This is a genomic window from Flagellimonas sp. L-11 (genome assembly GCF_056857735.1).
In genome coordinates, this window is the sequence record NZ_JBSXNR010000056.1 from 1 (window position 1) to 57,671 (window position 57,671).

Sequence of the window (57,671 nt, forward strand, 5' to 3'; positions counted from 1 at the left end):
TATCAGAACTTAAGAAAGAGATCATGTCGCTGCCCTTGGAGCAGCGGGAACTATTGATCAAAGAGTTGTCGATGAGCGGTGACGTGCCCAGGGCACAGGCCTCACGCCGCCATCTTTTGGACAATAGGATGGGGGAATGCCCCCATTGCGGCCACGGTAGGTACGTGCGCTTCGGGAAGGACAAGGGCGCACAGCGCTATAAGTGCAAGGGGTGTTCCCGTAGCTTTACCGAGTACACCGGTACGTGGATGGCCGGGCTGCACAAAAAGGACAAGGTGGACGCCTATCTGGCCCTGATGGTGGAGGAGAAGAGCCTGGACAAGATCAAGGAGGCCCTGGCGATCAACAAGAAGACCGCCTTCGATTGGCGCCACAAGATATTGTCCTCTCTTGCGGAAACGGACAATGATGATTTCACCGGCATAACCGAGAGCGACGAGACCTTTTTCCTCGATTCCCGCAAGGGAAGCCGTGAGATGGAAAGGAAGCCGAGGAAAAGGGGCGGCTCCTCTTCCAAGCGCGGGGTCAACGATGCGCACGTTGCGGTGATCGTAACAAGGGACAGGAGGTCCGCCCTGGACATAAGTGTGGCCACCATGGGCAGGATAAGGAAGTCGGATATCGAAAGGGCCCTGGGCGGGAGGATAAAAAAGGGCAAGGCCGTACTGTGTTCAGACGCCCACGTTAGCTATAAGGGCTTCGCCATTGACAACCAACTCGAACACCACCCGCTGAAAGGTGCGATAAAACAACGTGTCAAACAGGGCGTATACCATATCCAACATGTGAACTCCACCCACAACAGGGTCAAGAAATGGATCGACGGGAGGTTCTGGGGAGTGGCGACCAAATATTTACAGGGCTATATGGACTGGTTCAGGGTCAAGGAGAAGTTCAAGGACAGTGGCGGGCTACTGCGGAACCTGGTCATGTTGACGGTCCAGGATACCGGCACACGCCAAAGGTACCGTGAAATCGGCCTAAGGCATCAAATCTTAATATCAACGCAAACTTAAACTAGAGCCAAAGTAAATCCTAAACCCCTGGCCGTGAGAAAACTCATCTCGTACTTTATTAAATACCACATGGCAGTAAATGTCTTTATATTGGCGTTTTTTGTTTTTGGGGTTGTGGGAATACTTTCCTTAAAATCATCTTTTTTTCCTCTTACCGAGGCACGTAACATTACAATTACCATTGCTTACCCAGGTGCTTCGCCACAAGAAGTAGAGGAAGGTATCGTCCTAAAAATCGAGGATAACCTAAAAGGCCTTGAAGGTGTGGAAAGGGTAACCTCTACATCAAGGGAAAACAGTGGTACAATCAATGTGGAGATTGAGAAAGAGAGGAATGTAGACTTCATGTTGTTAGAGGTTAAAAATGCCGTGGACAGGGTACCTACCTTTCCTACGGGCATGGAACCTTTGATTGTTGCCAAGCAAGAACCGGTCAGGCCCACCATAAGCTTTGCCGTAAGCGGAAAGGATATTCCCTTGGCCACCCTAAAACAAATTGGCCGTCAAATAGAGAACGACCTTAGGGCCATTGATGGAATCTCTCAAATTCAAATAGCGGGCTATCCCGATGAAGAAATCGAGATTGCCGTAGATGAGAACAGCCTCTTGGCATATAACCTATCTTTTACCGATGTAGCACAAGCCGTTTCCAATGCAAATATTTTGGTAACGGGAGGTAACATCAAAACTGCTACCGAAGAATATCTAATACGCGCCAATAACCGTTCCTATTATGGGGATGAACTTTCCAATATTGTAGTTCGAGGCGATGCAGCAGGCCGCACCATACGCTTAAAAGATGTAGCTACGATACGGGACAGGTTTTCTGAGACTCCCAATGCCTCCTATTTTAATGGGGAACTGGCAGTTAATATTACCATAACGAGCACAAATACAGAGGATTTAATGGGCTCTGCGGAAAAAGTTAGGCAGTACATTAAAGAATTCAACGAAAAGTATACCAATGTGCAGTTGAATGTTATAGACGACCGCTCCACTACTTTAACACAGCGTACCCAACTTTTAACGGAGAACGCCATCGTAGGGATGATTTTGGTATTGGTGTTTTTATCCCTCTTTTTAAATACCCGATTGGCGTTTTGGGTAGCCTTTGGACTTCCCATCGCATTTTTGGGAATGTTCGTTTTTGCACCCATGTTCAACGTTACCATTAATGTTCTTTCCTTGTTCGGGATGATAATCGTTATCGGTATTCTGGTGGATGATGGAATAGTGATCGCAGAGAACATCTATCAACATTATGAAGACGGGAAATCTCCGGTACAGGCCGCTTTGGATGGCACGATGGAAGTGATACCGCCCATTATTTCAGCGATAATCACCACAATTTTGGCCTTTTCCATTTTCCTTTTTCTGGATAGCCGTATCGGTGAATTCTTTAGCGAGGTGTCGGTGATAGTAATTCTTACCCTAGTGGTGTCCTTGGTAGAGGCATTGATTATTTTGCCAGCTCACTTGGCACACTCCAAAGCGCTTCGAGCTAAAAATACCAAACCCAAAACAGGTGTTGCAAAGATTTTTGCAAAACTTAGGGTAATTAATAAAATGGGCGATAGGTTAATGAACTACATGAGGGATAACTGGTATAGTCCAGTACTTCGCTTTATGATGAACTATAAATTTTTGACTTTTGCCCTGTTCTTTATGGCTTTGGCATTAACCCTGGGTTCCATTGGGGGAGGAGTTATCCGTACTTCATTCTTTCCGAGGATTGCAAGTGATCAGGTGTCCATACAACTTACCATGCCTAATGGTACCAACGAAAAAGTAACGGATTCCATTATTAGTCTTATTCAGGAAAAAGCACATATTGTAAATCAGGAACTCACAGATCAATATTTACAAGACATGGATAAGATGCTTTTTGTAAATATGATCAAGAACTTGGGACCAGGTTCTTCTGCTGCTGAATTAGAGATAAACCTACTGCCTGGTGAAGAACGTCCTGATAGCATTCGTGCCGATATGGTGACCACCAGGCTTCGAGAACTTGTGGGCCCCGTGATTGGCGTAGAGAGTTTAATATATGGTTCTGGAGGTAACTTTGGTGGAAGCCCGGTTTCGGTTTCCCTTTTGGGCAATAATATTACCGAGCTCAAGGCAGCAAAAGAAGAGCTCAAACAAGCCATGGAAGAAAATGCCAACCTAAAGGATGTAACGGACAACGACCCGGCTGGAATCAAGGAAATACGTTTGGAACTTAAGGAAAATGCGTATTTGCTCGGTCTGGACCTCAGAACTGTGATGAACCAGGTTAGAGGTGGCTTCTTTGGGGCACAGGCCCAACGTTTTCAACGAGGGCAGGATGAAATTAGGGTTTGGGTCCGGTACGATAGAGAGAACAGATCATCCATTTCAGATCTGGATGAAATGCGGATTTTGGCACCCAGCGGAGACCGTATCCCTCTAAAAGAGATTGCAAGCTATACCATTGAAAGGGGAGATGTGGCCATCAACCACCTAGAAGGTAGAAGGGAAATACAGGTTTCTTCAGATTTGACCGACCCGGAAACTACAAGTGGAACCGATGCCATGCTGTGGATACGAAATGAGGTAATGCCGGAAATTCTGGCCAAATACCCATCAATAAGCCCATCTTATGAAGGACAGAACAGAGAGGCCAATAAATTGATCGGTTCCTTAGGGTTTGTAGGGCCAATTGTATTGTTTCTGATTTTTATTGTCATAGCCTTCACCTTTAGGAGCATAAGTCAACCCTTATTATTGATTTTTATGGTGCCCTTTAGCTTGACTGCCGTGGCGTGGGGACATTGGTTGCACGGTTTTCCTATCAACGTCCTATCCATGTTGGGGATTATTGCATTAATTGGGATTATGGTAAACGATGGACTGGTACTAATAGGCAAGTTCAATACCAATCTTCGTAGTGGGATGAATTTCGATGATGCCTTGTACCAAGCAGGCCGTTCCCGTTTTAGGGCCATATTCTTGACCTCGATTACTACAATTGCAGGTCTTGCACCATTGCTTTTGGAGAAAAGCCGTCAAGCCCAATTTTTAAAGCCAATGGCTATTTCCATTGCCTACGGAATTGGTTTTGCCACTATTTTGACTTTGTTGATGCTACCCTTACTGCTCTCCTTTGGAAACAATATAAAGGTTGCGGCCAAAAAGTTGTGGACAGGGGAAGAGGTTACGTCCGAAGAAGTGGAGCGAGCCATTCGCGAACAGCATGAAGAGGAGGAGATGGAAGCAGATGGCGTTACCTTAAACGGAACCGATAGTAAAAACGTTTCTCAGAATGGAGAAGAAACCTCAAAAGTTGTAGAAGAGACCACATAATGAAAAGCATTTTTTATACCGTATCCCTGATTTTGTTGTTTTTTGGTCCAATGGCAAACGCCCAAGATCAAATACTTACCAAACAGGAAGCCATTGACTTGATTTTGGAAAACAATCTGGATATCAAAGTGGCCCGTAATACCAAATTAATAGATGACAATAATGCCGATATCCTTAACTCTGGCTATTTGCCATCGGTAACAGGAAATGCTAGTGGAAGCATAGACAAGCAAAATTCCGAAGGGGTTCTGGGCAATGGAGATACCCGTACAGCAGAAGGGGCCGAAACCAGAAGGTATAGTGCTGCGGTCAATGTAAACTATACTTTGTTCGATGGATTGGGGAGGTATTATAATTACAAAAGTTTTCAAGAACGGTCTGAACAATCCGAACTTGAGGTTAGGCAGACCATTGAAAACACCATTTTACAGCTCTTTACGGTGTATTATGAAGCGGCCCGCCTTACCGAAAATACCGCAACATTGGAGCAGGCGCTGGAAATTTCCAAGGATAGATTAAAAAGGGCGCAATATCAATTTGAATACGGACAAAATACAGGATTGGATGTATTGAATGCCGAAGTGGACATCAACACGGATAGCATTAATTTATTGAACTCCAAGCAACAGCTCAGAAATACCATGAGGGATTTGAATTTGATATTGAATCGTGATCTATCTGCCCAATTTGCTGCGGATACCACGGTGACCTTTGTTCCTGGACTTCAAATGGAAAATATGTACAATGAGGCCCAAATGAACAATGTAAGGCTTCAAATTGTGGAAAAGGACATCAATATGGGCCTTAACGACATTCGGGTAGCCAAAAGCGGTTATTTGCCTACCATTGGATTGACAGGAACTTACGGTTGGAACGAGTCCAACAACAACAGCCCACTGGCTTTTGTTTTGCAAAATACCTCTACAGGGGTTACGGGAACTATAAACTTAACGTGGAATTTGTTTGATGGCGGAACTACCATAACTGGGATAAAGAATGCCAAAATCGCCTATAAAAACCAAGAGATAGCGAAAAAGCAGATACAATTGGAGGTGGAAAGGGATATTCGCAATGCTTGGGACAGCTATACCAATGCACTGTACGTACTGGAGGTTCAGGAGAAAAACCTACAGACCAACCAAAACAACTTTAAGCGTACCGATGAGCGCTATAAACTGGGGCAAATAACCTCAATAGAATTTAGGCAGGCCCAGTTGAACTTGTTAAATGCGGAACTGGCCAAAAGTCAGGCCAAATACAATGCAAAATTGGCGGAACTTCAAATGCTTCAAGTTAGCGGTCAGTTGCTCAATGTAGATTTTTAGAAGATGTACGAGCATTTCTTCCAATGTCCATACTGTTGGGAGGAAATATCCTTTCTTTTGGATAGTTCTGTGCCGCATCAAACCTATGTGGAAGATTGTGAAGTATGCTGCAACCCAATAGAGGCCACAGCAAAATTCAATAATCGGGAACTTGTTTTTTTTGATGTTAAGGAACTTGGGTAAAAAAAAAGCCGAAGGTCTAACTCCGGCTTTGGGTTGATTGGAATAAGTTGATGGAACCCTTTTCAAGAATCTTGAAGTTGATCGTAAACAGTAATCCACCTCTTGCCAATTTCTCAGGTACTACTGATATATCCTTACATAATCAATTTCAAAGGTATCTTCTGTAAAATCGCTTGGTACATCACCACCTAAATTTCCGCCTATGGCAATGTTCAGAATCAAATAATGTTCGTGATTATAAGGTTTGTTATTGGTGTTGGGCAATTCAAAAACCAAGGTATCATCAACATAGGTCTTAATACTTTCACTATCCCATTCCATAGCATAGATATGATATTCGGAGGATGTATTGGCAACAGTAGTTTCACCACCGGTATCCATATATTCCTCGGTATTTAGGTCGCCCCAATGAAAGTGGGATATGGTATTGCTCTTGTCCCATCCCGTTTGCTCCATAATGTCAATCTCTCCGCAAAGCGGCCAGCCAACGCTGCCGTATTGGTCCCCGAAATAATTTCCGGTTTCGTTTACATTGGCGCCCAAGGTCCAAATAGCGGGCCAAGTACCTGCATTGCTTGGAAGTTTGGCTCGTACTTCTACCCGGCCGTAGGTAAAGGCAAATTTTGTATTCAATCTAGCAGAAGTATATTCTTTGGTGCTTCCGTTATACGAATATTGTTCTTTGATGGCCTTGATTTTTAAGGAACCATCGCTCACAAAGGAGTTTTCTGGCCTGTCCGTATAGTGTTGAAGTTCATCATTGTGCCAACTTCCATTGTTCGGGGGAATGACCTGATGATGCCATTTTTGGTCATCAGGACGCCCTTCATTATCAAATTCATCAGAAAAGACCAAAGTGGCAAAAGCTTCATCGGATTTGTAAACATCCACACTATAACTTTGGTTGATGAACTCACCGGATCGTGAATAAGCCCATACAGTTATGTTGTATGTATTTGTGCCATTTTGGGTAAAGGTATGTTCGATGGATCCCATTTCACTGCCAATTTGGTCGCCATTTTCAAACCGGAAGGCATAACGTACCGCATTGTTGGCCGATGCGGATACCTGTACAGTCCCAGAACCATCGCCATTCGGGTTATTGTCGTTTGAACCAATGATGGAAATGTCCACGTTTAAATTGGTGGGAACATCGGTGGAGTCGGAATCCCCAGAGCTGCACGAAAGCGCAAAGACCAGGGATAATAAGGATATGTTTAAAATGCTCATTTTTAATTTTTGATAAACGTATGTTTTGTTTTTCATAGAAAACATTGCTTGGATTAAAGTTCCACTCTTTTTAAAGAGTGGAACCTTTCCCTTAATTAACTAACTCAAATTACGATTTGTTTTTTATCCATTATTTGTGAAAATATACGTTGTCAACAAATACTGTGGTTGAACCAGCGGGCTGGCCTACATAGATAAGTTGTGCAATGTTTGCTTTTGTGGTAAGTCCAACAAACTCTGATAACGGGATATCCAATGAAATCCAAGTGTTTTGTTCTGGGTTGGCGATGGTAATTTCGTGTTCCACATCATCTCCTCCATCAAAAGCACCGTCGGCACCAAAATCAACAAGTTTTATTCTAATTTCTGTGGCATCCGCTGTCCATACATCGGTATGAAAATGTGTCATTTCCGTTGCATCGATTGGAGTGGCTACGGATTCTATCCCCACAAAATTTAAGTCGCTATACTTTTTTACATCGTTACCATCAATCATAATATCCTCAAGTGTAGCAACCGACCAATCTGTTCTCCAAGTGTCAATGGAAACATTGGTGTATGCATTGCTAAACAATGATATCACATCCGCTTCTGCAACAGTTGGAGTTGGCGCTGCGGCTGTTGGTTCCGTTGCAGGAGGTGAATAAAAGTAGATGTTATCCAAATAAATGGTTCCGTTACCATCAAATTTTAATTGTATCACATCGGTAAGATCCACTACATCCGAAAACGCTGTTAATGGAATATCCACACTTACCCATTCACCATTGGTAATATCAAAAGAATATGGAATTTCTGCAGGTCCTGGACTGATCAAGGATAAATTGAGCTCTGAGGAATCGGGTGTCCAATAATCCACGTGCACCATAGTAGTTCCAGAAACGTCCAATGGAGCTGCAAACTGCGTTCCTTGATAGTTAAGGTTTTCATATTTTAAGGTGTTGTTCCCTGCAATCTCCTCTTGTGTAACCATAGTGGCCTGCCCCCAATTTGGATTGTAATCCGTTCCTGCGACATCGGTATAGGCATCACTGAACACGGAGATCACGTTTGCTTCCGCTAGTGTAGGTGCAGGGGCACCCGATGTGGGCGCGTTGGAAACACCTGCTTCGTTGTAAAAGAACACATTGTCCACAAATACCGTATTTGCGCCTGATGGTGCTCCCACGAATATCAATTGGGCGATATTACCCCTAGTGGTCAGTCCTGTAAAATCTGAAAGCGGTATATCCAGCGTTACCCATTCTTGCTGCGTGGGTGCTTCAATCACTATTTCGTGCTCCACATCATCACCGCCATCAAAAGCGCCATCAGCACCGAAGTCAACTAACTTTATTCTGAATTCTGTAGCGTCACCGGTCCAGATATCAGTTCTAAAATGGGTCATGTTGGCAGCATCAATAGTGCTGGACACCGCTTCTACGCCCACAAAACTAAGTTCGCTGTATTTTTTAACGGCATTGCCTTCAATTTCTATGTCTTCCAATGTGGCATCGGACCAATCGGTTCTCCAGGTATCCACGGCAACGTTGGTATAGACGTCGCTAAACAACGAAACCACTTCCAATGGATCAATAGTGGGGTCGGGTGCGGTGGCGGTGGGTTCGCCAGTTTCAACAGGTTCTTCTACTTCGCCACCTTCACTCATCTCGATGTCATCAAAATAGTGCGTGGTCTCGGCACTCTTTTCTCCGTTAAAGTCAAAGAACAAAATCATTCGATCAAACTTATCGGAATCACTGGGTGAAAAAACAAAGGACAGTTCTTCCCATTCGTTGGACACAGTTGTGGTTGCCTGAACTTCTTTTGCAATGGAATTATCGGTCTTGTCCTCAAACTTCATCAGTACAATTTGATCTGCGGCAGGGGAGTACACTTTAATTTTGACCGTCTGCATCTCGTTAAAATCCACTTTACTGGCCAAATCAAAAAAGAAGCCTGCCCAAGGTTCAATATCGGCTGTTTGGGTATATTCAACAACGGTTTCAGAGGTGTTGATGCCGGATGGATCCGGATTTTCAACATAATCAAGGGTAAAGGAACCGTCTTTTTCCCCAAAGAAGGTCACTTCCGGTCCTCCACACTCAAAATCCATTCCATCTGCCAATTCTGGAACTATAGTGGAGAATGTACAATCCTCGCCTGGTTCTGGTTCTGGTTCCGGTTCTGGTGGAACATAGGCAGAGGGTGGGGGCAAATCGTCCTCGGTTTCGCAAGAAATGATAGTGCCCAAAATACCTATGGCCGTCAACAGGAACAAGATGGGTAATCTTGTGCTGTTGAGGTTCTTCTTGTTGTTATGCTTTTTCATTTTTCAACGTTATAAGTTAATTCTAGTTAGTGCCGATTTAGTTATACCCGTCGTTCTGTGGGTAGTTTGGTCCCAAAAGATCCATTTGTTGTTGTGGAATGGGCCAGTTTTGCATGTATTCCCTTAGAATATCCTTTGGATTTCCTTCGGGATAGGACTCGTTCATGTTATCATTGTTCATATGGTCCAAAAGATACTCGTACAACAATCCGGTACGTTTTAAGGTAAACCAGCGCTGCCCCTCAAAGGCTAACTCTCTTGCTCTCTCTTCCAGAATAATTTCAAGGTCGATACTGTTTACAGGAGCTGCATTTGCCCTTGTTCGCACTGTATTTAGGTACTCAAGGGCTTTGGTGGTGTTGTTCAGCATCATGTGGGCCTCGGCACCGATCAAATAGGTTTCTGCCAACCTGTAGATCATAATATTTTTAAAATGATTTCTGTCCGTAGGTTCCACGGTTTCATCAAAAAATTTAAGGATGCCCGGGTTCTGCCTTCTGTAATAGAGCATAAACTCGTTTTGGTCCGTTTCACTGTTTTCGTACAAATCCAATGGGTCGCCTAGCTCTTTCCCTTCCGGCAAAGCAGTTTCGTCGTTGTAGGCATACTCAAAAATGTAATAGGTGTTGTTTTTTCGGTCATCGTTCGGATCCTCATTGAGCAGGTCGATGGTGTATTGGTTTAATGAAATGAATCCCGCTCCCGCACCGCCATTCTCTACGGATTGAACAAGGCCTGGTGCATCGGCATAGGAGGAGACCATGTTCCAGTTCAAGATATGTGGACTCCCGCCACCAATGGTTTCTCTTTCAAAGTTGATTGCAAAGAGAGTCTCAGGATGATTAAGTTCACCGGCAAATACTTCTGCCGTGGTAGTGGTCAAACTATGACTTCCACTAGTGATCAAGGCATCGGTTTGGGCAGCGGCTTCTGTCCAATCGTTTTCCCACATGGCCACTTTTGCTCTGAGATGTCTTGCGGCTCCCTGTCCCCAACGTCCAAATTGTGCCGTGGAATAATCCAAATTGTCTATGGCAAAATCCAAATCGGAACGCAATAGCGAAAAGATTTCTTCTTCCGAAGATTTGTCCTGTGGTACATCAAAGGCATTTTCTGGGGTAGTGGGCTCCGTGGTGATGAAGATGTTGTTAAAAAGGCGGTACAAGGTAAAGTAGGCATGGGCCCTCATGCATTTGGCCTCAGCAAGAATCTGATTTTTTCTGCCTTCCTCGATATCTTCCAAATTCTCTGCTCCCTGAATCACAGCATTGGCCCTATCCACTATTTTATAGTAGTTGACCCAGTACGCATTAATTCCCGAGGTAGTACCGAAATCCCCTAGACTAGCCCCCCAAAGCAAACGGCTGTATAAAGAAACCTCTCCTGTAATCCCAACCCCAAGATCACTTTTGGCTTGTGGAATTAGAGGATAAGTGCCATTTAGGCTTAAGTCTTGGTATAAGTTTCTGTTGAGGGTGTAAAGGCCTACAACGGCGTTCTCCAAACCTTCGGGCGTGGAGTATAGAAAATCGACCGAGGTATTGGATAACAGTTCATCCTCCAACAAATCCTTTTCGCATGATGTGAATGTTGCAATAGCAAGTAGTATTGCACATATTCTTTTTGATGTTAAATATTGAAATATGGTTTTCATGACAATTTTTTTAGAATCCTAATTTTACCCCTAGGGTTATGTTTCTGGTCTCAGGGAATGCAGAGCCACTTTGGTCATTGTTCAGTGGGGTTTGTTCCGGGCTGTACGATTTAAAATCGGTAAAAGTGAACAGGTTGGTCCCCGTGAGGTATACTTTGGCCCGTTGCAACCCAAGCTTGGAGAAGGCATCTTTGGGTATGTTGTATCCCAAAGTAAGGGTTCTTAACCTCACATAAGATGCATCCCTTACAGCAAAAGGGAACAGGTGCAAGTGTGTATCCGGCTTTGGTCTTGGGTATTCGGTAGATGGATATTCCGGTGTGTAATATTTGGTTCTGATCCCGTTTATGGCACCCTTCCAAAGTTCTCCATTGGCAAGAACAGGGTTTAGGTTTGTTGCTCCTTGAACAATATAAATATCGGCAAACAAGTCAAAGTTCTTGTAGGTAATGGTGTTGGTAATGGAACCATACCAATCGGGATCGGTATTTGTGAATACGTTATCGCGATTGTCTATCTGACCATTTCCATCCTGGTCCACCACGCGGACATCACCGGGCTGGGCCAATGGGTTTCCTGACCCTGCAATATCATCACCTTCTTGGTATATACCATCATATTTGGGGAGCCAAATGTTGTTGATGGACTGCCCTACCGATAAACGCCTTCCAGATGCAATATCGGTTATGTCGATGGGGTTGCCATTATCATCCAGTTCTCCTGTCAATGAGATTACTTTGTTTCTGTTTCTGGAGAAAACCATCCCCAAAGACCAACTAAAGTTCTCTTTACGAATAATGTTCGAGGTCAAAGAGGCTTCGATACCTTGGTTTTGCAATTCACCGGAATTAAACCGGATTACATTGAATCCGGTGGTTCCTGCTATGGATCTATCCAATAATAGGTCGTTGGTGTTGGCTTTGTAGTATTCAAAAGTTCCTTGGAAAAAATTGTTGAACAACCTGAAATCCACACCTGCATTCAAAGTTGTTGTGGTCTCCCATTTTAGGTTTGGGTTGGGCAAACGAGACGATGCTGTGGCGCCGGCCACTGTTTCATCTCCAAAAACATAAGGTAGGTCGTCCGCAACGCCCAAAGATTCCAAAGGGTTGATTCCCTGGTTACCCGTGGCACCGTAGCTTACCCTAAACTTCATTTCGTTGATGGCATCTACATCAGCCATAAAAGGTTCCATGTGCATTTTCCATGCTACGGACACTGCCGGGAAAAAACCCCATTTGTTGTTTTCGGCAAATACCGAAGCACCATCGGCACGAGCGGTGGCCTCCAAAAGATATCTGTCCAGATAACCATATCGTACCCTGCCCAAGAAGGACAAAAGCCTACGTTGGGAAACATCCCTTACGTTGTTTAGCAGGTTGGTGGCATTTCCGTTAAAGCGCAAGGCATCGTTGGTAAAGCCGGATTTGTCCAATTGGGTGTACTCGGTACGGCGTTCATCAAATGCGTGAACAGCCGTTAAGTCCAAACTATGATCATCATTGATTTGTGGTGTATAGTTCAAAATATTTTCTACCAGCACCTGTTTGAACAGGGTGTTGGATAATACTCCGATTCCATCAATTCCTTCATCCCCAGCGGAGTGAAGAGAAGACCTGTAAACACCTTGGTTGGAGTTACGGTTCCTTAAAAACGTTTTTAGGGTATAGCTCAGGTTTGGTGCAATGTCATAAATAAGGCTCAGGTTTATATCCGTAAGGTTGATTTTGGTCTCATCCACAGACTCTCTTTGGTCCCACAATGGGTTGACTGCTGTGTTGGATGGCCCCAAGTAGAATTTCTGGAGCTCGCCATCTGCTGTATAAGGTTGTGCCAGTGGAGTAATTGTGGTAAAGTTGATTCCACCTGTTTCCCTGTCCTGTTTTGCATTTTGATAGTTGATTATTCCACGGAACAATAACTTATCGGATATTTTTTGTTCTAAGTTTAGTTTAAATGTGCCTCTGTCAAAACCTGAATTGGGAATAATACCTTCTTGCGAAAAGTAATTTACACTTGAAAAGACCTTCGTTTTTTCGCTACCTGCCGAAAAACTAAGCGAATGGCTCTGGATAATGGCATCTTGAAGCACCAAGTCTTCCCAATCCACAAAGTTTTGGTTTTCTATGGCCTCCAACTCAAATGGCGAGAAGATGTTCTCATCGTTCAGGTAATCCCCGGTGAACCTATTTCTGTTAGCTTCTCTTCTTAGGTCGATAAATTGCTGTCCAGTATATTGGTTGAAGTTTTTGGTCAAGGTTTGTACGGTGGTATATCCATGGTAATCTATGGTTGCCTTGCCTACTTTTCCTGATTTTGTAGTCACCAAGATTACACCGTTGGATGCTCTGGAACCGTAAATGGCTGTTGAGGATGCATCTTTCAATATTTCAATGTTGGCAATGTCATCGGGAGCCACATCATTTAGGTTGTCAAAAGGAAGTCCATCTACGATAATCAGCGGAGAGTTTCCGCCGGGTGCAACGGATACATTACCCCTGATTACGATATTGGAATTACCTCCTGGCCGTGCATCGCCCAAGTTTACTTGAACCCCTGCCGCTCTACCTCTTAACATTTCGGATACGTTTGTTGTGGGTACATTGGTGGCTTCCTCTACTTCAACACTGGCCACAGATCCGATTACATTACTTTTCTTTTGGGTACCATATCCCACAACAACTACTTCGTCGAGGGCTTGGGTGTCTTCATTCAATACAATGTTGATTTCCTCCTGGGTCCCGATAGGAACCTCCTGGGTCACAAAACCAATGTAGCTGAAAACTAAGATGTCTTCATTGGAAACATCGTCAATGGTAAATTCACCATCAAAATCGGTGACAACCCCATTGGTTGTTCCCTTAACAAGTACGTTAACACCCGGCATGGGCCCAATATTATCAGAAACGGTGCCGGTAACAGTTTTTGTTTGTGAATATCCATAAGCAGTACATAAAAGTACCATTAAGGTTAAAATGCCATATCTCATTTTTGAGTGAATTTAATTTGAGTTAAAGGTATATGGCTTAACGTCTTGTTAACAAAGGATGTACCTCTATAAAAAACCTACATTGTTAATTTGAAAGGGGTAAAATTGATTTTTTATCACTCAAACCCTGTAAAATATGAGGATTTTAAAATATTTAGCGTTTTTGCAATCATCCTGAACAATACGGTAAAACAGAACTAAGTGAGGATATGTAGAGTTATTGTAGAGGTAATTTTAAGATTTGTAGAGCAATGATGTGCAAAAGTAGAGCTTATTAAAAGTTTAAAATGTAATCTATAAGGTTGTCGTGGTGTGGTAGGTTAAACTTTTTACGGAGCCTATAACGTTTCATTTCCACACTTTTTACAGAAATGTTAAGCAATGGTGCAATTTCTTTGGAGGAAAGATTTAACCTTAAATAAGCGCACAGGCGAAGATCGTTGTTGGTAAGGCTGTCGTGTTTTGTTTTTATTCTTTTTAAAAAGTCTTTGTCGGCATTATTGAATGCGTCTTCGAAAAATTTCCAATCGTCTTCGCTGTTAATGTTCCTATCTATTTCCTTGATTACGTATTTTATGTTCTTATCCTTGCTGGGAACTTCCCTGAGTTGCGCTTTTAGGGCAGAGAGGAATTTATTTTTCTTTACCAGGCTCATCGTGGAAATGGCCAACTCGCGGTTTTTACTGTCAATTTCGTTTTGGAGTTTTTCCGTCTGTATTTTGGCAATTCGTTCTTTTTCTTCCAGTTCCCTCCGCTCCAATTCTTTTTTATTCCTTTTTATGAGGGACTCTTGTTTTTTTTGATAATAGTTGTTGTAAAGTCTGTGTACAAGTACAAACAGCAATGCAATGGACAACATATAAAGGATAAGTGCAAGATTGGAAAGGTACCATGGCCGGGATATGCTAAAACTGTACGAAGAGGTATTCTCGCTCATGGTACTGCCTATCATGGCCCTTACAGTAAAGGTATAATCACCAAAAGACAGGTTTTTAAATGTGGCATCTGTATTTTCGGACCATTCGCTCCAATCATCGTATACGTTGTCCATCTTATACTGGTACTTTACCTCGGTATATTTATCGAATTCCGGTACGCTAAATTCCAACCTAACGTTGTTGTTGGAGTATTTAAAAGTACCTGTTGTGTCAATAGATGCCTTGGAGGATACTTCTTGGTAATCCCCATAATAAACCGAATTGATGTGCACTTGCTGGTTCGTGGGCTCCACTCTGGTAAGGTCCAAGGACACGTAGCCGTTGGAACTTCCTATCAAGTATGTGTAATCGGATATTTTTGAAATATTTTCAAAACCTGAAACTCCCAAATTGGCCCTAATGTCCTTGGGTATGGAAATATGGGAGGCACTCAGTTTGTTGCTAAGTGTACTTTGGGTAACGTACTGGATGCCATCGTTGGTAAAGAACCACAACCGTTGTTCCGAACTTTCAGGAATTATGATGCTGACCTGTCCATCATTTTCATCTAAAATCAACTGGGTCAAAGTACTGTCCAGGACGATGTTGTTTTCGCCATCAATATTATAGATTCCTGCATTGGTCTTGTAATAGAGTTTATCCTGAAAACTGAAAATATTGGAACTGTGGCCGATTCGCTCCTTATTGGTAACTTGTTTAACTTCTCTCAGGTTTGGCTCCAACTCAATAAAATATAGCCCTTTTTTTTCGTGGTCCACGACTACCTCAAGCGAATCCATTTCAAAAAAACGACTGGAAATTGTATAACCATCAATGGTATTTCGGAATCTCCATGAGCCTTGCACCTTTTCGAGTATACTCAACCCATTGTAATTTCCTTGAAGAAGTAAGTTTTTACGATTTTGAATAGGTTTTACGCCCCAAGTGCCCGGAAAATCAGAAATAAGTTCAGCCAAGTTATTTTCCACAACGAACGTACCATTATTGTGTCCACAAAAAATAGTGGAATCCACAAGCTGAATGTTCCACACTTGGCCTTCCGTGCCATCGATCATGCGAAAAGCATCCTCAGAACCGGTTTTGCGGTAGAACAGACCTTGGTTGGTGCCCAAATACAAGTACCCTTTATGGCTTAAGGCCGCATAAACCAAACCTAGGTTCCCAAGTTTGTCCACGTACTCGTTAAAGGGAGAGTAGAGGTTTACGACACTAATACCATTGTCCAACCCCAACCACAAATTATTTTCCGAATCCTCAAAAAGCGTTAATACCGTATTGTTGTTTAGCCCTTTTTCTTGGTCAATGTTCCGGATGATGGTCTGTCCGTTTGGCGAAAGATGATAAAAACCATTGGAAATGCTGCCCAGCACAAAAGAACCATCCTTAAGTTGAATACTGCTGTAGAGTTTTACATTGATGGAATCCATAGCTGTTTTCCACGGTATGATGGCTTCAGAGTTATATTTATAAAAACGGGAACCTTCGGTAATTACCAAAAGATCATTGCCCATCGTGTAGAGCCCAATAATGGGTTGGTCCATAAAAACTTGGTTGTGACTTACCAATTTGGGCTTCCCATTTTGAATGGTAAACAGCCCTTTCCGGGCTATTTGGAAATAAACATCACCGTTTACAATGCTAAGGTTCGCTTTTTCCGAATTTGCATTTATAACTTTAAAAGTATCCTCTGCACTGTCATAAATATAGATTCTATCCAAGGATTGAAAAAGAATCCATTGGTCCACGACCAAAATATCCCAGAACTCTTCGTCTTCGGCCATGGGTATTTCCATTTTTTGGGATAATGAGGTGTACGTCAGTTCGCCGTTTGCCTTTTTTGTCCAAAAGCCGAATTCACGGTAGGAGCCGGTATAGATTTTATCCCCAACTGCCTTTACCGACCTAATTATGGGGGAGGTTGGCAGTTTATATTGATGCCATTTGCTCCCATCAAACTCCATAAGACTGGTGTGGTTGGCCACGTAGATGTTTTTTGAAGGGGATTGCGTTATTCCCCAATTCTGAAACTCCCCGCTGTATTCTTTTGGGGTATAATTTCGGATAGGCGGCAGTTCTTGACCCACCAGGGTGAAGCAAAAGAACAATAGAAAATAAAAAATGTGGGGCCTCAAACCGAACTATTTTAAATATGCATCGAAACTTATAAAGATAAAGTTAAGTATAAAACTAGACCTCTTTTTAGATGCTTAATGGTTTTGTTCCAAAGTGTTATTTCAGCAAGAACTTTTTTATCCTTTATTCTTTTTGGATAGTTTCTCCAAATAAAGGATTGCAATTCCGATACAGGCTCCAATGCAAGCCAAAATACCCCCCACAACACTGGCATAGTTAACCCCAAGACCAAAAACCATGGGCAGACCACCAAGATAGGCGCCCGAGGCATTTCCCATGTTAAATGCGCTTTGGTTCATGGAAGAGCCTAATTTTTCTGCACCCTTCGCGGCTTTTATTATTGCAATTTGGATAGGTGCTGCAATGGTAAACGTAATGACCCCAACAAAAAAGCTTAAGACAAATATGGCAATGCCATTACTGGCAAAAAGTGCGTTGAGGATCAAGATGATCGTCATGGACAGCATGCTAATGACCACCGATTTTACGGGGTTGAATGTTTCTACCATCCTTGCTCCCAAAAAATTGCCAAAAAACATTCCCAGCCCAGCCACGATCATCACGTATCCTACGTTTGCTTCGGGCAGTTTTGTTACGGAGATCACCAACGGGGCAATGTAGCTGTACCAAGCAAAAAAACCGCCGGTTCCCACAGTGGTCAAAGCAATCAAGGCCCATAGTTTTTTGTTTTTTAAACCCGGTGATGCGCTTTTGGCGTGTTGGTCACCAACCTTTTCTTCCAAGTCCTCTTTGGGCATCCAAAAATAAAGGCTGGATATAGTGGCAATACCTGCAATGCCCACCAGCATAAACGAATAGCTCCAATGTAATTCCTGTCCAATATAGGTACCCAAAGGAACTCCTAAAATGTTGGCAATGGTCAATCCGGAAAACATAATGGCCATGGCTTGGGCCGCTTTGCCCGGTTTGGCCAAATATCCCGATACTACGGCACCTATACCAAAAAAAGCACCATGCGGCATTCCGGATAAAAACCGAAAGAGCATCATAACCCAATAGTTGCCGGAAAATGCGGATAAGGTATTGAAAACCGTAAACCACAACATCAAGAACAACAAAGTCTTTTTAGGGTTTAAGTTGTTTGTGATCCGAGCCATTACAGGGGCACCGATTACCACGCCCAAGGCGTAGATGGCGATAAAATGTCCTGCTTTAGGTATGGAAATTTCCATGGATTCAGCAATGTTGGGAAGAATTCCCATAATCACGAATTCCGTTAGGCCTATACCAAAACCGCCTATGGCAAGAGATAAAAGTGCTTTTTTGTTGGTTGATCGAGAAGTGTTGTCCAAGCTTATTTTCTTAAAGCGCAAAGGTAAGTCCTATTGCAGGAAGAAGTTGCAAGGATTTTTACTTAATTCTATTTTGAATGATCTGGGGAAGAATTAAAAACAGCCTTGAGGATTGGACTAATTCAAATACATTCAAAAAATGAAACAAATACTTTTGAAAAGATATTTTGGGTTCAAGGCTGTTATGAGGATTACTTTTTATATACGCCAAAAATACGTGGATGGATTATTTTTTGCGGAAATCCTCAACTACAAGTACCATTCCCGATTTAGTAGAACCTATTTGTTCCAAAAACAAAGTCCCGATCCATTTAGGTCGGGACTTTGTTTTTGGAACAATATGTCAAGATCAATTGATACAGGGTGACGGGTTGGGCCCAAAAGGTCCCAGTACTTCGCCATTCGGTGTTTCAATAGTGTAAACATGCTCTTCTTCGAAAGCACCGCTGGTATAGGAAATTACTAACGAGCTTGTTCCTTCTGGTACGTCCACATTGAATGTTGCTGCATCACCTCCGGTAAAAGTATAGTCGGTAGTTACGCCATCAATTTCAAAAGTAACAAAGGCACCGTCCCATCCATCGCCATAAAGGTCCTGCATATCGATTACCCAAGTCCCGGGAACCGTGGTTCCGGAAATTGGGGAACATTTGACCAGTACTATAAAATTAAAGGCCTGTAACTGTTCTGGCTGTCCGGTTACGGTGGCACTATAGTTTTCCGCAGTGGTTTCTGTACCATCAACTCCAGTGGATTTTCCTAAAAACCGGATAAAGTCACCTCCCGAAATATCATCAACGGTTATGCCCAGGGCACTAGCGATATCGGTATAGGGAATGGAAATATCACTTGGAAATTCCGTTATTGTTGCCAGAGGTACTGTATCGGTGGAGACTCCGCCCGATTCCAGGGTTACGCTTAAATCCCACGAAGCTACATTGTCGCTAGGGTCGTCAACGGTACCAGAAAAGGTGGAATTGGCCAAATCGCCTTTCGCAACAATGGTTTCATCCAACAAAATCCTAACATAAGGAGCTGCTGAATCTTCCAGTTCAAAAACATTGATCGGATTTTTGTCGTTGTCCTCGCAAGCTACAATTCCCAAAATTAGGAGAATAAGACCTAATATGTATTTAAAATTACTTTTCATCTGTATTGTTTTTTAGTTTTAAATCAATCAACGAATCCGTCCGGGTTGGTGTCCCAAAACACAGGAGTGCTAGGAGCGCTTTTCTGTGTAATGTTCGTATTGCTGTCCGCTGCGGTTTGCGAATACCACATAGATCTTAGGAACGGCCCCGGGTCGTTGGTGGTAAAAGCAGGAGTGAGGTTGTCCGGCTGACCGGTTCTTCTGTAGGTGTTATAAGCCTCTATTCCGTTGCACCACAATGCTATAAAGTATTGTTCTACAATAATGCGAAGCTTGTCCGTATCATCCCCGGCATCATAATTGGCCAATATTTCCGCTACATGATCGTCGATGGCCGTTGAGGTGGGTTCGTATTCCGTGCCACTTGCCAAAGATGCTCCAAAATCGACCACGGTGCCTATGGACTGTCTAATTCCTGTTTCCAAGTAGTCCCGAGCATTTCCAGTCGTGTTCAATGTCAACGCTGCTTCGGCCAACATAAAATAGGTGTAGGAGGACATTAGAATGGGTGAAATACCGGCTCCTACCAAACCTTCATTTATAGCTCCGGAACCGGATACATTTCTAAATGAGTCATCATCAAACGGTCCGCCAACAGGGTATGTACCATGCAATGTTCTAAAGGCGTCATCTGGTGGAATTCCGTCATCATCCAAGTGGTTTCTTCCCCAATATCCGCTTAAACCATTGGTTGCGGGCACTAAGCAATAGGGTTGTGAAGGATCCCACCAAGCGGGCAAGGATATTTCCGTAACACATTCTTTGGTAACAACATCGGCGCCTGAATAATCCGACTGTTGTCGGTAAAAGTAGTACCGTATTCTTGGGTCTGGGTCACTATACTGATTGGCCATCAGATCCATATAATAGTTGCAGGTATAAAAATCCGAACTTGGCCCTGCGCCATCGTAGTTGGCATCAAAATAAGGATGTCTACTATCTGGGGAGGCATTGTTGGTGCCCCATTGGAACAAGAAATCATCGGAAGGATCTAAAATCAACTGGTTTCCACTGATCAACTCGTTGATGCGCGAGGTGGAAACAGATGCCCCAAACCCATCGGCACTGGCCAAACGTGTTTGCAGGTATAGCTTCAATCGCATGGTATTGGCAACTTTTTTCCATTGACTTTCGTTGCCGTCGTAAAAAAGGTCATTGGAAGGCAAAGAGGTCTCATCTTTATTCAGGTTGGCAATGGCATCGACTAAAAGTTGGTCTGCTGCTTGATAAATGGAAGCTCCTGAATCCACGGTTGGGTTTAGAATACCTTCACCGCCAGATACTGCCTCTGAATAGGGTACATCTCCGAAGAAATCCACCATGGACATCATGATATAGGCTTCTAAAATTTGCCCAATGGCAAGATGGGTGTACTGGCCAGCTTCTTCGGCCAAGGGGTTCATGGTTCTGATATCGATCAATGCCCTTGCGTAAACATTGTCCCAGACCCTATCAAAATCAGATGGGTCATAACTTTCACTATACGTTGGGCCAAACCCGTGTTGCATTCTTACCGGTTCCATTCCAAATTGACTGAGGCCGTTTTCGGCGCGCCCCTCTTCACCGGAATGGATTTGCGCGGTCATGAGTTGTATTTGATTCAGAAAGAAATCAACACTTGCCTGCGAAGGGTTTAATGCATTTGGACTCTCCACAACATCCAAGGATGTGGTCTCACAGCCCAACAAAACTGTCAGTGCAGCGATTATGAGACTTAGTATATTTGATATTTTTTTCATAATATATTTTTTGATTCTAGTTAGCTGCTTTTAAAATGATGCCCTTACGGTAAGGCCATACCTTCTGGTAGATGGCCCGGTAAAGAAATCGATTCCTTGCCCGTTGCCTACACCGGTACTGGAAGAATTGGTGTCGTAACGAACATTATCCGGGAAGTTTACCGCTTTGTACCATAGATTGGAACCAGAGAGTGTAAAGGATAAACTGCCAAAAGGAGTTTTATCCAACATTTTCTTAGGAATGGAATACCCCAATGAAGCTTCCTGGACACGGATAGTGGTGCCATCAAAAATATTTGCTTCGTTGATACCACCAGCAAAAAGGGTGTTGAATCCGAATTCTGTGGACGAAATGGCAACATTATTGGGTGTGCCGTCAGCAAAAACTCCTGGCAAAATATAATTGGATTCCCTGTGGATCGGATCATCCAGATCAACCACACCACGACCGATCAACCCTGCAGTGGTTACAGAGTAAACATCACCGCCATGACGATACTGTAAGTTGGCCGATAGGGTGAAGTTTTTGAAGGTTATTGTTGGAATCAACGCAGTGGTCCAATCTGGATTGGGATCACCTATTTCAGTAATATTGTTGTTCACCAAATAGCGACCATTTGGGCCTACAACTTTGTTGCCATTGTCATCTTTTAGAATGGTGCTTCCGAGCAAAACACCAAAGGGTCTGCCTTCCACGGCGTAGTTGGCTGCTTCGCCGGCTACGGCAAACGTCAATAGGATGTTGTTGGTGCCTTCGGCCAAATCGGTAACAATGGTTTCGTTGGCAGTAAAGTTTCCAGCTAGATTAAATCCTATTCCAGCTTCACTTTCCCTTAATAGATTAAGGTCGTAATCAATCTCGACACCTTTGGTCTCTACCTCACCAATGTTAACAAAAGTGGAACGGAAACCTGTGGAACTGTCCAAAGTACGGTTGGTAATCAGGTCGGTTGTTGATTTTTGGTACAAGCTCACATTAAAATTGAGGCTGTTGAACAACCGAGTGTCCAAACCTATTTCCAGTTCTTGAACTCTCTCTGGTGATAAATCCCTGTTCCCCAAAACATCCGAAACTGTGTTTCCTGATACTACATTGCCATTGAAATCTACAAAGGTCCTTGCGCCCAAGGTGAGGACATCCCGTGTATTAAATGGGGTAGGGAAACCTGCGGAGGAACCATAGCCCACTCTAAGTTTGGCATAGTTCAGTACGTTTCCTTGCAGTGCAGGGAATGCGGTTGTTGGAATAAAGGATAAACTGGCTCCTGGATAGAACAAGGAGTTGTTTTCCCTTTCCAATGTTGAGGACCAATCGTTTCTTCCTACCACATTGAGGTAGAGCAAATCGTTATATGAGAGGGTTGCATCTAAATAGACTCCAACTAGGTTTTCCTCAAAATTTTGATTCAAATTAGCTCCAGAGAAAGAGTTAACAGATGATGGGGTGGTAAAGTTGTAGTGTTCGAGCACTCCAAACACCAATTGTCCCTGACTTTCAATACCATCTTGTGCATAGGTATCCCTACGGCTATTGGCACCCAAAGTTGCGGTAAGGTTTACATCTTCGGAAAGACTTTTTTCAGCACTTAGAATCAAATCATGGTTCCAAATGGAGTTCCTTACTGATGTTGTCCTTAAAATACCCAAGGTTGGCCCATCTACTCCACCTTTGTTTTGTCCATAGGAGTTTAACTCGGTGTAGGTATCCAAACCAACACGATAGGTGAGGTTCATCCAATCGTTGATGGCGTAGCTCATGGAAACATTTCCTGTAAAACGGTCGGTTTCCTGAGAGGTTTTTGAGTTGGCCACGGTCCAATATGGGTTTTGGATATCGTTTCCTGAACGATAGTATAAACTTCTGCCATCTGCTGCTTGGAACGGAATGTTGGTTAAATCGACACTCCTTGGGGTATAAAGCACATCCCCAAAAATGGCAGAACCGTTAAAGGCGGCCCCACTACCGGTACTTACTGCATTTGGAGGTGATTTATATCCTGTCCTTGCAAAATTGAACACACCCGAAACGGTAAAGTTGTTGGACAAAGTAGCATTACCTCCCAAACTAAAGTTGTTGCGCAATAATCTGTTCCCGGGAGTAACCCCAATATCTTCCGTGCGGCCATAATTGGCATTAAAGTTTACTTTTTCCGAACCACCGCGAACATTAACGGATGTACTGTACACATAACCGGTCCTGAAGAATTCCTCGACGCCATTATAGGGTTTATAAGGATATTCGTCGTCCAAAAGGTCTTCGTAACCTGCAATCAGAGTCGGGTCGGCAATATAGTTGAATGGATGTCGGGTAAGTGCTACACCATTGGGTCCCGTACGAATATATTGTGCTGCCGTGGCAATGCCATCATCATCTGTACGATCAAAACGTGGTCCCCAGTTACTGAAGAAAAATCCGAAACCTTGATGAAACCCACTTCCGTAGTTATCTTGGAATTTTGGGAGTACTGCATTCGACATAAATACCGACTGTGTAACGGAAACTTCGGTTTTTGAGGGGGTGTCACCCGTGGCGGCACCTTTGGTGGTAATTAAAATCACACCATTTCTACCTCGGTTACCGTACAATACGGTTGCACTCAACCCTTTTAATACACTTACACTTTCTATATTGTTAGGATCAAGATCCAAAAATCGACTGGATTCGGTGTTTCCATCCAAAAAGTTGGTCTGTGTGTTGGTGCCAGAATCAAAAGGGATGCCGTCCACAATAAACAACGGTTGGTTGGATTGTGTTGCTGAGGAATATCCACGGATAATAATGTTGGTGCCTGAACCGGACATTCCATTATTGGATGTAATGTTGACCCCGGCGACTTTTCCGTTCAATACACGGGCAACGTCGGCCTCCGGTCTGGATTCCACTTTGTCGGATTCCACAGTGGTTACGGAGTATCCTAGGGATCGTTTCTCTCGAACAATACCTTGAGCGGTTACCACTACTTCTTCAAGTTGGGATGCATCTTCGGCCATTTGTACGTTAATGGTATTCCCTGTGCCAATACTTCTTTCTTGCGTTCTTTGTCCCAAATAGGAGAATACAAGAATATCTCCTTCACTGGCTTCAATAGCATAATTGCCATCAAAATCGGACTGTGTGCCTCGAACGGTTCCCTTAACAACAATGTTAACACCGGGCAAGGGTACCCCTTCTTGGTCGGTGACCGTTCCGGTGACCGTTTTTTCTTGAGCATGGGCAAATGCTATCGATAGACATATGGCCACCAGTGCTCCAAACAGTTTCTTTACTTTCATACGAATAAAGTTTTGTTAGTAATTTGAAATGAGTTAGAGCAACTGAGAAAGGAGGACGGCGCTAGGAAAATGATAGCTAATTCAAATAATACTTCTGGGAAGTGAACAAAACTTAATGGATTTTGTCTTTTTAAGAAGCAGAGCCTCTCACCGCCCTACCTTTACAATTGCATAACAAATCAACTTATAAGTGTCGTGGAGCAGGTACTTTTTAAACGGCAAGAACCTGAAAAACAAGGGTGCCCATGGGGAAGTACCGTTTTTAACACATAAAAATGGATTTGATAACAATTTGATAATGGCATGTGAAAAAACCTCTTGGATTTCCAAGAGGTTTTTGCGAATAACTCTGAACGATTTAATGGGTTCTGCTACGCCATCTGCATGTTGTTTTGATTGAAATCCACAGTAGCGGCAACAGATCTGTAATCGTTGGGGCTGAGCCCTGTTACTTTTTTAAAGGCACCGTAAAAGCTGTTCTTGCTGTTAAAACCTACTTCGTACATAACGGCCTTTACACTTAAAGTGGGGTCCGATACCAGAAGATGTTTTGCCTCCTTTATTCTGTATTCGTTCAAAAAGGAATAAAAGTTTTTGGAGAAGTACGTATTGATTACTTGGGACACCTTGTACCTATTGTCTTGAATGTGTTCCGAAAGTTCGTCAAGACAAATGGTGTTGTTCCGGTAAATCCTGTCCTCCTCAAAGGCCTTTTTAATTTTCCCTCGAATAGCAAGGGCTTCTTCTTCCGTAAGTCCGGATTTCTTGTACTTTTCATGACTGTTTAATGGGTCGGAGGTCAGTTCCTTCTGCCCAATGTACTTAAAAACGAGTTGCTTTAGTAGTCGTTTCATAGGATTGATGATTTTTGATTGATGACCACTAGTTAGCAATAAAACCCCTGTTTTTAGGTGTTCCCGATAAGAGTTTACCCCTGTTTTAAGTGATTGAGGTATTCGCTGGGAGTAAGATGGGTATCTTTTTTAAAAGCTTTGTTGAAGGATACCTTATTGTTGTAACCCACCTCGTAGGCGATGTCTATAATATTGAGTTCATTTTCTTTTTCAAGGAGTTCTTTGGCTTCTTGTATACGGTAAGAATTTACAAACTCCCTAAAGCTCATTTTAAAATGTTCGTTGATCAGTTGCGAGGCATTGTGTCGGGTAGTATCGAGTTTTTCGGCCACCATGTCAAGATTGATGTCATTTTTGCGGTATAGCTTATCTTTTAGAAATAGGTCGTTCAGGTTCTTTTTGAGCTCTTGTGAAAGACTGTCCGTTAAACCGGATTTTACATATTTTGGGAAAAGCCTGTTGGTGTAGGCGTATAAACCGCTAAATACGTCGGGCTGTACATTAGCGGCATATCCAACATACAGGACCATGGTGCTCATCAAAACAATGGGAGCATGATAGAATAGACCACTATTTACCCCTACATTAATATATATACCATAAATCATATAAACCATTACATAACTTATATGTATAAGATAGATGTTTTTTTGCCAGGTTCTGGTTTTTTTGCTCAAGCCTATTTTGTTCTTGACCAATATTAGATGGACCAAAAAAGCATATAAGCCTAGCGAAATTGCTTTAAGGGTCACCATCAAAAATAATTTAGTGGAATCCCCTGGATTTAAACCTTCTTGCAACCTTTGCAGCATTTGGTTCACTTTTTCTGATCCTGAAAAACCATAAACCGTAAAAATTAGATAGATGGTTAAAACCAAGGTGGGTAAAAAATGCAATATGTCGCTTTTGTTTAGGTCGGTTGATTTTGTAACTCGTTTAAAATAAAGAAAGAGCAGAGGTCCATATAGGAAGGAAGACCAAGTTGACATGAGGTAGGTGTGTGGAAACTCGAACACATAATTGGTCTGGTTTATGCATATATTTAAAATGAATAGTGAATGAATAAAGACAAAAGTGGCAATTAGAATTCTGGCTTGTTTGTCAATTTTTTTGTTAATCAATAAAACAAAGGTGACGTAAAATCCAATTAGGGAAACAAAAAAGTAAAAAATTGACCAACCTGTGAACTTTGGTAATACGGTTCCAGATAGTTTCGCAAAATTTTCTTCGTCTCGAATACTATCAAAATCTTCGTGTAAAAGAAAGGTAGGTTGAAAATCTATTTTAAAATAATCGTAGATGTATGAAATGGACTCATCGGGGTTCCCCAATGCCGCCTGACTAAGCGCTAGCTTTTTTAAAACATGGACTCTTTGTTGTTTATCATTTAGCCCAAGGTTTTTTTGATAAAGAGGAATTGCTTCCTTGTACCTGTGAATATTAAAATAGTAGTCTGCCCAATCCAGGGAATCTTTAAGTGTTTCGGCAGTAGGTGTGGGAAAACTGACATAACCGCTAGTTGTGGTAACGCCATAGGCAAACGCATGGTTTAGCCATAGAAACAGTAAGACAATATAGTTGGTAGATTGTCTCATTTTTGATTGATGATGAATTAGGCATTAACAATTTATGAAAATAAGCTGTTAAAATTGTTAAGAAACTATTAAAGCAGGTAAACCCCGATAAAAGTTTACCCCCTAGAAAGCTATATAAACTGAGGGACTGAGGTGAGAATACAAAAAAAGCCGAGAAAATCTTCTCGGCTTTTTTACTTCTAGTAGCGGGGACTGGACTCGAACCAGCGACCTTCGGGTTATGAGCTTCATAAGCTATATATCAATAAACACTTAAAACACTGAAAATTAATTAAATAAGATTTTTAAAATGTTAAATAATATCAAATAAATACATTTGATATCAAATTATTCTGTACCTATTCTGTACCCCTTTTTTTTGTTAAAAGTTGTACTTTTATTAAGGATAAAAGATGAGAATTATGGCCAGTATTAAGATTGTTCGACGAAAAAATAAAGAAAGAAAGGACGGTTCAGCGCCACTTGCATTGCGAATAAGTGATAATTACAGAACAAGTTATCGGTTTTTGGGCCAGTATATTCTTGAAAAGGATTGGAATAAAACTACTTCCACGGTTAAAAGATCACATCCCAATTATAAAAAGTTGAACAACTTTCTTATGAAAAAGATGATAGAGGCCAATGATATTTATTTTGATTTGAAGGAAGAAAGCCTAACTCCAAAACAGGCTAAGCAAAAGTTGAAGGGAGTAGAAGGGGAAAAACCATTTTTTGTTCTAGCGGCAGAACGTATAAAGGATAAATACGATAGGGGAACCATTTCTGTTGCCAAGGCCGAGATGTCAATTCTTTTCAATATTGATGAATTTTTAAACCTTAAACGCTCCTTGAAGAAGGATGAAATCATTGAGCGCATTAAAAGCCGAAGAAAAAAACGCATCAGTGATGGACGCAAATCGAAAACCGATTTTTATGATTCCGTACGTTATTTCAAAAACAAATCCTCACTTAGATTTATTGATATCAATGAGCGCTTTATTGAAAAGTTCAAGAATTTTTGTGCTATTTATCTCGGACATAAAGAACGAACCATAACCAATCAACTTATCTTTATCCGTACCTTGTTCAATGTAGCTATAAAAGACGGCATAGTTCCATCTAAGTACTACCCCTTTGCTGGTGATAAGGAAAAAATAAGGATTGGTTCAGGGCATAAAATCGGTTTGACTATCAAAGAAGTTCAAAGCATCGAGCAATTGGAGTTGGACATTGGAACTTCTATTTGGCACACTCGGAACGTCTGGCTAACGGCTTTTTATTTTGCCGGCATCCGTATTTCGGATATTGTACAGATTAAATGGAGTGATTTTAAAAACAATCGCTTGTTCTATGTTATGAGCAAAAACTCTAAACCGGTAAGCTTAAAAATCCCGGATAAAGCGCAGGTCATTTTGGATTTATATACGAATGACAAAGAGTTAAATAATGGCTATGTTTTTCCCTTTCTAAAGGATGTCAATCCCAAGGACACCAAAGCTGTTTTTGTAAAAACAAGAAATGCCACTAAGCTGTTCAATAAATACCTTCGAAGAATCGCTAAACTTTGTGAAATAGAAAAACCCCTTTCCAATCATATTGCGCGTCACAGTTTTGGAAATATTGCCGGAGACAAGATTCATCCCCTAATGCTTCAAAAACTCTATCGCCACAGCGATTTAAAGACTACTTTGAACTATCAAGCAAATTTTATCCATAAGGAGGCGGACGAAGCTTTGGACAGTGTGATAAATTTTTAGTGTCCAGGCCAAAGTTGGGAGCTCGATTCTGTACCCCTTTTTGCCGTTGGGGTAAAATAGGCTTTTTAAATAGTACGGGTAGATGGATGATGAACTACAGGAAAAAATAAAATTACATGTCAAAAATTTGATGATTTGATGACAGATTGATATTAGCCCTGTGTTTATAAGGGTTTAGGCTGTCATCACTTTGTCATCATTCTGTCATCAAAATAAAAAATGATGACAGGAACAATGAAGAAAAAAACAAAAACGATGAAACGATGACAAAATGATGACGGGGGAACTACCAGTATTTATAAGGCCTCTCAGAGGTTTGTCATCAAATCATCAAAATTTCGTTGGAAACGGAACGCAGAGCGAAAGGAACAAATAAATCAAGAGAGAAAGCACCCCTAAAGACAGATTCACGGCTATTTGTCCAGATTACTCTTTAGTGAAGCCCTTGGGAAATGGAATTTGCAAAGAAAGAAGAATAATACCTCCCTAGTTACCTAAAGCAGAATAAAGCCAATGTTCATGGGGCAAAACCTAAGGTAGGATATATAACTTCCATCTTACCGAAAGGTTACCTAACCTACCTAAAGGGTACGATAGGTAAGTTGAAAAAACATCTGACCTAGCTTGTAAACCCTCGTCATCATTGGGTTAGGTAAAAAGGTAGGAGGAATAACAAAACTTGAGACAATGAGAGAAAAAAATAGAAATGCCATAGACAGTGAAAAAGCCCGCAACATTGACATAGTTTCCACGCTGGCCTTTCCAGTCCGGAAAACCAATAAAGAAGCTTGGTTCCGGGCCAAATATGACGGGAGGCCCTATCAATATTGTCCTGCCCATTGACTATTTTTTCTTTCACTGGCAGTCTAAGTGCTATAGAAGGCAAGGTGAAAACCTGATAATACTCATGAAAAAAGGAAAAATTGACTGCTGCTCTCAATACTGGCCTTACTGCTACTAAAAACCTAGATGGAACAGGGAAGAAGTCTGGCCCGAGAAATATTCTTTCTCAATGATGGATTTTAGGGCTTAAACGAATTAGCTACAGCGCTATGTGGGAAGTGGATGAACATTATGGATAAAAAAATTCGGTTTTTATAGGTTTTCACCTTAAGCTATATTTTATAGCTAGATTAAAGTACAACCCAAATAGGGGGCACCGGTTAGCTAAATTTCAATATTTACTATTCTTTATTAAATCTATCCCTTAAGCCTTGAAGTTTTTGGATTAAATCTTCAAAGGATTCAGTTTTGCCGTAAAACATGCTCTCCTTCATTGCTTTATAATCATTTTCCCATTCGGTCAGTATTTTTTTTGGTGGTATGAAATTCAAAGTGGTCGAAGCATGTTTTGTATAATCAATCCATGATATTCGTGCATATAGTTGACGATGTTTTACAATTGTATTGTATAACTCTTTATTATTTATAGCGGATTCACCATATTCTGTATCCATAATTCTGGATATATCATAAAGATGTCTTGTCATTCGATGACTTCTTATGGCTCCTCTTCCTTTTGGTTTTTGAAATTCCTCATGTAAAAGGAAGAGCTTTTCCAAAAAGGTTCGAGTAGGTAACACCGTAGGAATTTTAATTACCTTATCGGCGAATGGGCTACCTTTGTACTTTTCTCCAATAAAAGATATCACCTCCATGTTTTCGTAAGGGTCCCTTAAGGATCTGGAGCTTATTTCCACCAGAATTCTGGGTTCTAAATAGGGAACTTTCTCAACTAATGACCTGTATTGTATTTCTACTGCCAAGGGGTCGGTGTCGGATTCCTCAAATTCACGAACATGGACAGTAAAATCTTTAACTCCCATTTCATGGAGTTTGTCCTCTAAATCCTTAGGAAAAGTTTTGCTGACAAATTTGCATGATGCTTTCCTGAGTTTTTTGACCTGTTTACGTGAAAGATTCCCTTCGAACCCAAAGAAAGTTTTATCCATCCCTACATCAATGTCTTCAGAAAAACGCTCAATAAGTCCCCATGCTTTACTTAAGGAAGTACCTCCTTTGAAAACTAGATGTTTAGCATACTTAGTTTCGAAAAGAGCGCGTAAAGCTGTGACTACCCACCAATCTTTTTCTATGGCAGCCTGTGGCAGACCTTTGGATATACTGGTTTGAACGATGATCTCTCTTCTGTCCGCTTCCGATAAGTCAAACCATTCTTTCATTATGATTTCCTTTCAGTCACTGAACTTTCCATAATTTCAGATATCCATACGGGGGCTAGTTTCATATCATGTACTATCATTTCTTTGTCAACCGTTTGGAGTACCTTCTCTATTTTTATTAGGGTTTTGTGATCTACATTGTGTTTTCCTATTTCACGTAAGGCTTGTATAATGAGAATATTGGTTTCACTTTTGGCCGCTAGAATTCTTGGGGAAGCTTTTTTGAATTTTATTTTATTTTTTCCGACTGTTATCGTACGAGAAGTTCCGTCCGTTAAGTAAACCAGATTCATGGGTACTTGTGTAGATAGTCCAAGTTTGTTAAGTGCCTGTACCCCTGTGGGAATGATCCTTGCTTTATCTCTTTTGGAAATGGCCTTGGCAATTTCTTCCAATGACGGATATATTTTGCCAAGTAATTTGTGTTCTTTGGGATATAAGTAAATACCTTGTGCCAATCGAATTAGGAGACCTTTTTCTTCCAGTCTTTTTAAAGCTTGCCTTACGGCTTCGGAAGTTCCGAATTCGGAAAAGTTTTTCGGAAAAAAAATTTTTCCACGCTTGTGGTTGGAAATTGAATTTTTTATAAGTTTCTCGGTGGGTACAGGCATTTTTAAAATTATTTTTCGTCACAAATTTAGTGAAAAAATGTGACGATTCGATTTTGATGGAGAGAAAGTGAGAATTGCTTAAAATGAATGGTGAAATTAAATTTTATGCTGATACCATTTGTGGGAAGGAAGAGGGTTTTCTTTAAAATTAAAAAAACCACTGTTTTTAGGGGTTGTGAAAGGGGGAGAATTTGCACTGTAACCGAAAGGGACACCTTTTTAACTATGTTTTAACACTTCAAGGCGAAAATTGCCCAAATTCCTACAAATCGTATCCTTTGGGTTTTGGATATTCCAATCCCAATACCCTGCACAATGCTCTAACCTTTCTTAACCAGCTATATCTTGCTTCCTTCCATATTTTACTTCCTTCCGTTATCTGTATCAGATCCTGTGAAAGGGAGGGACGTGAGCCGGAAACCTTTCTGATTTCATCAAACGCAATCAACAGCTTTGGTCGTTCAATAGGGCCAGTTTCTTTGTCCAAATCAAAAATGGTTTGATATTCCTCTTTATAAATTGTTCGGCGATTTCCTTAAACCCATTTATGCCAATAATGTCATTTGTGAAAAGGTCAATATCAACAGAAACACGGTGATTATAACGCAAAGCCAGATTGGTTCCTCCTCCCAAAGCAAATTGCCCAAGGGTTTTGACTAGTTGTAGTTCTGTTATAGTTTTGGCAAGTGCAGGACTAACGGCACTCATAAAGCAAAGCGAGCGAAGGATTTGGCGTGGTATCTTTTGGCAACCAATTCACAAACCGTGTTACTGATACGTTCTTTGGTGCTTCTTAGCGTTTGTAAAATCTCATTTTTAGAATATAGTTCTTCCAGACGCTCAATGTCATCAATAAAAGTATCTTCGGTAGAGGCAAATAAAGCTCTGGGGATAATAAGGTTTTTATCCCTTTTAGGGTTTAACCTGCTCATATCCACGTCCCAAAAAAGGTGTTTTGGGAAAATAGCGGTTATATTTCGCCTTCTGTTCATGACGTAAAGGAACAAATCAATTTCTTATTTAACGTAAATCCATCAAATTCAGTGCCATGGTCATATTGTCAAATGAATTAATGAAACGATATGATGCGAAAATATACGGTAATGATACGATGATTGAAAACTATCTTTGATAAATGTGCTTTGAAAGAGACAATAAGCCTTGCTGTTTTCCACGGAGTGGAATTCAAGATGTGTCATTGTCATGACAATCTTGCTTTTGCTCCCGGTGGGTCGCAAAAGGAAACTGAATAAAAAAAGCAAACGAAGCAAAGCGAGCGAAACCAAGTTTGCGCTGCAAGCCCCAAATACTTGCCAATACTAATACTGTTGAGCGAGGTAGGATATCTTTATTTTATAAGCTTTTCCAAATAAGCAACCTTGTCCTTTTCTGCTTGAACAAGACGTTCGTAAAGCTTTTTGTTTTCCTCATATGCTTCCACCAGTTTGTCCAAAGGATTAAATGTGCAATGAAAATTGTTTAAAGGACCATTATTTACACTGTTATCATTAAAGTTGTTGATATTATGAAATATGGATTCCTCCGAAAAATTCTCGATTCCCTCTTTGGTTACCCCCAAAGCCTTGGCAACTTCTTCCAACTTTACATCATCCACCTTTTCACTGTTTTCAATGTTGGAAACGGCCTGTTGACTGATGCCCAATTTCTCGGCCAAGGTTTCTTGTTTCATTCCTCGGAGTTCTCTGATCCTACTGATCTTTCTACCTATATGGTTGTTCTTGGTCTTTGTCTGCATATCTCAAATATAGGGAGTTTCCCACAATCATCCGATGGTAATATACAAAACTGGTTCAATAAAATACAAGTGGACATTTAGCAGATAACAAAGGTGTATTTTTATCAAAACGGTTAATCATTTTTGATTTTTCCGTGAAAAATTCCTTGATTTTAGCGGGCTGAACACCCTTTTCCGTGAAAAATGAGGGATAAGCCGATAAAATTAATTGAAAAATAAGTCTTCATTATTCAACCAAGCCATACTTCAAAAAACCATTTTTTAGTAAAAAATCCATTGATTTTGCTAGGATGAAGGCCTTTTTCAGTAAAAAAAACATTATAAATGCCATTAATCAATATTTTCATAAAAGCCCCAAAAATGAGCTTTTCCGAAGAAAAATGAAACAACAACAGTGCGCTAGCCTGTTACCCTCTTGCTTTACATTTTTCGTCCCGGTTGCGGGACAAAATGAAAGCCCCATTTAACCAAAATGATGATTAGGAGGATGCTGACCTTTTCAGCATAAATATTTGATAAATGGTAATATAGATCGCAATTATTTTTCCTTCGCGAGATTAACAATTCAATTTTGTTCACTATATTTGAATGTTCATGTTTCATGAACGGATAAAAAAAATGAACATGTCATTTGATTTTATAACCTTTATGAAGTTTTTGGAGGCTTTGGATATTGAAATCGAGGCCAAATTTTTGGATGCTCAACAAACTTCAGAATTGCCAATCTATTCACTTGAAGGCCATAAAGTGTCAGTGTATTTTAGAAATGAAATCCGTCAGCACAATATTCCTGCCATACTGAGAGAAAAACAAGAACTTCCGATTCTCGTTGTGGCTAACTACTTAACACCAAAGGCCAAGGAAATGTTACGTGAATATAAGCTCAATTATTTAGACAGTTATGGTAATGCCTATTTGAACCTATCTCCGCTAAAGGTGTATTTGGAAAACAACAATGCATCGCCCTATGTGAAACCTTCTTCCAAGATATTTACCCAAGCAGGGGGACAATTAATATTTCAATTTCTACAAAACCCAAAACTGGTCAATGAAACACAACGGTATTTGGCGGATAATAGCATGATATCATTGGGCAGCGTTAGTAAGATTATGCAGGGGCTCTCTGAATATGGGTATTTATTTTCCCAAGACGGGAATCATAAATACCAACTTTTGGAGTATGAAGAACTTTTAGATCGATGGATTCCATTGGTTAACGAAAAAATATTTCCCAAATACTACCTTGGTACATTTTCTTTTTCAGGGGATATGCAGAGCCAATGGAAAAAAAAGTATTTACGTCCCCAAGTATTTTGGAGTGGGGAACCAGCCGCGGCGCTGCTTACGAATAATTTTTTCCCAGAAAAATTTACCATGTTCACGACCTTTGAAAGTAATAAGGACATAATGCAAACATTAAAGTTGGTTCCGGACCCCATGGGAAATATCAACCTATATAAACCTTTCTGGTTGAATTCTATGCTAGAGAAAAATAAAGATAACTTATTGAGTTACGAAAATGTTGTACATCCAGTTTTGGTATATGCCGAATTAATTCATTCCGGTGAACCAAGGAACTTGGAAATAGCACAAAAGATATTTAATGAGCATATCAAACCAAAGCTTTAAAGAATATTCCTTTACCCACCATGGTAAGGTATACAAAATCCTAGACACCGTTTTTAGGGCAAAAGGAATCAACTATTACCTTATTGGAGCAAATGCACGTGATGTTGCCCTTTATAAGGTTGGGGAAAAGCCGAAGCGGGCAACTGCGGATATTGATTTTGCCATTATGGTACCAGACCATGAACAATTTGATGCCGTCAAGGAAGAATTGAAAAAACATGGTTTTGAAAAATCCCAAGGAAATATGCCTTATAGTTTGTTCCATGCTGAATCCAAAACTACAATTGACTTATTGCCTTTTGGTGGTATTGAAGAAGAAAGAATGGTTCGGTTTGTAGAGGGAAACCTAGAGATTTCAGCTGTTGGGATGACGCAAGTATCTAAGGAGGTTGAAACTTTTGATCATCCCTATGGCATTGCATTGCCTGTTAGCCCGGCCCATGGTCTGGTTATTCTAAAACTGATTGCTTGGTCCGAAAAACCAGGGGATAGGGTAAAGGACTTGGGAGACACCGCTAATATTTTACGCATTGCCTGGGCCTTGTATGAACCAGAAATGTTTAGGGAGGATGCAGAACATTCCGATTTATTCGAAATGGAAAAATTCGACACCCGACTTGTTGGTGCAAGAATAATGGGGCGAAAAATGAAACGTATTTTGGTTCTTGATGCAGAATTGGAAGTGAAAATAATTGACTTATTGAATCAAGAGATACAGGATTCATCCAGTCCGCTTGCCATTGCTTTAATCAAGGCCTTGGATTGCAATATGAATTATGCGAAGGATATAATAAGGTCTCTGAAATTAGGTGTCACTGAAAATTAATGTCTTGAAAGTATCATAATACCTGACACTTCTTTATTTATAAGGGAATTGACCTCTACAATATGGAGTATATTTTATTAGAGCTTTTCTTTCCCCAATTTTGAGTACTTACAAAACCCTATTTAAAGAATTAAGTTTGTTTTTTTTAGTTGACGCAAATTCAGGCCTGTTTATGGGGGATTCAAGAGCATTTGCCGCAAATTTCAATCGCTAGGAGCACTTTTTTAAAAACCTTTTGAATAATAAACCACTGTTTTACAGTAGGTTGTTCAAAAATTTTTCTACGCAACACCGGCCTGCCGTGTTGCCCTCTTGCTTTACCATTTCCACTTAGCCCTGCTCATGAAAATACAATGTTATTCAAATCTGGAATCTAAGTGTATTTTTTGCGATGATTCTTAATTGGATGAAATTATTTTAACTCTTTACGGAATTTCAGATTTCTTAATCTATTGAAAATTCTTACATTTAGCTTGCCCCAAAAATTTAAAAAGAACTTGCTGAAAACTATACTGAAGCAAAATTCACAAAACTTGGGCATCGCCAGCTATATAGGTAGTATATACCTATAAAAGTTCAGCATATAATCAAGTTGGCACAAATTAAAAAAATAAATGGATGATTTGATAAAAGAGGCTTTAGAAGAATATTTTTCTGATTTTAAACAATATCATTTAATAATCTTAATTGGTTTCACGGTTGTCATTGCACTTCTGCAAATAATCCAATCATATCGAGTTTCCAGGAAATTAGAAAAATTTAAAAATGACCTTAAAAAATCCGAAATAAGATTTTCAAAATATAATCAACTTCAGACAGAAGCTTTAAATATTATTTACCCATTATTAGCAGAGTTATTGGTGAATACGGTAGTAATCCAAACTGATATTAAAGGAGCTTCTCCAGAAAAGATAGCTAAAATGGCTGAAAATTGGGGAGATTCTTTCAATAAGGTATTTGAAAAGCACCTTACGCTAAAATATATCCTAACAAAAAACATCAAAGAAAAATATTCAAAACTGACCAAACAGCTTTTAAAGGTTAACAGCTATATAAAAGTCGAAAAAGAATTTAGTTCCCTCTTTGCCACATTAGAAAACGGACAAGTAGAATTTATGGGAGATTTCGATGAGAGAATTAAACTTTCCGAGGAATTAGATAAATTAAAATCAGATGGATTAATCTCTGACACAGTGAACGCAATAACCGATTTACAGGCAGAAATTGAAGATTATTTTGAAAAGATGGAGTAAATAAACTTGTGCCAACAACATATAAAAACAATGCTTCAATCAGTCTTGAATCGAAATTAAGTGCTCGCCCGCTCGCATAGTTTTTATACGAGACGTTGTGGGTAATATAAAAGAACACGAAATACATGATTGAAAAGATTAAATTAAAATCAGGGTCTTCACAAGGTCAACCAAATCTTGAATTTGATATTACTCCGATAACAATATTTGTAGGGCCAAATAACTCGGGAAAGAGTCGTGTTCTAATTGAAATCGAAAATTTTAGCAGAAGAACTCATGGGCAAGCAAATGACCTTGTACTTGACAAACTAACCTTCGCATCATTTTCTCAAAACGAGATAGAAGAAGAAATAACACGAATTGAATCTGTGCCAAATGTGGGTGAAAATATACACCCAGGACATGTACTACTTTCTAAGATAAATCCTCAAAATAATGGAGCAATAAGAATTCAAGTGAATCGGCAAGGATTAATTAATGAGGCACAAAACCCTAATAATCGTCAAGGGCATTATGAGCAGTTTTTAAATATGTACACAATGAGATTAGATGGAACCAACCGTCTTAACTTATTAGCTGAACAAAATGCAGGTGACCTTCAAAAAACACCAGCCAATCATTTAGCCCACCTGTTCATAAACAATGAACTGAGAGAAGAAGTAAGACGAATTATCCATGAAGCCTTTGGCAAATATTATGTAGTTGACCCCACAAATATTGGCAAGTTAAGAATTAGACTTTCGGAAAGAGCACCAGCATCTGAAAGAGAGGAAAAAGGTTGGGAAACAGAATCAATCAACTTTCATAAAGATGCAATTGAAATTATACATGCAAGCGATGGAGTAAAGGCTTTTTCGGGAATTATAACTACAATTTTAGCAGGGGACCCAAAAATCACCTTGATTGATGAGCCAGAGGCATTTCTTCATCCGTCTTTATCAAATAAATTGGGTAACGAGATAGGGAAATCCTTAAGAGCAACTAAGAAAAGGTTGTTTGTTTCGACTCATAGCTCACATTTCCTAATGGGCTGTATACAGTCAGGATCTCCGTTGAATATCGTTAGACTCACTTATAAAAATGATTTAGCTACCTCTCGAATTTTACCTAAGGACAAGATTCTTAATCTTATGAGGAATCCATTATTGAGGTCAACAGGTGTACTAAATGGATTATTTTATGAAAGTGTAATTGTGACTGAAGCTGATTCAGACAGAGCTTTTTATAATGAAATCAATGAAAGGCTTTTAGCAGAATCTGATAATAGAGGCATATTTAATTGTTTATTCATTAATGCTCAGAATAAACAAACAGTTTGGGACATAGTGCATCCATTGAGGGAACTAGGAATTCCAGCAGTTGGAATTGTAGATATTGATGTACTAAAAGAAGGTGGACAAGTATTCTCTAAACCTCTGAATGGTGCATTCATTCCAGAACCAAGTCATCAAGCTCTTCATAATCAAAGACAAACTATGAAAAACGCTTTTGACGCATCAGGCCTAAACATGAAAAGAGATGGTGGAGTTGAAATTCTTGATGACCCAAACAAAGAAGCATGTACTAATCTCTTCAATCAATTGGAAGAATACGGTGTCTTTGTGATTAGAAATGGCGAGTTAGAATCATGGTTAACCAACTTGGGAGCAACAGGTCATGGTTCAAAGTGGCTGATTGATATTTTTGAAAAAATGGGGTCAAATCCAGAAGATGCCAATTATTTAAAACCTTCTAATGGTGATGTATGGGATTTCATTGGAAAAGTTAAGAATTGGATTGACGACCCAAATAAGAAAGGAATACCAAAATAATACTACCCACAACAATGGGTATAAAACATAGGGAGGACAGTGGTTTTCGCAAGTTTTCGGCACTTAGCAAGCTTTGTCTCGATGGACAGGCACGCAGCTCCGAAATGCCCTACGTTTCATACCCGTGACCGTAAGGTGTAATTAAAAAATGTTCTGCAAATCGAAATATTAATATGGATTTTATAAAAGAAAACTGGGATTGGATTGTTGAGAATATTTGGAAAGTAGTTTCAACAGCAACGCTCTTTTTTGCTGGAGGTTGGGGTATTGCAACTTTATTTTATAAAGAGAGAATAGAAATATTAAAAGAAAGAGGAAAACAAAATAAAGAAAGTACTTCAGATGATGTTGTAGATGAGTTTAAATATCCTGAAATGGGGAAAAATGGTAGAAATATACTTGCAAATTCAGTATTAAGTATCAAGAGAGGTGAAAAAGTTTCCTTAAAAGCAATTATTCCTAAGAATGAAAAATTACTAATAGAATTAAAAGGACCAAAAATAGCACATAAACAAGATAATGATGCATCATGGATTTTTTCGATTGGAAGAATAAGAAATTGGACTGTGAAAACATATGAACCTGAAAATGGCGGAAGACAGGAATTCGATGCAGAATCCGGTACTGCGGATATGGAACTAGAATTTCAAAGAGTAGGGGAAGTAATAATTTCTGTTTTTGAAGGAGATAAACGATCGAAAACTTGGTCAAAACAAATAACCATAAGAAACTGAAAATAAAAAACCACACCAAATAAGACAAAGTTGGCTATAAGTAATTGCTTGTTCCCGCCTACGTTTGAAAATCCTCGCAGATTTTCAATTTGGTGTGTACTCGCTAAACTTAACGCTAAACCACGCAACTACTCATAGCCCATTGTACTACATTATCAATAACGGCATTTCTAACTAAGAATGAAAAACCATTATCAAACTTTAGGACTAAAAAGTAACGCATCCCAAGAGGAAATAAAGAAAGCCTACAGAAAACTGGCAATCAAATTTCATCCTGATAAAAATGTTGGAGATAATTTCTTCGACGAAATGTTTCGGGAAATAAAAAAAGCTTATGATATTTTGTCGAATCCAAGTCTAAAAAGAGAATATGATATAAAATATAATAAATATTTAAGGAACTCAACAGAAAGAACTAATACAACCTACCAACAAACGAGAACAGAAAGAAATCAACAATCTTATAGACCACAGCAAAAAAGAAGTTTGTTTGACCGAATAAAAAGCCTAAATCCTAAAAATATCTTTTTTAGGAAAATAGAATATTACAAAAAATCAAAAATAAGGGAAAAAATTTGGTTCATATTTCAATCAGTAATGCTTTTGTTATTGATAATTGGAATGTATCAATATGGATTCATTGGATTTATTGCTGTTTTTGGCTTTTATTTTTTCGTTCATATTTTTTTCAAAACTATAAGAGAAATAAACAGTGTAGATTTTGGGTCTGGTATATTTGGTCTTTTATTATCCCCAATTGTAGCGTTACTAATTTTGGGGGGAACTTTAGACTATTTTGGATTTAATCCACTTAATCCAGTTAAGACTAAAAAAAATTCAGAAATAGAATATAAACCATACATATACGAAAAAGAAAAACCAATCAAATCAAACAGAACTCACGAATTAACCGAAACTGAAAAAAGGATTAAAGAAATGCGTGAACAACAAGCGGAATTTGAAAAAGTCCTTTCTGAAAGTAAGTCAGTTATTGAAGAAATTACTAAATCATCAAGTAAATACAGAGGAAATCAACTTAAAAATGGGATTTCGCCTTTAGATGCCTGTTTTGGGAAAGGTGTTTATTCGCAAAACGCTTGGTTGAAATTTGACAATAGTAACAGAACAGATGCGGTTGTTTGTTTAGTAAGAACTTTCGACAATAAGACCATTAGGAATGAATATATCAGAGCAGGTGCAACTTTTGAAATGAGTAAAATTCCAAGTGGGACTTATTATATGAAAGTATACTATGGAAATGACTGGAATCCAAACAAAAAGAATTTCTGTGGAACTAATGGAGCTTTTGAAAGAAATGTAAGTTTTAGCAAATCCGATAAGATTGGTGACCATATAATAATTGAGAATACAAAAGCAAGTTATACTACAGGGACTATAACTTTATACCCAGTTGAAAATGGAAATATGAGTACCGAGAATATAAATGAAAAGGACTTTTTTGAAAACTAAACGATTAAAATAACGTGGTACAACAAAGAACAGAGTTTAGGGAAGGCTACAAATTTCTTATCCCCAAATTCATAATGCACTAAAAAACATCAAATTTTTTGAAAAAAAACAAAAAAGTTTCGATTCTGTACCTATTCTGTACCCATGGCAAAAAAGAAAGGCCCCCGATTTCTCGGAAGCCTTGTCTTTGCTAGTAGCGGGGACTGGACTCGAACCAGCGACCTTCGGGTTATGAGCCCGACGAGCTACCTACTGCTCTACCCCGCGATATATGTTGTTTGTTTCTTTTAGAAACTTGGTTTTCAATAAAAATGCTCAGTTTGTGTAGGTACCCTGCCCTGAGCTTTGTCGAAGGGTACTGCTCTACCCCGCGATGTGGACGGCAAATATACAACGGTTTTTACATCATTTCCAAACTTAAACCCAATATTCCTTTTTCCTTAACGTCAATCCCGCCCAAAATCCATAAATTCGGCCTTTTTACCTTATGGACAAGATTAACGATTTTATATCCTCACTTTTGCCCTACACCGAGTGGCCTATGTTCATTCTTCTTATTGGAGGTGGGCTATTTTTGGCGTTTTATTCCAAATTTGCTCCTTTTCGCCATTTTGGTCATGCCATTGCGGTGGTTTCTGGCAAGTACGACGATAAAAATGCAAAAGGTGATGTTAGTTCGTTTCAGGCACTATCCGCAGCTGTTGCGGCCACTGTTGGACTGGGAAATATATCGGGAGTGGCCATTGCCATTCACGATGGAGGACCAGGTGTGGTGTTTTGGATTTGGATGACTGCCCTTTTGGGTATGGGAATCAAATTTTATTCCGGTAGTTTGGCCATTATGTACCGCGGCACAGATTCCGAAGGAAAAATGCAGGGCGGCCCCATGTTCTACATTACACAAGGAATGGGAAAATGGGCAAAGCCCATGGCCATTTTTTTTAGTGTCTGCGGATTGTTCGGATTTTTGGGGGTTTTTACCGCCAATCAGTTTACCGAGGCCTTTATGGGCGTGGTTGAACCTCACGAAACGATTTGGGCGACCAGCGAGTATAATTGGAAACTCGGAATTGGTTTTTTCTTGGCGATAATTACATCCATTGTAATTTTTGGTGGACTTTCTAAGATTGCCAAAGTAGCATCCGCCATTGTTCCATTTATGGTAGGGATTTACCTGTTGGCGGTCATTTTTGTGATGGCAAGTCACGCAGGTGAAGTTTGGCCAGCGCTAAAAATGATATTGGTCGAAGCCTGGAACTTCGACACCATGGTTACAGGAGGATTCTGGGGCTTGGTGATTGTTGGGGTCCGTAGAGCTATGTTCTCCAACGAAGCAGGTTTGGGTAGTGCACCCATGTACCACGGACAATCCCGAAATGATGAACCTGCCAAAGAAGGGCTTGTGGCGATGTTGGGCCCGTTCATTGATACGATTTTAGTATGTACCTTTACCGCCGTAGTCATTATTTTGAGTGGTGCTTACCTAGAGGATGGTAGCGGAATCACAATGACAATGTCCGCTTTTGAAACAACCCTTTATGGCATCGGAGATATACTGCTGATGGTGATTGTGGCCGCATTTGCATTGTCAACATTGTTCACGTATTCCTACTATGGAGTAAAGAGCTTGTCATTTTTGACGAATGCAAAAATCGGAAAATGGTATAATGTGTTTTTTATCATTATGATAGTTTTTGCTGCAATAGCATCATTAAAATTGGTAAAAAACCTGATAGACCTCTCTTATGCACTCATGGTTATACCCAATATGATCGCTGTGTTGTATCTTTCACCAAAGGTGAACGCAGCATCCAAACAATATTTTGAAAAAAGAAAGAAAGGTGGCGCATAAAGCAGGATTTGTAAATATTATAGGTAATCCCAATGTGGGTAAATCTACATTGATGAATGCCTTTGTGGGTGAGAAACTTTCCATTATCACCTCCAAGGCACAGACCACCCGTCACCGTATTTTGGGCATCGTGAATGGAGATGATTTCCAACTGATTCTCTCCGACACCCCAGGAATCATAAAACCCGCATACGAGCTGCAAAGCTCCATGATGGATTTTGTCAAATCCGCTTTTGAGGACGCCGATGTGCTGTTGTACATGGTGGAAATTGGGGAAAAAGCCCTCAAGGACGAATCTTTCTTCAAAAAAATACAGAACAGCAAGATTCCCGTTTTGTTGCTCCTCAATAAAATTGACAAATCTGATCAGGAAAAGTTGGAAGAACAAATGCAATATTGGCAAGAACAACTGCCCAATGCAGAAATTCATCCCATATCCGCTTTGGAAAACTTTAATGTTACCGAAGTGTTCAACCGTATTTTGGAACTCTTGCCAGAAGCACCTCCATTTTATCCAAAAGATCAAATCACGGACAAGCCCGAACGCTTTTTTGTGAACGAGACCATTCGTGAAAAAATCTTGCTATACTATAAAAAGGAAATTCCTTATTCCGTGGAGGTAGAGACCGAAGAGTTTTTGGAAGATGAGGATATTATCCGTATTCGTTCCGTAATCATGGTGGAACGAGATACCCAAAAAGGAATCATCATAGGGCACAAGGGCGCTGCAATTAAAAAAGTGGGGGTGGAAGCCCGCAAAGACCTCGAAAAATTCTTTGCCAAGCAGGTTCACATCGAACTCTATGTAAAAGTGAACAAGAACTGGCGCAGCAATTCCCAGCAGCTCAGGCGTTTCGGGTACAACGGCTAAGGTTCGTCGTTAATTCTTTCAAAAGGAGCAATGGTGTCCCTGACAAATTGTTTCAACTGGTCCATTTGTGGTTTCCCTTTGGCTCTTCCCAAACGGCCAAAGGCATAAAGTGAGAACCAAATCACTACCAAAAAGAACATACCCACCAACCAAAGGGTAATATCCTTGCCCAAGGAATAATTGGAATAGGCAAAAATCCCCATGATGATAAAAATGGTGCCCACACCAAAATGGAGGAACATAAAAAAGGTCCAAAGCGTGGGATTGGGTCCAAAGACGCCACGAATATTGCTCACACCTTCTTCGTACGACGAAAGTTCCATATGAAGTTGCGGTGTCCAAAAGGTAGTTTCCGCTTTTTTGAACTTGACAAAAATATGCTCATCCATCCTTTTGATCAAAAAAGGACTACCCGAAGCATCATCAAAAATTGACTCCAATTGTTCTAAATTTGCCCTTAGGGAGACACGAAAACGGGGGCGTAAAACTATCTCGTTGGTCAAGTCGCTCATAATCATTTGAAAATGATGAAAAAAGGTATCATTTTTTCTTCATAATAAATGGTACTTTTGCCAAAAATTAAACCTGATGGGAGCTATCGTAGCCATTGTAGGAAGACCCAATGTTGGGAAGTCCACTTTTTTCAACCGACTTATTCAACGCCGTGAGGCGATTGTGGATGCCGTAAGCGGTGTAACACGTGACCGTCATTACGGTAAAAGTGACTGGAACGGCAAAGAGTTTTCCGTGATCGATACCGGTGGTTACGTCTTGGGTAGCGACGATGTTTTCGAAAAGGAAATCGATAAACAAGTAGAGTTGGCCATCGATGAGGCCGATGCCATCATTTTTATGGTTGACGTGGAGTCCGGCGTAACCGGAATGGATGAAGATGTGGCCAAGCTACTTCGCAGGGTGGACAAACCCACATTTTTGGCCGTAAATAAGGTGGACAATACGCAACGTATGGCCGATGCCGTGGAGTTCTATTCCTTGGGACTGGGTGAATACTATCCCTTGTCAAGCATCAATGGTAGCGGTACAGGAGAATTGTTGGATGCCTTGGTGAAAGTGCTTCCCGATGATGTGGAAGAAGAAAGCGAATTGCCTCGTTTTGCCGTGGTAGGTAGGCCCAATGCAGGAAAATCATCTTTTATCAACGCATTGATAGGCGAGGATAGGTATATTGTGACCGATATTGCCGGTACTACCCGCGATAGTATCGATACCAAATACAATCGTTTTGGATTTGAGTTTAATTTGGTGGATACGGCAGGTATCCGAAGAAAATCCAAAGTAAAGGAAGACTTGGAGTTTTATTCCGTCATGCGTTCCGTTCGTGCCATAGAACATTGCGATGTATGTATTTTGATGTTGGATGCCACCCGAGGTTTTGATGGACAAGTACAAAATATATTTTGGCTCGCACAGCGCAACAACAAGGGAATTGTGATTTTGGTGAACAAATGGGATTTAGTCGAAAAAGAGACCAATTCGGTAAAGGAGTATACTGCCAAAATAAAAGAAGTGATTTCCCCTTTTGAAGATGTACCCATTCTTTTTGTTTCTGTTCTAAACAAACAACGTATCTACAAAGCCATCGAAACCGCAGTGGATGTTTACAAAAACCGTTCGAAACGTATTCCCACCCGAAAGTTGAACGACGTGATGCTTCCCATCATTGAAAAAACACCACCACCATCTACCAAAGGGAAGTATGTAAAGATCAAGTTCTGTACCCAATTGCCCACACCATATCCGCAATTTGCCTTTTTCTGTAACTTGCCGCAATATGTGAAGGACCCCTACAAAAGATTTTTGGAGAACAAAATCAGGGAGAATTTCGATTTTACCGGAGTTCCAATGACCATTTTTATGCGGAAGAAATAATTATTCCCCCGAAGCTGAGCGAACTTCCACTTCCTGTTGAATCCGGTTACCTTGATTATCCACGGCCGTGAGCATATATTCTCCGGCTTCAATGGGTAGAATCAGTTCATGGAAATTTTCCGTCTTGCCGATGAATAATTCATCCAAATACCAATAAATGATGGTGTTGGATTGTTGATGGGCCAGTTTGAGAATGATTTCCATACTTTTTTCGCCCAAATCCTTTGGGAGTAGTACGGTTTCATTTCTTTTTGGGTAAATGAACTCCATCAAATTGTTTTCCAAAGCAGAACAACCTTCCAAATAAGGGGGCAAAGGTTTGTAATTGGGATTGGAAGATGTATAATAATATTCCAAAATAGGAGGGAGCACCAACCAATTCTTGGCGACCATATCTTCCAAAGGATAACATTCCGAGTTCACCCTAAACCGTTCGGAGGCATCCAAAAACACTTGCTGATGATAGGGGCATGGGCCACTTCGGGTACCGTGTGTGGGCACCCACTCTTTTTTGATGTCATCACAATACACCGAGGCTCTATATCCGCTTTCGGCACAAACCTCTAATTCAACAAGATCATCAAACGGTTCTTGGAACCAACCGCTAGCTGGAAGTGCATCCAACACATCAAAAAGTAATGGAGCGGCTGCGCTGATGCCCGTAAGCCCGGGTCGGCCCTCGCCATCAGCATTGCCCGCCCAAACACCAATGGCATATTTTGGCGTAACCCCTACGGCCCAAGCATCCTTAAAACCAAAACTCGTCCCGGTTTTCCATGCAATGGGCTGGGAGGAATCAAAAAACTGCCAATTTTCATCGCCTTCAGGTCGGTTAACCTCATACATGGACTGGAATGTGCTATAAATGGCCCCTGCACCATAAACCAAGGGTGCAAACTGTTCTTCCCCAAAATCTTTGGTCTCGTTTTGCAAATAGCTAGCCTCAGTAAATTCTTGGTTCCTGTAGGTACTGGAATGGGTCAGAAAATAGTTTAGACTGGAAGCCATCGAAGCATAAGTGGAAGTCACTTCCCAAAGGGAACTCTCGGCACCACCAAGAATCAACGATAGCCCATAATAGGAAGCGGGCTTGTCCAACGATTCCATTTCCATTTTTTGGAGTTTGTTGTAGAATTTTTGAAGCCCGTATTCCCGCAACAATCTAACCGCGGGTACATTCAACGAACGGGAAAGCGCTTTACTCGCAGGCACGGCACCTACATGTTTCAAATTAAAATTTTGAGGGTTGTATCCGTTGATTACCGTTGGAACATCTTCCACCAAACTGTTTGGGAGTAATTGTCCTTCATCCAACAATGAAGCAAACAAAAAGGGTTTTAAGGTACTGCCCGTACTTCTTTTTTTAGTGATGATGTCCACATAATTGGCGTGTGTCTCATCCGAAGGAGAATTTCCTACATACCCAAGCACTTTTCGGGTTTCCACATCAAGCACTAAAATGGCCAAGTTGTGTATTTCGTTGCTTTGCAATTGTCGATAATGTCGTTCTGCTAAAAGATTCAATCGTTGCTGCAATGGTCTTTGAATCGAAGTAGTCACACGTTTGCCCGGATGTTCGCTTCGGATACGCTCGGTAAGATGAGGTGCCAAATCGGGCAGAGGAAAAGGTTTTTGCGGAAGCGGTTCGGCAATGGCCAATTCGTAAGTAGTTTGGTCGATGATTTCTTTGTCCCACAATTTTTTCAATAATCGGTTTCGTTTGTCCAGAAACGTTTGTTCATTTCTTCCGGGGAAAATCAATGCCGGGGCATTGGGTAAAACCGCCAGGGCAGCCGATTGCCCCCAGCTCAATTCGTGGGCAGGAATTCCAAAATAACGCCACGCAGCCGTCTCCAAACCCACCACATTGCCCCCGTAGGGTGTGTGGGAGGCGTAGCGTGTTAAAATTTCCTCTTTCGAGTACCGAAATTCCAGCCGAGTGGCCATAAATACTTCGATGAGTTTTTCCCAATAGGTTCTGCTTTGATTTTTTCTGCTCAAACGGATGACCTGTTGCGTGATGGTACTGCCGCCCCTTCGGGTTTCTTTGGTGAGGTTGTGCCCAATGGCCTTGATAATGGAAATTGGGTTAAACCCGGGGTGACTATAAAAATACTCGTCTTCAAACAGTAAAATACTCTGCTTGAAGCGTTCCGGAACAGAGTCCATTTGCGGGAACCGCCATTGACCATCATCAGCAATGCGAGCACCGATCAGGGAGCCTTCCGAACTGTCCACAACAGTTGAAGTAGGGTCTTCGAACAGATTTTTTGGCAAACAGAACAGCCATAAAATCAATACAATGGACAAAAGGGCAACCTTGATTCGATGTTTTAAAACGGTTTTTTTTAGGGCTGATAAAAAAAACTTCATCCACACCAAACTATTGAACAACTTTGACCCAATTGCCCTTGTTTCTAGCATAATAAGTGTTATCGTACATGGCTTCTACCTGTGCTCCGGGCAAATAGTATTCCCCCAAAAACGAAGCGTTCAGTTTTATGGTGAACGTTTTCGACTTTCTGCTATCAATATCAAAATACAAATGGGTGCGGTCGTCCCGAGTATCCACATAATCCGCTTTTGAAGCATTAGTGTTGCTGCCTCCAGCAAATGAAGTGTCCACAATTTCCCATCCGCTGGGCACGATATGGGTAAGTGCTACATTATCGATATAATCATCCGAACCATTAAATATTATAATCTGAGCTTGAAACTCTGTTCCCTGTTTCAGTTCATCCACATTGATGGAATTGCCAAGGGGGTCTTGGTAATTGACCGACAATCTTAGGTTTTGTTGCTGGGCCAATTCCTCGCCAACTGGTAATTTGCCAGTTTGGGTAAGGGTGGCATAAATGGTATTACCTTGATTGTTTTTCACCTTAATCTCCTCTTTGAACGAGCTAATTGCAAGTTCTCTTTGTGCAATGGCCCTATCCGTTTTTACTGCAACCTCTTTTCCATTGTTGGTAAAATTAATATCGATGGACCTACCGCCATTCTTCATCACCATTTTGGACATGGCCAAGAGGGCAAAAGCAGTTTCTTGGGTGCTGTACCATCTTTGAGACGACAAGTTTTTGGCCAAGGAAACGGCCAATTCCCTTTGTTGCGCGTCGCCCAAAATCACCATAGTTTCCAACGCCATGGCCCTGTTTCGGAATACGGAACCATAGGTTCTGTAATTGTAATTGTTGGGAGTAAAATTAATATTGGCCTTTTGTGCAATGGCTTGGGCCACCTCTTTTTTACCTACTAAGGCATACGCCGCTGCCAATCTCCATTTGGCCTCGTTGCTGAGGTTTTCGGTTTCCCGTAAACGGTTCATGGCGGCCAGTTCGGGCTGTTGCGCCAAGGCTAGCGTGTACAGTCGATAGGCCTGCGAAACATCGTCGTTATATCTTGTACTTTGGTTGCTCCATTGGCGCGCTGCATTTTTTTGAAAGCGTAGCCAATTGCTGAGGAACGTCAACGGTAACTGATACCCTTCTTTTTTGGCTTCCAACATAAAATGTCCCGCGTAGGAAGTACCCCAATCATCGGCATGGCCATAACCGGGCCAGTAGCTCAGTCCGCCATTGGGAATCTGGAAATCGCCTAATCTATCAATGGCAGCCTTGATATTTTTCTCGATGTCCTTCTTTTTGTCAAAAGTAATGTCCAGCACATTTCCCAAGAACAATTGTGGAAATGCTGCGGAGGTGGTTTGTTCCACGCATCCGTGGGGATAACGCAACAAGTAATCCATCCGTTTGGAAAAATCCATGGGCGGAAGCGTGGAGAACTCGATAAATGCTTCGTTGGTGCCCGATGTGCCAAAAGTTTCCATCGAAATGGTCTGTGAACCATTGGCATCCAAAGTGTACAATTCACTTTTTGTGGTGATGGGGTTCGGGTTTTCCACATCAATTTCGGTTTCGTTACTGGCACTTTCCCCAGCTCCCGAAGCGGTAACTTTTATGGTTTGGAACGATGAAGTTGGGTTCACTTTAAAATCAAAATTCACGATTTGCTCCCCAACGGCATTAAAAGTGATATTTTTTGATGTTCCGTTGATGGGCTCCAAAGCCTTTCCGGCAGCAATGGTAACTTTTACATTTTTTACCTTGGGTTCCATGGCAAAAACGGTCACTGGGATGGTTACTTTTTCACCAGGGGATAATTTTCGTGGAATGGAAGTCAAAACCATCAATGGTTTGCGCACTGGAGTTGTTTTTTCAGCATTTCCATAGGCACTGTTTGGGTTTCCGGCAACGACCATGGTTCTTACAGAGCCTACATAATTGGGCATATTGATGGTATGTGATGCTTTCTCTCCTGCCTTTAGGGTAAATGGACCCAAATAGGTGACTACAGGTTTAAATCGTTGAGCTTTTCGGTTTTTGGCACCAGCACCAATGCCGCCACCGCCAATAGCGTAAATATTATCGACACTCACGGAGTAAGCCCCCATTACATCATCAAAAATATCAAAGGTTTTAACACCCAAGGCTTGCCTTGAATAGAACGAGCTATGGATATCGGGCGTGCTAAAGCGGGTAAGGTCCAAAAGTCCCTCGTCCACCACGGCCAATGAATAGGTCATCGGTTTTTTACTGGTTTCAGAAACGGTGACCTTAAACGATTTTTCAGGCTCCAAAACATCGGGCATACTGATTTGTGGTTCCAAAAAGGTAGCTGGGTTTTCAACCAATAGCGGTACCACGCCATACAACCGTATGGGAAGATCGTTTTTTACTTGACTGTGGGGTTGCAACAAGGAGATGTTGACATAGGCGTTCGGGGCCATTTCGGCAGTTATTGGAATGGTTGCCTTGGTTTCTTTGGATGAGGTCTCAATCCATTGTTGTGATAGTACTTCGGTTCCATTTTCTATGCTTATCAAAGCACGTCCGCCTCTATCTGATGGGAAAGTGACCATAGCTTGTTCACCCAAGGTATATTTTTCCTTGTCGGTAGCGAAAATCAAAATTTTGGAGCTTTCTGCATCTGCGGATGCGGGCCTTCTCCACCAATTGCGGTAAAAATAGGCGGTACGGCCTGTGGCGTGTCCTGAGACTTCGTCAATAACACGAATCAAAAAACGACCTCCCTGCTCATCGGGAACATTGATATTGAAATTGCCCTTTCCTTTACTTCCGGTCGTAATCTCCATTTCCTTGAAAGGACGGTGTACAGTGGCATTTTCATAGCGGGACAGATTGTCGTAACCTCGGTTCCACCACCAGCGCCATTCGATTTTGAATACTTGTACTTTTAGCTTTCTATTGGATGATGGATTTCCTTGGGCATCCACAGTGACCACATCAAAGGTGTTGTCATCATCCGTTAAGAAAGAGCCGTATTGTTTGGCCTCGGGGGAACGGAGTCCCACAAAATTTGAAAATGGGGCCAAATTCTTGGAGAATACATCAATGGAAAAATCACCTCCACCTTCAAAAACTTTGGTAGTGAAAGTTGCTTGCAACATTCCTGGTGCATTCCCATTAATCTCTATTTTTTTGTTGATGTCCAGCTCACCATTGGCATCCAACTTGGATGAAATCCACTGCAATTCGGTCTCATTGAAATCACGTGCAGGGTCTTGGAAAATGTAATCTTTATATTTTGGAAAGGCCATTGAAGCTTGCTTCAAAGTGGCATTGATGTCAATTTTCAGGTTTCGGGCAGGGGCACCGTGCAGCCATTTTACGCTTGCCTTGCCTCGATTGAAGGAATTGGCTTCCAGTACTTCGTCATCAAAAGCAAAATCCACTTTTAATCGGTTGGGCTTTACCGTGGCCACCTTTAAGGTTTTACTGAATTGTGCACCTCCTACGATCACTTTGGCCGACCAATTTCCTGTTGGGGCGTTTGCTTCAGTTGGGATTGGGAAATAATAGAAATTCTTTTCTTTTTTAGTATATAAGCCATCAGAAACTGGGGTACTACCTTCTTTTAAAACATTCCGCTGTACCAATTTCCCGCGGGCATCGCTAACTTCCAAAGTAACCGGGTGCCCTTTGGGCAAAGGATTGGCGTTATCGTCCAGAACAAAGGTCAAATGTATGACATCACCGGGTCGGTGGACACCTCTTTCAGTATAGATGAACCCTTGCAATCCTTTTTGGAGCTGCTCGCCAGAAACATCGAACTTGCTGAGGGATAATGCGTTGCCATCTGCGAGTTTGGCGTAGGCGAAATTGTTGTTGTGCTCGGTCACGGCAAAGGCAATGCCCTTGTCGCTGTCATAAACGGATAGGCCTTTGGCATCGGTAGTGGTCTCGCCGATAAGTTGTTGTTGGAAATTATACAGCTTTATTTTGGCGTCCGCTACGGGTTGTGTGGTGAGCAAGTTGGTCACCGCAAAGTGGTGTGAGTGGTTGCTTCCTTTTTTAACGATTAGCCCCAAATCGCTTCCCAATAGGTTGGTGGCTGCAATTCTTTCGTAATTGTAGTAAGCGGAGTGACAAGGGTTGTCGCGTTCTTCCCAATTGTAGTTATAATTTCTGTAATTATAGATTTCGTTGTCCCAATAGCGTTCTTCTTCTGAGGCTTCATCAGAACTTTGTTCCAATGCATATTCGGTTTTTGATTCTTCGGTTTCTGCACCATTTCCACAATCATAAGTGGTATGCTCTTTCTTAAAACTGAACTCTACGCGATATAAAGAACCTGGGTGGACCTGAATCAATTCGGACAAATCCAACCCATGTGCCTGCCAATAGCTGGTGTTTTTGTTACCGTTTTTAGTTAGTGGGATTACTTTGTGTGCTACCCGGCGCCCTACGGGCCTAAAATCAGGATTATAATTTTCTGTGAGGTCATAATTTTGAAGGTATTGCAGTATGTTATTTTTATACACCTGGATTATCCGAACCTCGACGGCGGCAAGGTTGACCGTTTCAAAATAAATAGGTGTGGAAGCGGCATTGGGCAATATGGTTCCTTTGGAAATGAGGCGGACAGCAGGTTTTAATTGCTCAAAAGAGACCAGTTCGGAAAAGTTGTTCTTTAAAGTGAAGCCATACTCACTTTTAATACCTTGAAAGGCGTTGATGCGTACCTCGCCCATAATTCGGTTGGAGGGGTAAACATGCAGCACATTTCCATTGATTTCGTACCGAAGGCTTTCTGCGTTTTCAATGGTAACTAAACCATTCAGGTTTTGGTCTTGTTTTAAAGGTTCTGAAAAATTCAAGGTAAGTACGGCATTTGGGGCAGATGTTGTTTTGGCATCCACGATCACAAATTTGTTCTTTCCCGGAATGGGATAGGTTTCCGAACCCTCGTTATCAATATTGTAAGCTTTCCCCGTCCAATTTACGGTCAGTTCACTGTCTTTTGTTTTTCTGGAGATACTATCAATCTTAAAGCTGTAATATTGTGCATTGTCCGAAGTGTTGTCCCATTTTACGGGAATGTTCTTGTCTCCTTGTTGTACCGAAAGGACCGAGTTTATTTTTGATGCCTCCAGAATGTCCGAAGCATCCAATGTACCGGTAACATATTGCCAATCCTTACTATAAGACTGTAAATTGACCAGATTGATTTTAAAATTCGGTGCAATGGTCTTAAAACTGAAGGTGTAGGTTTTGAACTCGTTATCAATATCTTCAAAGAGTTTGTTCAGTTTCAGGTGGATAGTGTACTCCGTGTTGGGTTTTAAATATTCCGAGGGCTGGAATATGAGCTCCCTTCCGTTTTCAATCACTAAATCACCATTCACCTTTGGTGAAATATCCAAATATTCTGATGGTAACTCCTGAGTCAGTTCAAACTGCTCCAATTGTTGGGCCAAGGCAATGGTGATGGGTGTGGAAATGCTTTGGTTGCCATTGGTGTGATAACTTATGTAGTCTTTGAACTTAAAAAGGTTGTCGGTTTCGGAAACACCATCCTTTTTTTTGCAGGATGCAACAAGAATTAGTAGGGAAATTAGAAACGCTATGAATGACCGGGACATGAAAAAGGAGTGTTTTTAATTACTATTAGCAAGATAGTTAAAATTGAACATCAGAGCCATGTTACTTGATGGATAGTTGGATTGAATTTATGAATGAGGCCAAAGGCTCATAACAAAAAAACAGATCCAAGGTTTATGAGGTTATAACCTATGTACTGGAAATGTAGAAAGTAATGGAAAGCGGCAGAGCGCCATATTTTTCCAATGTGTGGTCATAGGGAATATTTGCCTCCACACCTTCTATTGAGGTATAGGGGCCGCAACATTCTCCTTGCCTAAAACTTGTGTTGAAACTTACAAATGATGACTCACCGTCTTTAATATTTATTGTGAACGATTTTTGACCGAATTCTTCGCTTGAAACCGGTACGACAATAACCATTCCTGTGATTGGGTATTGTTCTATAGAAAATGTAACGGTTTGGTTTTGTTCATTCAAAATTTGGATAGTTCCTGAATCCAAAGTTCCATTGGCTAGTAAATTCTCATCGTTTTCCAGGCTTAAAAACGTTAATCGGATGATGTCTTCACCAACAAAGCAATCCACTAAAGAACAATCTATTGAGTTGTCATCTGATTTACACGATAAAACGAATACTGAAATAAATAAAAGCAGTAGTTTTTTAGACATGAAGTCTTTTTTTAAAAAGATGAAGATATGCCGTTTTGGTTGCTTTGTTTTCGACTACCATCCACCGGAAGCACCGCCGCCTCCAAAGCCACCGCCACCGAAGCCGCCACTGAATCCACCTCCACCACCGAGGCTTCCGCTACCAAAACCACCTGAAGAACCTGAGCTGCGACCCATATTGCTGAGGATGATCATATCCCAAATGTCAAGTCCGCCGCCCCTGCGACCACCATTGCGACCACCACCTTTGTTTTTACGGCTCCATAAAATGATGATGATGATGATGAAGATGATGAAAGGAAAAAGGGCATCAATAGGGAATTTTTCACCACTCCCAAAGGTGCGGTCTTCGGTAAATTCGCCCGTAAGTACTTTAAAAATAGCATCGGAACCTTTGTCCAGACCACTATAATAATCCCCTTTTTTAAATTCTGGAATGATCACGGTTTCGATAATTCGTCTCGACATTAAATCGGTAAGACGGCCCTCTACACCATAACCGGTATTTATGGCAATCCTACGGTCGTCTTTGGCCAAAAGTACAAGGACCCCATTGTCCTTGTCCGCTTGTCCAATGCCCCATTTTTGTCCCCATTGTGCTCCTAAAAAATTAATGCTTTCACCTTCGGTGGAACTAATAATGGCAATGACAATCTGTGTGGAAGTACTATCGGAATATCGAACCAGCTTTTGCTTCAAGGTATTGCTCTGCGATGGGGATAGCAGGTTCACATAATCGTAAACGCTGGTTTGTTTTTGCGGTTTTTCGGGTATGGTAAACTGCCCCCAAGCAAGGGAAACGTATAAAAAAGCCAGAAATAAACTACCCTTTGGATATCGCATCGTTCAGTTCATTGGTGTCGTTATGGTTCCATGGAAAGTGGGCTTCCAGTTCTTTGCCTGCCATAAGGATTCCCTCAACGATACCTTGTTTAAAATCTCCTTTTTTAAAATGGGAAGCCATTACATCTTTGGTGGTGTCCCAAAAACCTTTGGGAACGGCCCGGTCGATACCTTGTCCGCCGTAGATCACAAACTTTTTATCGTCCACGGCCACATAAACAAGTACACCATTTCTTTCTTTGGTGTTGTCCATCTTAAGGAAGTGGAACACCTGTTGTGCCCGGCTAAAATGATCTATTTTGGTGGAGGCTTCAATATGTACCCGTATTTCACCAGAAGTATTTTTTTCGGCCTCAACAATGGCCTCAACAATTTCCTTTTCTTCCTCGGCGGTCAAAAACTCTTCTACGTGCGACATAATTTAATTGAATTCAAAATCCACTTCGGGAACATCTTCCGAACCGGCATCTGATTTAAAAAGGGCCATCGGTTCAAAATTGGCTATGCTGGCTACAATATTGGTTGGGATTTGCTGTATTTTAATATTGTATTCCCCGGCCAGATCGTTAAAACGGTTGCGTTCTACATTGATTCTATTCTCTGTACCTTCCAATTGGGACTGCAGTTCCAAAAAGTTCTGATTGGCCTTGATATCGGGATAGCGCTCCACGGTAACCAATAAACGGGATAGGGCGGAGGAAAGTCCTGTTTGGGCCTGTTGAAACTCTGCCAATTGTTCGGGGGTAATATTGTTGGCGTCAATACTGGTTGAGGTGGCTTTTGCCCTTGCTTCGATAACGGCCGTTAGGGTTTCCCGTTCGAAATCGGCGGCGCCTTGCACTGTTTTTACCAAGTTCCCGATCAAGTCGCTCCTACGTTGGTAAGAACTCTCCACATTGGCCCATTGCTTAGTGGCCTGTCCTTTCATGTCGACAAGCTTGTTGTTGGTGCTTACGTACCATCCTACAACGATTACCCCTAAAATCCCGAGGGCAATAATGGCTATAATACCTTTCTTCATTTTCTATTGGTTAAAGTGTTTATAGTTGTTCTTTTATTTTGAGGAGTTCTGCTTTTACTTTTTGTAATTTCTGAATCACCTCAAAGTTTGAAAGTGCTTTCTGTTTTTCTTCTTTTAAATGGATTTTGGCACCATCCAAAGTAAAACCTCGCTCTTTTACCAAATGGTAGATCAACTGAAGGTTTTGGATATCCTGCGGTGTAAACTTACGATTGCCCTTGGCATTTTTTTTGGGTTGGAGCACGTCAAACTCTTTTTCCCAAAAACGGATTAGGGAGGTGTTTACCCCAAAGGCCTTGGCCACTTCGCCAATGCCATAATATCGTTTTTCGGGTAGGTCTACGTGCATTAATCCAGTGATTGGTTCTCTTGATTGGCCAATCTGAGCATATTCTCAAATTCTTCCGTGGACAAACTTCCGTAGTAGAAGTTAATGGGGTTGATGCGTTCCCCATCCTTAAATATTTCGTAATGGACATGGGGTGCCTGAGAACGTCCCGTGCTACCAACAAAGCCGATAAGGTCTCCTCTCTTTACTTTTTGGCCAACAGTAACATTGTATTTGCTCATATGCCCGTATAGTGAGATGTAACCGTAGCCATGGTCGATTCGTACATGTTTTCCATAACCGGACGACCTATTGTCGGCACGTACCACTTTTCCATCACCGGAGGCATATATTGGAGTGCCTCGTGGAGCGGTAAAGTCCATGCCCCAATGCATTTTACGTGCTTTGGTAAAGGGGTCCGATCGCCAACCATAACCAGAGGCCATACGGGTAAGGTCTTCGTTGCTCACGGGCTGAATGGCCGGAATGGCCGCCAGTAATTTTTCCTTTTCTTCCGCTAATTTGGCAATTTCATCCAACGATTTGGATTGGATTACCATTTGTTTTTGGATAATGTCCAATCGTTTTACTGCATTGATGATGATTTCCGAATTGTTGAAGCCTTCAAGGTCTTTATAGCGGTTGACACCCCCAAAACCCGCTCTACGCTGTTCTTCGGGTATTGGGTTCGCTTCAAAATATAATCTGTAAATATTGTTGTCTCGATCTTCAATATTGGCCAAAACCTGTTCCATTTGGTCCATTTTCCTGTTCATGATATCAAACTGAAGTTCATAATTTCGAACCTCGCGTTCAAGGGAAAGTTCCTTGGGCGTATTTACCCATCGGGTGTTCAAAAGAATGATCAGTCCAAGGAAACCGAACAGTGCGGAGCCCAGCAAGAACAGGAAAATATTCCTGTACTTTTTGGATTTCTTCGGCTCAATCTTTCTGTACGAAAGGGTATCCGGATCGTAATAGTACTTTACTTTAGACATGAATGGATTTTATCCTATTTTTGCTCACTCATTTTAATCAGAACAAACAAATATAAAAATTGTTTTGCTTAAAGTGTTAAATTTAAGAAAACCCTAGGAATTCAATGACATCCCAAGAAGTTAGAAACCAGTTTTTAAGCTTTTTTAAAGAAAAGAACCACAAAATTGTGCCATCGGCGCCGATGGTGATGAAAGACGACCCTACCCTGATGTTCACCAATGCCGGTATGAACCAGTTTAAGGAGTACTTTTTGGG

General features: G+C 41.1%; 42 protein-coding genes and 1 tRNA gene (1 of these 43 running past the window's edge). 16 read left to right on the top strand and 27 right to left on the bottom strand.

The window, feature by feature from the left end:
- From AC13CC_RS08655 to AC13CC_RS08670, 4 genes are all read left to right on the top strand, one after another.
- Nucleotides 1-1,016: IS1595 family transposase (locus AC13CC_RS08655; protein WP_482878262.1), on the top strand; the 1,016-nt coding region annotated here is incomplete at its 5' end.
- 33 nt (nt 1,017-1,049) lie between these two features.
- Nucleotides 1,050-4,340, top strand: coding sequence for an efflux RND transporter permease subunit (locus AC13CC_RS08660; protein WP_482875906.1), 3,291 nt, complete (start codon nt 1,050-1,052; stop codon nt 4,338-4,340).
- Nucleotides 4,340-5,665, top strand: a complete 1,326-nt coding sequence (locus tag AC13CC_RS08665) for a TolC family protein (RefSeq protein WP_326277692.1) — start codon at nt 4,340-4,342, stop codon at nt 5,663-5,665. The genes AC13CC_RS08660 and AC13CC_RS08665 overlap by 1 nt, the downstream gene beginning before the upstream one ends.
- Before the next feature lie 3 nt (nt 5,666-5,668).
- The gene (locus AC13CC_RS08670) at nt 5,669-5,848 is read left to right on the top strand and encodes a CPXCG motif-containing cysteine-rich protein (protein ID WP_326277694.1); all 180 of its coding nucleotides are present in this window, start codon (nt 5,669-5,671) and stop codon (nt 5,846-5,848) included.
- Nucleotides 5,849-5,968: 120 nt separating this feature from the next.
- Here the strand turns inward: AC13CC_RS08670 and AC13CC_RS08675 are convergent, their stop codons facing one another.
- The 11 genes from AC13CC_RS08675 to AC13CC_RS08725 form a co-directional block, all read right to left on the bottom strand.
- Nucleotides 5,969-7,078, bottom strand: a complete 1,110-nt coding sequence (locus tag AC13CC_RS08675; protein ID WP_482875903.1) for a glycoside hydrolase family 16 protein — start codon at nt 7,076-7,078, stop codon at nt 5,969-5,971.
- Nucleotides 7,079-7,208: 130 nt separating this feature from the next.
- Nucleotides 7,209-9,389 (bottom strand): hypothetical protein, encoded by a 2,181-nt coding sequence (locus tag AC13CC_RS08680; RefSeq protein WP_482875901.1) that lies wholly within the window; start codon nt 9,387-9,389, stop codon nt 7,209-7,211.
- A 37-nt stretch (nt 9,390-9,426) separates the two neighbouring features.
- Entirely contained in the window at nt 9,427-11,043 is a 1,617-nt protein-coding gene (locus AC13CC_RS08685; RefSeq protein ID WP_482875899.1) for a RagB/SusD family nutrient uptake outer membrane protein, read from the bottom strand.
- 10 nt (nt 11,044-11,053) lie between these two features.
- Nucleotides 11,054-14,032 (bottom strand): SusC/RagA family TonB-linked outer membrane protein, encoded by a 2,979-nt coding sequence (locus tag AC13CC_RS08690; RefSeq protein WP_482875898.1) that lies wholly within the window; start codon nt 14,030-14,032, stop codon nt 11,054-11,056.
- 274 nt (nt 14,033-14,306) lie between these two features.
- Nucleotides 14,307-17,102 (bottom strand): helix-turn-helix and ligand-binding sensor domain-containing protein, encoded by a 2,796-nt coding sequence (locus tag AC13CC_RS08695; RefSeq protein WP_482875897.1) that lies wholly within the window; start codon nt 17,100-17,102, stop codon nt 14,307-14,309.
- A gap of 117 nt (nt 17,103-17,219) precedes the next feature.
- A complete protein-coding gene (locus AC13CC_RS08700; RefSeq protein ID WP_482875895.1) occupies nt 17,220-18,416 on the bottom strand; it encodes an MFS transporter in 1,197 nt (398 codons plus the stop codon).
- Nucleotides 18,417-18,765: 349 nt separating this feature from the next.
- A complete protein-coding gene (locus AC13CC_RS08705) occupies nt 18,766-19,566 on the bottom strand; it encodes a hypothetical protein (protein WP_326277706.1) in 801 nt (266 codons plus the stop codon).
- A gap of 23 nt (nt 19,567-19,589) precedes the next feature.
- Entirely contained in the window at nt 19,590-21,305 is a 1,716-nt protein-coding gene (locus tag AC13CC_RS08710; RefSeq protein ID WP_482875894.1) for a SusD/RagB family nutrient-binding outer membrane lipoprotein, read from the bottom strand.
- A 30-nt stretch (nt 21,306-21,335) separates the two neighbouring features.
- Entirely contained in the window at nt 21,336-24,578 is a 3,243-nt protein-coding gene (locus tag AC13CC_RS08715; protein ID WP_326277710.1) for a SusC/RagA family TonB-linked outer membrane protein, read from the bottom strand.
- Between the two features lie 371 nt (nt 24,579-24,949).
- Nucleotides 24,950-25,432, bottom strand: a complete 483-nt coding sequence (locus tag AC13CC_RS08720) for a helix-turn-helix domain-containing protein (protein WP_326277712.1) — start codon at nt 25,430-25,432, stop codon at nt 24,950-24,952.
- Between the two features lie 74 nt (nt 25,433-25,506).
- Nucleotides 25,507-27,027 carry a helix-turn-helix domain-containing protein gene (locus AC13CC_RS08725; protein WP_326277714.1) on the bottom strand — a complete coding sequence of 507 codons (1,521 nt, stop codon included), beginning with the start codon at nt 27,025-27,027 and terminating at the stop codon, nt 25,507-25,509.
- A gap of 401 nt (nt 27,028-27,428) precedes the next feature.
- Between AC13CC_RS08725 and AC13CC_RS08730 the strand changes: the two genes are divergently transcribed.
- Complete coding sequence (locus AC13CC_RS08730; RefSeq protein ID WP_482875893.1) at nt 27,429-28,763, top strand: tyrosine-type recombinase/integrase; 1,335 nt, start codon at nt 27,429-27,431, stop codon at nt 28,761-28,763.
- 687 nt (nt 28,764-29,450) lie between these two features.
- Nucleotides 29,451-29,606 (top strand): hypothetical protein, encoded by a 156-nt coding sequence (locus tag AC13CC_RS08735; protein ID WP_482875892.1) that lies wholly within the window; start codon nt 29,451-29,453, stop codon nt 29,604-29,606.
- A 341-nt stretch (nt 29,607-29,947) separates the two neighbouring features.
- On the opposite strand, the gene AC13CC_RS08740 is transcribed toward AC13CC_RS08735, so the two are convergent.
- From AC13CC_RS08740 to AC13CC_RS08765, 6 genes are all read right to left on the bottom strand, one after another.
- Nucleotides 29,948-30,946, bottom strand: a complete 999-nt coding sequence (locus AC13CC_RS08740; RefSeq protein WP_482875891.1) for a nucleotidyl transferase AbiEii/AbiGii toxin family protein — start codon at nt 30,944-30,946, stop codon at nt 29,948-29,950.
- Nucleotides 30,946-31,557 carry a DUF6088 family protein gene (locus tag AC13CC_RS08745; protein WP_482875890.1) on the bottom strand — a complete coding sequence of 204 codons (612 nt, stop codon included), beginning with the start codon at nt 31,555-31,557 and terminating at the stop codon, nt 30,946-30,948. The genes AC13CC_RS08740 and AC13CC_RS08745 overlap by 1 nt, the downstream gene beginning before the upstream one ends.
- Nucleotides 31,558-31,819: 262 nt before the next feature.
- A complete protein-coding gene (locus tag AC13CC_RS08750; protein WP_482875912.1) occupies nt 31,820-32,044 on the bottom strand; it encodes a hypothetical protein in 225 nt (74 codons plus the stop codon).
- Entirely contained in the window at nt 32,002-32,265 is a 264-nt protein-coding gene (locus AC13CC_RS08755) for a nucleotidyl transferase AbiEii/AbiGii toxin family protein (protein ID WP_482875889.1), read from the bottom strand. Before AC13CC_RS08755 ends, AC13CC_RS08750 begins: the two co-directional genes overlap by 43 nt.
- The gene (locus tag AC13CC_RS08760; RefSeq protein ID WP_482875887.1) at nt 32,262-32,549 is read right to left on the bottom strand and encodes a DUF6922 domain-containing protein; all 288 of its coding nucleotides are present in this window, start codon (nt 32,547-32,549) and stop codon (nt 32,262-32,264) included. Before AC13CC_RS08760 ends, AC13CC_RS08755 begins: the two co-directional genes overlap by 4 nt.
- Nucleotides 32,550-32,905: 356 nt before the next feature.
- Nucleotides 32,906-33,313: a helix-turn-helix domain-containing protein gene (locus AC13CC_RS08765; protein WP_482875885.1), complete on the bottom strand. Its 408-nt coding sequence runs from the start codon at nt 33,311-33,313 to the stop codon at nt 32,906-32,908.
- 624 nt (nt 33,314-33,937) lie between these two features.
- Here AC13CC_RS08765 and AC13CC_RS08770 point away from each other — a divergent pair.
- The 6 genes from AC13CC_RS08770 to AC13CC_RS08795 all read left to right on the top strand — a co-directional run bounded on the left by AC13CC_RS08770 (nt 33,938) and on the right by AC13CC_RS08795 (nt 41,036).
- Nucleotides 33,938-34,942 carry a type IV toxin-antitoxin system AbiEi family antitoxin gene (locus tag AC13CC_RS08770; RefSeq protein WP_482875883.1) on the top strand — a complete coding sequence of 335 codons (1,005 nt, stop codon included), beginning with the start codon at nt 33,938-33,940 and terminating at the stop codon, nt 34,940-34,942.
- Entirely contained in the window at nt 34,917-35,768 is an 852-nt protein-coding gene (locus AC13CC_RS08775; RefSeq protein ID WP_482875881.1) for a nucleotidyl transferase AbiEii/AbiGii toxin family protein, read from the top strand. The genes AC13CC_RS08770 and AC13CC_RS08775 overlap by 26 nt, the downstream gene beginning before the upstream one ends.
- 614 nt (nt 35,769-36,382) lie before the next feature.
- Nucleotides 36,383-37,021 carry a hypothetical protein gene (locus tag AC13CC_RS08780; protein WP_482875880.1) on the top strand — a complete coding sequence of 213 codons (639 nt, stop codon included), beginning with the start codon at nt 36,383-36,385 and terminating at the stop codon, nt 37,019-37,021.
- A gap of 125 nt (nt 37,022-37,146) precedes the next feature.
- Nucleotides 37,147-38,832 (top strand): ATP-dependent nuclease, encoded by a 1,686-nt coding sequence (locus AC13CC_RS08785; RefSeq protein WP_482875879.1) that lies wholly within the window; start codon nt 37,147-37,149, stop codon nt 38,830-38,832.
- A 173-nt stretch (nt 38,833-39,005) separates the two neighbouring features.
- Entirely contained in the window at nt 39,006-39,566 is a 561-nt protein-coding gene (locus AC13CC_RS08790) for a hypothetical protein (RefSeq protein ID WP_482875878.1), read from the top strand.
- Nucleotides 39,567-39,746: 180 nt separating this feature from the next.
- The gene (locus AC13CC_RS08795) at nt 39,747-41,036 is read left to right on the top strand and encodes a DnaJ domain-containing protein (RefSeq protein ID WP_482875876.1); all 1,290 of its coding nucleotides are present in this window, start codon (nt 39,747-39,749) and stop codon (nt 41,034-41,036) included.
- Nucleotides 41,037-41,230: 194 nt separating this feature from the next.
- Here the strand turns inward: AC13CC_RS08795 and AC13CC_RS08800 are convergent.
- A tRNA-Met gene (locus AC13CC_RS08800) sits at nt 41,231-41,303 on the bottom strand.
- A gap of 220 nt (nt 41,304-41,523) precedes the next feature.
- Here AC13CC_RS08800 and AC13CC_RS08805 point away from each other — a divergent pair.
- Nucleotides 41,524-42,888 carry an amino acid carrier protein gene (locus AC13CC_RS08805; protein ID WP_293169314.1) on the top strand — a complete coding sequence of 455 codons (1,365 nt, stop codon included), beginning with the start codon at nt 41,524-41,526 and terminating at the stop codon, nt 42,886-42,888.
- Nucleotides 42,878-43,759 carry a GTPase Era gene (gene era / locus AC13CC_RS08810; RefSeq protein WP_482875910.1) on the top strand — a complete coding sequence of 294 codons (882 nt, stop codon included), beginning with the start codon at nt 42,878-42,880 and terminating at the stop codon, nt 43,757-43,759. The genes AC13CC_RS08805 and era overlap by 11 nt, the downstream gene beginning before the upstream one ends.
- Here era and AC13CC_RS08815 read toward each other — a convergent pair.
- Complete coding sequence (locus AC13CC_RS08815; RefSeq protein ID WP_482875875.1) at nt 43,756-44,271, bottom strand: GTP-binding protein; 516 nt, start codon at nt 44,269-44,271, stop codon at nt 43,756-43,758. The genes era and AC13CC_RS08815 overlap by 4 nt on opposite strands.
- A 76-nt stretch (nt 44,272-44,347) precedes the next feature.
- Between AC13CC_RS08815 and der the strand changes: the two genes are divergently transcribed.
- On the top strand, nt 44,348-45,649 hold the full coding sequence (der, locus tag AC13CC_RS08820; protein ID WP_482875874.1) for a ribosome biogenesis GTPase Der: 1,302 nt from the start codon (nt 44,348-44,350) through the stop codon (nt 45,647-45,649).
- Here der and pbpC read toward each other — a convergent pair whose 3' ends face one another.
- The 8 genes from pbpC to AC13CC_RS08860 all read right to left on the bottom strand — a co-directional run bounded on the left by pbpC (nt 45,650) and on the right by AC13CC_RS08860 (nt 57,415).
- The gene (pbpC, locus tag AC13CC_RS08825; RefSeq protein WP_482875873.1) at nt 45,650-48,022 is read right to left on the bottom strand and encodes a penicillin-binding protein 1C; all 2,373 of its coding nucleotides are present in this window, start codon (nt 48,020-48,022) and stop codon (nt 45,650-45,652) included. It lies immediately after the preceding gene.
- 10 nt (nt 48,023-48,032) lie between these two features.
- Nucleotides 48,033-53,594, bottom strand: coding sequence for an alpha-2-macroglobulin family protein (locus tag AC13CC_RS08830; protein ID WP_482875872.1), 5,562 nt, complete (start codon nt 53,592-53,594; stop codon nt 48,033-48,035).
- A 148-nt stretch (nt 53,595-53,742) separates the two neighbouring features.
- Nucleotides 53,743-54,225 (bottom strand): hypothetical protein, encoded by a 483-nt coding sequence (locus AC13CC_RS08835; protein ID WP_326279294.1) that lies wholly within the window; start codon nt 54,223-54,225, stop codon nt 53,743-53,745.
- A gap of 54 nt (nt 54,226-54,279) precedes the next feature.
- On the bottom strand, nt 54,280-55,068 hold the full coding sequence (locus AC13CC_RS08840) for a TPM domain-containing protein (protein WP_482875870.1): 789 nt from the start codon (nt 55,066-55,068) through the stop codon (nt 54,280-54,282).
- Nucleotides 55,049-55,486 (bottom strand): TPM domain-containing protein, encoded by a 438-nt coding sequence (locus AC13CC_RS08845; protein WP_482875869.1) that lies wholly within the window; start codon nt 55,484-55,486, stop codon nt 55,049-55,051. Before AC13CC_RS08845 ends, AC13CC_RS08840 begins: the two co-directional genes overlap by 20 nt.
- Nucleotides 55,487-55,489: 3 nt before the next feature.
- Nucleotides 55,490-56,089 carry a LemA family protein gene (locus AC13CC_RS08850; RefSeq protein WP_482875868.1) on the bottom strand — a complete coding sequence of 200 codons (600 nt, stop codon included), beginning with the start codon at nt 56,087-56,089 and terminating at the stop codon, nt 55,490-55,492.
- A gap of 19 nt (nt 56,090-56,108) precedes the next feature.
- The gene (locus AC13CC_RS08855; RefSeq protein WP_293169330.1) at nt 56,109-56,438 is read right to left on the bottom strand and encodes a MerR family transcriptional regulator; all 330 of its coding nucleotides are present in this window, start codon (nt 56,436-56,438) and stop codon (nt 56,109-56,111) included.
- Nucleotides 56,438-57,415 carry a M23 family metallopeptidase gene (locus tag AC13CC_RS08860; protein ID WP_293169332.1) on the bottom strand — a complete coding sequence of 326 codons (978 nt, stop codon included), beginning with the start codon at nt 57,413-57,415 and terminating at the stop codon, nt 56,438-56,440. Before AC13CC_RS08860 ends, AC13CC_RS08855 begins: the two co-directional genes overlap by 1 nt.
- A gap of 104 nt (nt 57,416-57,519) precedes the next feature.
- Here AC13CC_RS08860 and alaS point away from each other — a divergent pair, with 104 nt between their 5' ends.
- On the top strand, nt 57,520-57,671 hold the 5' end (the start) of the coding sequence (alaS, locus tag AC13CC_RS08865; RefSeq protein WP_482875867.1) for an alanine--tRNA ligase. The gene runs 2,461 nt beyond the window's last position; 152 of the gene's 2,613 nt are visible here — the first part of the coding sequence; it begins with the start codon at nt 57,520-57,522; the stop codon falls past the right edge of the window.

Bases quoted from the DNA above. Each gene is read 5' to 3' on its own strand.
- AC13CC_RS08705 (WP_326277706.1), bottom strand. From the start codon at position 19,566: ATGAAAAGTAATTTTAAATACATATTAGGTCTTATTCTCCTAATTTTG.
- AC13CC_RS08785 (WP_482875879.1), top strand. From the start codon at position 37,147: ATGATTGAAAAGATTAAATTAAAATCAGGGTCTTCACAAGGTCAACCA.
- AC13CC_RS08715 (WP_326277710.1), bottom strand. From the start codon at position 24,578: ATGAAAGTAAAGAAACTGTTTGGAGCACTGGTGGCCATATGTCTATCG.
- der (WP_482875874.1), top strand. From the start codon at position 44,348: ATGGGAGCTATCGTAGCCATTGTAGGAAGACCCAATGTTGGGAAGTCC.
- AC13CC_RS08830 (WP_482875872.1), bottom strand. From the start codon at position 53,594: ATGTCCCGGTCATTCATAGCGTTTCTAATTTCCCTACTAATTCTTGTT.
- AC13CC_RS08685 (WP_482875899.1), bottom strand. From the start codon at position 11,043: ATGAAAACCATATTTCAATATTTAACATCAAAAAGAATATGTGCAATA.
- AC13CC_RS08770 (WP_482875883.1), top strand. From the start codon at position 33,938: ATGTCATTTGATTTTATAACCTTTATGAAGTTTTTGGAGGCTTTGGAT.
- AC13CC_RS08790 (WP_482875878.1), top strand. From the start codon at position 39,006: ATGGATTTTATAAAAGAAAACTGGGATTGGATTGTTGAGAATATTTGG.
- AC13CC_RS08665 (WP_326277692.1), top strand. From the start codon at position 4,340: ATGAAAAGCATTTTTTATACCGTATCCCTGATTTTGTTGTTTTTTGGT.
- AC13CC_RS08805 (WP_293169314.1), top strand. From the start codon at position 41,524: ATGGACAAGATTAACGATTTTATATCCTCACTTTTGCCCTACACCGAG.
- AC13CC_RS08740 (WP_482875891.1), bottom strand. From the start codon at position 30,946: ATGAAAGAATGGTTTGACTTATCGGAAGCGGACAGAAGAGAGATCATC.
- AC13CC_RS08710 (WP_482875894.1), bottom strand. From the start codon at position 21,305: ATGAAAAAAATATCAAATATACTAAGTCTCATAATCGCTGCACTGACA.
- AC13CC_RS08690 (WP_482875898.1), bottom strand. From the start codon at position 14,032: ATGAGATATGGCATTTTAACCTTAATGGTACTTTTATGTACTGCTTAT.
- AC13CC_RS08760 (WP_482875887.1), bottom strand. From the start codon at position 32,549: ATGAACAGAAGGCGAAATATAACCGCTATTTTCCCAAAACACCTTTTT.
- AC13CC_RS08680 (WP_482875901.1), bottom strand. From the start codon at position 9,389: ATGAAAAAGCATAACAACAAGAAGAACCTCAACAGCACAAGATTACCC.
- AC13CC_RS08795 (WP_482875876.1), top strand. From the start codon at position 39,747: ATGAAAAACCATTATCAAACTTTAGGACTAAAAAGTAACGCATCCCAA.
- AC13CC_RS08725 (WP_326277714.1), bottom strand. From the start codon at position 27,027: ATGAGACAATCTACCAACTATATTGTCTTACTGTTTCTATGGCTAAAC.
- AC13CC_RS08840 (WP_482875870.1), bottom strand. From the start codon at position 55,068: ATGCGATATCCAAAGGGTAGTTTATTTCTGGCTTTTTTATACGTTTCC.
- AC13CC_RS08850 (WP_482875868.1), bottom strand. From the start codon at position 56,089: ATGAAGAAAGGTATTATAGCCATTATTGCCCTCGGGATTTTAGGGGTA.
- AC13CC_RS08815 (WP_482875875.1), bottom strand. From the start codon at position 44,271: ATGAGCGACTTGACCAACGAGATAGTTTTACGCCCCCGTTTTCGTGTC.
- AC13CC_RS08745 (WP_482875890.1), bottom strand. From the start codon at position 31,557: ATGCCTGTACCCACCGAGAAACTTATAAAAAATTCAATTTCCAACCAC.
- AC13CC_RS08720 (WP_326277712.1), bottom strand. From the start codon at position 25,432: ATGAAACGACTACTAAAGCAACTCGTTTTTAAGTACATTGGGCAGAAG.
- AC13CC_RS08845 (WP_482875869.1), bottom strand. From the start codon at position 55,486: ATGTCGCACGTAGAAGAGTTTTTGACCGCCGAGGAAGAAAAGGAAATT.
- AC13CC_RS08780 (WP_482875880.1), top strand. From the start codon at position 36,383: ATGGATGATTTGATAAAAGAGGCTTTAGAAGAATATTTTTCTGATTTT.
- AC13CC_RS08755 (WP_482875889.1), bottom strand. From the start codon at position 32,265: ATGAGTGCCGTTAGTCCTGCACTTGCCAAAACTATAACAGAACTACAA.
- AC13CC_RS08860 (WP_293169332.1), bottom strand. From the start codon at position 57,415: ATGTCTAAAGTAAAGTACTATTACGATCCGGATACCCTTTCGTACAGA.
- AC13CC_RS08775 (WP_482875881.1), top strand. From the start codon at position 34,917: ATGAGCATATCAAACCAAAGCTTTAAAGAATATTCCTTTACCCACCAT.
- pbpC (WP_482875873.1), bottom strand. From the start codon at position 48,022: ATGAAGTTTTTTTTATCAGCCCTAAAAAAAACCGTTTTAAAACATCGA.
- AC13CC_RS08855 (WP_293169330.1), bottom strand. From the start codon at position 56,438: ATGCACGTAGACCTACCCGAAAAACGATATTATGGCATTGGCGAAGTG.
- AC13CC_RS08670 (WP_326277694.1), top strand. From the start codon at position 5,669: ATGTACGAGCATTTCTTCCAATGTCCATACTGTTGGGAGGAAATATCC.
- AC13CC_RS08765 (WP_482875885.1), bottom strand. From the start codon at position 33,313: ATGCAGACAAAGACCAAGAACAACCATATAGGTAGAAAGATCAGTAGG.
- AC13CC_RS08735 (WP_482875892.1), top strand. From the start codon at position 29,451: ATGAGAGAAAAAAATAGAAATGCCATAGACAGTGAAAAAGCCCGCAAC.
- AC13CC_RS08730 (WP_482875893.1), top strand. From the start codon at position 27,429: ATGGCCAGTATTAAGATTGTTCGACGAAAAAATAAAGAAAGAAAGGAC.
- AC13CC_RS08675 (WP_482875903.1), bottom strand. From the start codon at position 7,078: ATGAGCATTTTAAACATATCCTTATTATCCCTGGTCTTTGCGCTTTCG.
- AC13CC_RS08835 (WP_326279294.1), bottom strand. From the start codon at position 54,225: ATGTCTAAAAAACTACTGCTTTTATTTATTTCAGTATTCGTTTTATCG.